Source organism: Delftia sp. WSY_22, from assembly GCF_043104185.1.
Taxonomy (GTDB): domain Bacteria; phylum Pseudomonadota; class Gammaproteobacteria; order Burkholderiales; family Burkholderiaceae_C; genus Comamonas; species Comamonas tsuruhatensis.
Genome location: NZ_JBICKN010000059.1, coordinates 448,276 through 502,916 on the forward strand (window position 1 = coordinate 448,276; position 54,641 = coordinate 502,916).

58 protein-coding genes (1 of these 58 running past the window's edge) are annotated in these 54,641 nt (G+C 68.2%); 20 read left to right on the forward strand and 38 right to left on the reverse strand.

Going from position 1 to position 54,641, the window contains the following annotated elements:
* Positions 1-56: 56 nt before the first annotated feature.
* A complete protein-coding gene (locus ACF8NF_RS27760; protein WP_016445247.1) occupies positions 57-965 on the forward strand; it encodes a LysR family transcriptional regulator in 909 nt (302 codons plus the stop codon).
* 62 nt (positions 966-1,027) lie between these two features.
* Here ACF8NF_RS27760 and ACF8NF_RS27765 read toward each other — a convergent pair whose 3' ends face one another.
* Complete coding sequence (locus ACF8NF_RS27765) at positions 1,028-2,098, reverse strand: YhcG family protein (protein WP_016445246.1); 1,071 nt, start codon at positions 2,096-2,098, stop codon at positions 1,028-1,030.
* A 210-nt stretch (positions 2,099-2,308) separates the two neighbouring features.
* Here ACF8NF_RS27765 and nth point away from each other — a divergent pair, with 210 nt between their 5' ends.
* A complete protein-coding gene (gene nth / locus ACF8NF_RS27770; RefSeq protein ID WP_017406542.1) occupies positions 2,309-2,962 on the forward strand; it encodes an endonuclease III in 654 nt (217 codons plus the stop codon).
* A 3-nt stretch (positions 2,963-2,965) separates the two neighbouring features.
* Here the strand turns inward: nth and ACF8NF_RS27775 are convergent, their stop codons facing one another.
* Both ACF8NF_RS27775 and ACF8NF_RS27780 read right to left on the reverse strand, forming a co-directional pair.
* Positions 2,966-3,973: a tripartite tricarboxylate transporter substrate binding protein gene (locus ACF8NF_RS27775; RefSeq protein WP_203399667.1), complete on the reverse strand. Its 1,008-nt coding sequence runs from the start codon at positions 3,971-3,973 to the stop codon at positions 2,966-2,968.
* 46 nt (positions 3,974-4,019) lie between these two features.
* Positions 4,020-4,508, reverse strand: coding sequence for a DUF3237 domain-containing protein (locus ACF8NF_RS27780; protein WP_250438735.1), 489 nt, complete (start codon positions 4,506-4,508; stop codon positions 4,020-4,022).
* A 189-nt stretch (positions 4,509-4,697) separates the two neighbouring features.
* Here ACF8NF_RS27780 and ACF8NF_RS27785 point away from each other — a divergent pair, with 189 nt between their 5' ends.
* On the forward strand, positions 4,698-5,468 hold the full coding sequence (locus tag ACF8NF_RS27785) for a helix-turn-helix transcriptional regulator (RefSeq protein WP_046988006.1): 771 nt from the start codon (positions 4,698-4,700) through the stop codon (positions 5,466-5,468).
* A gap of 12 nt (positions 5,469-5,480) precedes the next feature.
* Here the strand turns inward: ACF8NF_RS27785 and ACF8NF_RS27790 are convergent, their stop codons facing one another.
* A complete protein-coding gene (locus tag ACF8NF_RS27790) occupies positions 5,481-6,488 on the reverse strand; it encodes a tripartite tricarboxylate transporter substrate binding protein (RefSeq protein WP_338496993.1) in 1,008 nt (335 codons plus the stop codon).
* 116 nt (positions 6,489-6,604) lie between these two features.
* Here ACF8NF_RS27790 and ACF8NF_RS27795 point away from each other — a divergent pair, with 116 nt between their 5' ends.
* Positions 6,605-7,537: a LysR family transcriptional regulator gene (locus tag ACF8NF_RS27795; RefSeq protein WP_392451662.1), complete on the forward strand. Its 933-nt coding sequence runs from the start codon at positions 6,605-6,607 to the stop codon at positions 7,535-7,537.
* On the opposite strand, the gene ACF8NF_RS27800 is transcribed toward ACF8NF_RS27795, so the two are convergent.
* On the reverse strand, positions 7,513-8,259 hold the full coding sequence (locus ACF8NF_RS27800) for a GNAT family N-acetyltransferase (protein WP_392451663.1): 747 nt from the start codon (positions 8,257-8,259) through the stop codon (positions 7,513-7,515). The genes ACF8NF_RS27795 and ACF8NF_RS27800 overlap by 25 nt on opposite strands.
* Before the next feature lie 105 nt (positions 8,260-8,364).
* Between ACF8NF_RS27800 and ACF8NF_RS27805 the strand changes: the two genes are divergently transcribed.
* Entirely contained in the window at positions 8,365-9,828 is a 1,464-nt protein-coding gene (locus tag ACF8NF_RS27805) for a PLP-dependent aminotransferase family protein (RefSeq protein WP_277849716.1), read from the forward strand.
* A gap of 26 nt (positions 9,829-9,854) precedes the next feature.
* Here the strand turns inward: ACF8NF_RS27805 and cobT are convergent, their stop codons facing one another.
* On the reverse strand, positions 9,855-10,955 hold the full coding sequence (cobT, locus tag ACF8NF_RS27810) for a nicotinate-nucleotide--dimethylbenzimidazole phosphoribosyltransferase (RefSeq protein WP_279492840.1): 1,101 nt from the start codon (positions 10,953-10,955) through the stop codon (positions 9,855-9,857).
* Between cobT and ACF8NF_RS27815 the strand changes: the two genes are divergently transcribed.
* The 10 genes from ACF8NF_RS27815 to otnI all read left to right on the forward strand — a co-directional run bounded on the left by ACF8NF_RS27815 (position 10,954) and on the right by otnI (position 20,266).
* Positions 10,954-11,160, forward strand: a complete 207-nt coding sequence (locus ACF8NF_RS27815) for a hypothetical protein (protein ID WP_252653320.1) — start codon at positions 10,954-10,956, stop codon at positions 11,158-11,160. The two genes, cobT and ACF8NF_RS27815, sit on opposite strands and share 2 nt — an antisense overlap.
* A 792-nt stretch (positions 11,161-11,952) precedes the next feature.
* Positions 11,953-12,453, forward strand: a complete 501-nt coding sequence (locus ACF8NF_RS27820; RefSeq protein ID WP_047217678.1) for a hypothetical protein — start codon at positions 11,953-11,955, stop codon at positions 12,451-12,453.
* Between the two features lie 37 nt (positions 12,454-12,490).
* Positions 12,491-13,132, forward strand: a complete 642-nt coding sequence (locus tag ACF8NF_RS27825) for a phage tail protein (protein ID WP_047217653.1) — start codon at positions 12,491-12,493, stop codon at positions 13,130-13,132.
* 78 nt (positions 13,133-13,210) lie between these two features.
* Positions 13,211-13,978, forward strand: a complete 768-nt coding sequence (locus ACF8NF_RS27830) for a FadR/GntR family transcriptional regulator (protein ID WP_126311813.1) — start codon at positions 13,211-13,213, stop codon at positions 13,976-13,978.
* A gap of 146 nt (positions 13,979-14,124) precedes the next feature.
* Positions 14,125-14,763 (forward strand): aldolase, encoded by a 639-nt coding sequence (locus ACF8NF_RS27835; protein WP_046988822.1) that lies wholly within the window; start codon positions 14,125-14,127, stop codon positions 14,761-14,763.
* A 114-nt stretch (positions 14,764-14,877) separates the two neighbouring features.
* On the forward strand, positions 14,878-16,209 hold the full coding sequence (locus ACF8NF_RS27840) for an MFS transporter (protein WP_272206313.1): 1,332 nt from the start codon (positions 14,878-14,880) through the stop codon (positions 16,207-16,209).
* 43 nt (positions 16,210-16,252) lie between these two features.
* Positions 16,253-17,236 carry a D-erythronate dehydrogenase gene (denD, locus tag ACF8NF_RS27845; RefSeq protein ID WP_392451664.1) on the forward strand — a complete coding sequence of 328 codons (984 nt, stop codon included), beginning with the start codon at positions 16,253-16,255 and terminating at the stop codon, positions 17,234-17,236.
* The gene (ltnD, locus tag ACF8NF_RS27850) at positions 17,233-18,153 is read left to right on the forward strand and encodes an L-threonate dehydrogenase (RefSeq protein ID WP_279492845.1); all 921 of its coding nucleotides are present in this window, start codon (positions 17,233-17,235) and stop codon (positions 18,151-18,153) included. Before denD ends, ltnD begins: the two co-directional genes overlap by 4 nt.
* Positions 18,150-19,433, forward strand: a complete 1,284-nt coding sequence (otnK, locus tag ACF8NF_RS27855; protein ID WP_392451665.1) for a 3-oxo-tetronate kinase — start codon at positions 18,150-18,152, stop codon at positions 19,431-19,433. The genes ltnD and otnK overlap by 4 nt, the downstream gene beginning before the upstream one ends.
* A 35-nt stretch (positions 19,434-19,468) precedes the next feature.
* Entirely contained in the window at positions 19,469-20,266 is a 798-nt protein-coding gene (gene otnI / locus ACF8NF_RS27860; protein WP_212646016.1) for a 2-oxo-tetronate isomerase, read from the forward strand.
* 85 nt (positions 20,267-20,351) lie between these two features.
* Here otnI and ACF8NF_RS27865 read toward each other — a convergent pair whose 3' ends face one another.
* From ACF8NF_RS27865 to ACF8NF_RS27945, 17 genes are all read right to left on the reverse strand, one after another.
* A complete protein-coding gene (locus tag ACF8NF_RS27865) occupies positions 20,352-20,723 on the reverse strand; it encodes an oxidoreductase (protein ID WP_046988816.1) in 372 nt (123 codons plus the stop codon).
* A gap of 284 nt (positions 20,724-21,007) precedes the next feature.
* On the reverse strand, positions 21,008-21,439 hold the full coding sequence (locus ACF8NF_RS27870; RefSeq protein WP_392451666.1) for a hypothetical protein: 432 nt from the start codon (positions 21,437-21,439) through the stop codon (positions 21,008-21,010).
* A 142-nt stretch (positions 21,440-21,581) separates the two neighbouring features.
* A complete protein-coding gene (locus ACF8NF_RS27875; RefSeq protein ID WP_209802228.1) occupies positions 21,582-23,087 on the reverse strand; it encodes a cobyric acid synthase in 1,506 nt (501 codons plus the stop codon).
* Positions 23,074-24,117 (reverse strand): aminotransferase class I/II-fold pyridoxal phosphate-dependent enzyme, encoded by a 1,044-nt coding sequence (locus ACF8NF_RS27880; protein ID WP_392451667.1) that lies wholly within the window; start codon positions 24,115-24,117, stop codon positions 23,074-23,076. Before ACF8NF_RS27880 ends, ACF8NF_RS27875 begins: the two co-directional genes overlap by 14 nt.
* Positions 24,114-25,196 carry an adenosylcobinamide-phosphate synthase CbiB gene (gene cbiB / locus ACF8NF_RS27885; protein WP_392451668.1) on the reverse strand — a complete coding sequence of 361 codons (1,083 nt, stop codon included), beginning with the start codon at positions 25,194-25,196 and terminating at the stop codon, positions 24,114-24,116. The genes ACF8NF_RS27880 and cbiB overlap by 4 nt, the downstream gene beginning before the upstream one ends.
* A complete protein-coding gene (gene bluB / locus ACF8NF_RS27890; RefSeq protein ID WP_392451669.1) occupies positions 25,193-25,900 on the reverse strand; it encodes a 5,6-dimethylbenzimidazole synthase in 708 nt (235 codons plus the stop codon). Before bluB ends, cbiB begins: the two co-directional genes overlap by 4 nt.
* 39 nt (positions 25,901-25,939) lie before the next feature.
* Positions 25,940-26,509 carry a cob(I)yrinic acid a,c-diamide adenosyltransferase gene (gene cobO, locus ACF8NF_RS27895; protein ID WP_013803210.1) on the reverse strand — a complete coding sequence of 190 codons (570 nt, stop codon included), beginning with the start codon at positions 26,507-26,509 and terminating at the stop codon, positions 25,940-25,942.
* Between the two features lie 63 nt (positions 26,510-26,572).
* On the reverse strand, positions 26,573-27,238 hold the full coding sequence (locus ACF8NF_RS27900) for an aspartate/glutamate racemase family protein (protein WP_392451670.1): 666 nt from the start codon (positions 27,236-27,238) through the stop codon (positions 26,573-26,575).
* Between the two features lie 34 nt (positions 27,239-27,272).
* Complete coding sequence (locus ACF8NF_RS27905) at positions 27,273-27,602, reverse strand: PIN domain-containing protein (RefSeq protein ID WP_392451671.1); 330 nt, start codon at positions 27,600-27,602, stop codon at positions 27,273-27,275.
* A 104-nt stretch (positions 27,603-27,706) separates the two neighbouring features.
* Positions 27,707-27,952: a DUF6364 family protein gene (locus ACF8NF_RS27910; protein WP_016453068.1), complete on the reverse strand. Its 246-nt coding sequence runs from the start codon at positions 27,950-27,952 to the stop codon at positions 27,707-27,709.
* 225 nt (positions 27,953-28,177) lie between these two features.
* Positions 28,178-28,969 (reverse strand): phytanoyl-CoA dioxygenase family protein, encoded by a 792-nt coding sequence (locus tag ACF8NF_RS27915; protein WP_279492851.1) that lies wholly within the window; start codon positions 28,967-28,969, stop codon positions 28,178-28,180.
* An 84-nt stretch (positions 28,970-29,053) separates the two neighbouring features.
* On the reverse strand, positions 29,054-29,854 hold the full coding sequence (locus ACF8NF_RS27920; RefSeq protein ID WP_392451672.1) for an aminoglycoside phosphotransferase family protein: 801 nt from the start codon (positions 29,852-29,854) through the stop codon (positions 29,054-29,056).
* A gap of 16 nt (positions 29,855-29,870) precedes the next feature.
* The gene (locus ACF8NF_RS27925) at positions 29,871-30,674 is read right to left on the reverse strand and encodes an ABC transporter ATP-binding protein (RefSeq protein WP_047217634.1); all 804 of its coding nucleotides are present in this window, start codon (positions 30,672-30,674) and stop codon (positions 29,871-29,873) included.
* A complete protein-coding gene (locus ACF8NF_RS27930; protein WP_343740038.1) occupies positions 30,671-31,654 on the reverse strand; it encodes an iron ABC transporter permease in 984 nt (327 codons plus the stop codon). Before ACF8NF_RS27930 ends, ACF8NF_RS27925 begins: the two co-directional genes overlap by 4 nt.
* Before the next feature lie 41 nt (positions 31,655-31,695).
* Positions 31,696-32,574 (reverse strand): ABC transporter substrate-binding protein, encoded by an 879-nt coding sequence (locus tag ACF8NF_RS27935; protein ID WP_392451673.1) that lies wholly within the window; start codon positions 32,572-32,574, stop codon positions 31,696-31,698.
* Positions 32,571-33,164, reverse strand: a complete 594-nt coding sequence (locus ACF8NF_RS27940) for a bifunctional adenosylcobinamide kinase/adenosylcobinamide-phosphate guanylyltransferase (protein WP_212646024.1) — start codon at positions 33,162-33,164, stop codon at positions 32,571-32,573. Before ACF8NF_RS27940 ends, ACF8NF_RS27935 begins: the two co-directional genes overlap by 4 nt.
* On the reverse strand, positions 33,164-34,561 hold the full coding sequence (locus ACF8NF_RS27945) for a cobyrinate a,c-diamide synthase (protein ID WP_047327128.1): 1,398 nt from the start codon (positions 34,559-34,561) through the stop codon (positions 33,164-33,166). The genes ACF8NF_RS27940 and ACF8NF_RS27945 overlap by 1 nt, the downstream gene beginning before the upstream one ends.
* 255 nt (positions 34,562-34,816) lie before the next feature.
* Between ACF8NF_RS27945 and ACF8NF_RS27950 the strand changes: the two genes are divergently transcribed.
* From ACF8NF_RS27950 to ACF8NF_RS27960, 3 genes are all read left to right on the forward strand, one after another.
* Positions 34,817-35,026, forward strand: a complete 210-nt coding sequence (locus ACF8NF_RS27950; RefSeq protein ID WP_392451674.1) for a DUF904 domain-containing protein — start codon at positions 34,817-34,819, stop codon at positions 35,024-35,026.
* A gap of 32 nt (positions 35,027-35,058) precedes the next feature.
* Positions 35,059-35,460, forward strand: coding sequence for a cell division protein ZapA (locus ACF8NF_RS27955; protein ID WP_016445211.1), 402 nt, complete (start codon positions 35,059-35,061; stop codon positions 35,458-35,460).
* 391 nt (positions 35,461-35,851) lie between these two features.
* Positions 35,852-36,670 carry a sulfite exporter TauE/SafE family protein gene (locus ACF8NF_RS27960; protein WP_016445210.1) on the forward strand — a complete coding sequence of 273 codons (819 nt, stop codon included), beginning with the start codon at positions 35,852-35,854 and terminating at the stop codon, positions 36,668-36,670.
* Here ACF8NF_RS27960 and ACF8NF_RS27965 read toward each other — a convergent pair.
* The 4 genes from ACF8NF_RS27965 to hemN form a co-directional block, all read right to left on the reverse strand.
* Positions 36,634-39,120 carry a bifunctional diguanylate cyclase/phosphodiesterase gene (locus tag ACF8NF_RS27965; RefSeq protein ID WP_016445209.1) on the reverse strand — a complete coding sequence of 829 codons (2,487 nt, stop codon included), beginning with the start codon at positions 39,118-39,120 and terminating at the stop codon, positions 36,634-36,636. The two genes, ACF8NF_RS27960 and ACF8NF_RS27965, sit on opposite strands and share 37 nt — an antisense overlap.
* Entirely contained in the window at positions 39,117-40,361 is a 1,245-nt protein-coding gene (locus tag ACF8NF_RS27970) for an HD-GYP domain-containing protein (protein WP_016445208.1), read from the reverse strand. The genes ACF8NF_RS27965 and ACF8NF_RS27970 overlap by 4 nt, the downstream gene beginning before the upstream one ends.
* A 173-nt stretch (positions 40,362-40,534) precedes the next feature.
* A complete protein-coding gene (locus tag ACF8NF_RS27975) occupies positions 40,535-41,260 on the reverse strand; it encodes a sulfite exporter TauE/SafE family protein (RefSeq protein ID WP_126311831.1) in 726 nt (241 codons plus the stop codon).
* Positions 41,261-41,265: 5 nt separating this feature from the next.
* Entirely contained in the window at positions 41,266-42,648 is a 1,383-nt protein-coding gene (gene hemN, locus ACF8NF_RS27980) for an oxygen-independent coproporphyrinogen III oxidase (RefSeq protein WP_026062632.1), read from the reverse strand.
* Positions 42,649-42,809: 161 nt separating this feature from the next.
* On the opposite strand from hemN, the gene fnr reads away from it, so the two are divergent.
* The gene (fnr, locus tag ACF8NF_RS27985; RefSeq protein ID WP_016445205.1) at positions 42,810-43,529 is read left to right on the forward strand and encodes a fumarate/nitrate reduction transcriptional regulator Fnr; all 720 of its coding nucleotides are present in this window, start codon (positions 42,810-42,812) and stop codon (positions 43,527-43,529) included.
* 81 nt (positions 43,530-43,610) lie between these two features.
* Here fnr and ACF8NF_RS27990 read toward each other — a convergent pair whose 3' ends face one another.
* The 9 genes from ACF8NF_RS27990 to ACF8NF_RS28030 all read right to left on the reverse strand — a co-directional run bounded on the left by ACF8NF_RS27990 (position 43,611) and on the right by ACF8NF_RS28030 (position 51,806).
* A complete protein-coding gene (locus tag ACF8NF_RS27990; protein ID WP_016445204.1) occupies positions 43,611-43,898 on the reverse strand; it encodes a hypothetical protein in 288 nt (95 codons plus the stop codon).
* Between the two features lie 182 nt (positions 43,899-44,080).
* Positions 44,081-44,395 (reverse strand): FixH family protein, encoded by a 315-nt coding sequence (locus tag ACF8NF_RS27995; protein WP_016445203.1) that lies wholly within the window; start codon positions 44,393-44,395, stop codon positions 44,081-44,083.
* Positions 44,396-44,452: 57 nt separating this feature from the next.
* A complete protein-coding gene (gene ccoG / locus ACF8NF_RS28000; RefSeq protein WP_016445202.1) occupies positions 44,453-45,907 on the reverse strand; it encodes a cytochrome c oxidase accessory protein CcoG in 1,455 nt (484 codons plus the stop codon).
* Positions 45,908-45,984: 77 nt separating this feature from the next.
* Positions 45,985-46,902 (reverse strand): cytochrome-c oxidase, cbb3-type subunit III, encoded by a 918-nt coding sequence (gene ccoP, locus ACF8NF_RS28005; RefSeq protein ID WP_016445201.1) that lies wholly within the window; start codon positions 46,900-46,902, stop codon positions 45,985-45,987.
* Positions 46,903-46,929: 27 nt separating this feature from the next.
* Positions 46,930-47,067, reverse strand: a complete 138-nt coding sequence (locus ACF8NF_RS28010) for a cbb3-type cytochrome c oxidase subunit 3 (protein ID WP_016445200.1) — start codon at positions 47,065-47,067, stop codon at positions 46,930-46,932.
* Between the two features lie 11 nt (positions 47,068-47,078).
* Entirely contained in the window at positions 47,079-47,711 is a 633-nt protein-coding gene (ccoO, locus tag ACF8NF_RS28015; RefSeq protein WP_016445199.1) for a cytochrome-c oxidase, cbb3-type subunit II, read from the reverse strand.
* Between the two features lie 19 nt (positions 47,712-47,730).
* Positions 47,731-49,167, reverse strand: coding sequence for a cytochrome-c oxidase, cbb3-type subunit I (gene ccoN / locus ACF8NF_RS28020; protein ID WP_016445198.1), 1,437 nt, complete (start codon positions 49,165-49,167; stop codon positions 47,731-47,733).
* A 63-nt stretch (positions 49,168-49,230) separates the two neighbouring features.
* The gene (gene ccoS / locus ACF8NF_RS28025; protein ID WP_013803228.1) at positions 49,231-49,368 is read right to left on the reverse strand and encodes a cbb3-type cytochrome oxidase assembly protein CcoS; all 138 of its coding nucleotides are present in this window, start codon (positions 49,366-49,368) and stop codon (positions 49,231-49,233) included.
* A gap of 2 nt (positions 49,369-49,370) precedes the next feature.
* Entirely contained in the window at positions 49,371-51,806 is a 2,436-nt protein-coding gene (locus tag ACF8NF_RS28030) for a heavy metal translocating P-type ATPase (RefSeq protein WP_392412315.1), read from the reverse strand.
* Between the two features lie 116 nt (positions 51,807-51,922).
* Between ACF8NF_RS28030 and ACF8NF_RS28035 the strand changes: the two genes are divergently transcribed.
* The gene (locus tag ACF8NF_RS28035; protein ID WP_016445196.1) at positions 51,923-52,366 is read left to right on the forward strand and encodes a universal stress protein; all 444 of its coding nucleotides are present in this window, start codon (positions 51,923-51,925) and stop codon (positions 52,364-52,366) included.
* A gap of 108 nt (positions 52,367-52,474) precedes the next feature.
* Here ACF8NF_RS28035 and ACF8NF_RS28040 read toward each other — a convergent pair whose 3' ends face one another.
* Together ACF8NF_RS28040 and ACF8NF_RS28045 are read right to left on the reverse strand one after the other, a co-directional pair.
* Positions 52,475-54,028, reverse strand: a complete 1,554-nt coding sequence (locus ACF8NF_RS28040; protein ID WP_061287663.1) for a malonyl-CoA synthase — start codon at positions 54,026-54,028, stop codon at positions 52,475-52,477.
* 43 nt (positions 54,029-54,071) lie between these two features.
* Positions 54,072-54,641, reverse strand: partial view of a CaiB/BaiF CoA-transferase family protein gene (locus ACF8NF_RS28045; RefSeq protein ID WP_126311833.1) — the end only. Its footprint extends 618 nt past the window's final position; only the last 570 of its 1,188 coding nucleotides appear in the window; its start codon lies beyond the right edge, outside the window; its stop codon occupies positions 54,072-54,074.

A 54,641-nucleotide genomic window follows, 5' to 3' on the forward strand; every position in this document is an offset into this window, starting at 1 on the left:
ATCGCCATTTTCTCGGCTTATCGTTGCGTTTTCCGCAAACCATAAATGGGAGCCACATGCTTTCCAACCGCCTTCAGGACACGGCCCTGCGCTACTTTCTCGAAGTGGTGCGCAGCGGCTCGGTCAGCGATGCCGCCGCGCGGCTCAACGTCTCGCCCTCGGCCGTGAGCCGCCAGGTCGCCGGTCTGGAAGAGATGCTGGGCGTGCCGCTGTTCGAGCGCCGCCCGCGCGGCATGGCGCCCAGCCCGGCAGGCGAGCTGCTGGCCGCCCACGCGCGCCGCGGTGCGCTGGAGGCCGACCGCGTGGTCTCGGATATCGAGGCCCTGCAGGGCCTGCGCCGGGGCGTGGTGCGCGTGTGCAGCTCGGGCGGCTTTGCCATCGAATTCCTGCCGCGCGCCATGGCGCTGTTTCGTGAACAGTACCCGGGCATGCAGTTCCACCTGCGCGTGGAAGCACCTGCCGCCGTGACCCAGGCCGTGCTGGGCGGCGAGGCCGATGTCGGCCTGACCTACAGCCGTGCGGCGGCACGCGATATCGAGGTCTGGCACCGCCAGGTCTCGCCCGTGGTCGCCATCATGCGGCCCGACCACGCACTGGCCCGGCATGCCAGCATCACCCTGGCCCAGATGCATCCCCATGCCATTGCCCTGCCCGAGGACGCCAACACCGCGCGCCAGCTGTTCGACATTGCCTGCAGCCACCGGCGCCTGGTGTTCGAGCCTGCCCTGGTCAGCGGCCAGTTCGAGACCCTGGTGCACTTCGTGCTGCATGGCGGCGGCCTGTCATTGGGTGGTGAGGTCACCATGCGCGAGCGTGTGCGCCGTGGCGAACTGCATGCGGTGCCCATACGCGAACGCGGCATGAATGCACGCGCCATCGAACTGCAGACCCTGGCAGGCCGCACGCTGTCCAAGGGAGTGCGGGCCTTCGTGGAGCATCTGCGGGAGCTGCTGCCTCCCGGGTAAGAAGACGAAGTAGAAGAAGCAGAGAAAGACGGAAGGGATGGACTGCAGGCCGGCGCCCGTGCTCAGCCCTGCCCGACTTCCAGGTGGCACTGTGCCCAGTGCCACTGCGCCCGGCGCGTGGCCTCCCGCAGCCGCTGGGCCAGCACATGGCGAGCAGGCAGGCCGGGCAGATACTCGGCCATCTGGACGCCGCCGCGGCCCAGCTCCAGCAGTTCGATCTGCTCCGAGCTGTTGCCCGAGCACAGCATGATGCCCAGCGGCGCATCCTCGCCCGGCTCATGCTCATGCCGATCCAGCCAGCGCAGGTAGTGCTCCATCCGATCCTTGTCCTCGGCCGCGAATTCGCCCACCTTCAGCTCCACCGCCACCAGCCGCCGCAGCCTGCGGTGGTAGAACAGCAGGTCAAGCTGGAAATCCTGGTCATCCATCTGCATGTGCCTTTGCCGCGCCACCAGGCTGAAGCCCATGCCCGACTTCAGGAAAAAGGCTTCCATCTCGCGGATGACGGCCGCCTGCAGGTCGCCCTCCTGCCAGGCATCGTGCAGCCCCAGGAAGTCGAGGATGTAGGGGTCTCGCATGAACAGCGCTGGCGACATGCGCTCGGTGGCTCGCTGCGTGGGCTCCTGCGCGACCAGCGTGTCCGCATCGAAGGACAGCACGGTGCGCTCGTACAGCCGGGAATCGATGCGGCTGCGCAGCGTGCGGGCGCTCCAGCGCTCAATGCTCGCCATGCTGGCGTAGTACTCGCGCTGCAGGGCGTCCTTGAGCGGAATCAGCGCGATGAAATGCGCCCAGCTCAACTGCCGCGTGGGCGAGATGACCAGGGGCTCATCAGGAAAGGTGGTGGAGAACTGCACCATGCGCCACAGGTTCTTTTCCGAGAAACTGCCGCCATAGCCCTGGACCAGATGCCCGGCCAGGGAGGGCAGGACCTTGTCGCTGCAGCCGGCCTGCCGCACCTCGGATTCGCAGTCATGGATGTGCTGGCCGATATGCCAGTACAGCAGGGTCATTTCGCTGTTGATGGTGGAAGCCACCCGAAGCCGCGCGGCCTCGATCAGGTCGCGGACATCACCCAGCAGGGTCTGCGCCGCCGCGATCGCGGGAGAAACGGATATCTTGCGAGTGGCCATGCGGTCGCCCCCTCCTGGTGGCGTGTTGTCTGTATGTGTGGTGTCGGCGGAATCGATCCGGCCCACTATTGCCATGCGGCCCCAGCACGTCAACGCCGCAACGGCATAACCAGACGATCTGGCCCTCGCAGACATCAAAAACCAGAACAGTCCTAGAAATCACACTTGCACGACAATGCTCGCCACATCGATGGACACGCGCTTCCCACAATGAAAACCACCAGCATCGAACCCTTCTTCGCCACACTCAAGGCCGCCAACCCCTCGCCCCAGACCGAGCTGGAATACACCAACGTGTTCGAGCTGCTGTCTGCCGTGCTGCTCTCGGCCCAGGCCACGGACGTGGGCGTGAACAAGGCCACGCGCAAGCTGTTTCCCGTGGCCAATACGCCCCAAGCCATCCTGGACCTGGGACTTGAAGGGCTGGAGGGCTACATCAAGACCATCGGCCTGTACCGCAGCAAGGCCAAACACCTGATGCAGACCTGCCAGATCCTGGTCGAGCGCCACGGCGGCCAGGTGCCGCGCACGCGCGAGGAACTGGAAGCCCTGCCCGGCGTGGGCCGCAAGACCGCCAACGTGGTGCTCAACGTGGCCTTTGGCCAGCCCACCATGGCCGTGGACACGCACATCTTCCGCGTAGGCAACCGCACGGGCCTGGCGCCGGGCAAGACGCCGCTGGCCGTGGAAATGCAGCTCATGAAGCGCGTGCCGGCGGCCTACGCCGTGGACTCGCACCACTGGCTCATCCTGCTGGGCCGCTACGTCTGCCAGGCCCGCAAGCCGCGCTGCTGGGAGTGCGTGGTGGCGCCGTACTGCGACTACTCGCCCAAGACGCCTGCGCCGGCTGCGGGCAAGCGCTGAGCTTCAATCGGCCTTGAAGCCCGTGGCCGCCACGGCCTTGCCCCAGGTGACCGTGTCGGCGCGCATGATGCGGGCGAGTTCGTCGCCCGTGGTGCCCGTCACGCGGAAACCGGCCTCTTCCAGCCGGCTGCGGCTGTCGGGCTGCTGCAGGGCGCGCACGATGTCGGCCTGCAGCTTGGCCACGATCTCGGGCGGTGTCTTGGCGGGCGCGACCACGCCGAACCAGGAATTGAACTCCAGCGACGGATAGCCCTGCTCCCGGATGGTCGGCAGATCGGGCATGGACGGGGTGCGCGTGGCGCCCGTGCTGCCCAGGGCTGCGAGCTTGCCGGCCTTGACCTGGGGCGCGGCCAGGGCTGCCGTGGCAAAGACGGCCTGCACGTCGCCGCTGAACAGGCCGCCCAGGGCATCGTTGGTGTTCTTGTAGTGCACGGGCTCGGGCTTGAGCTGCACGGCGCTGCCGAACATGAAGGCGCCGAAGTGGCCGGGTGTGCCGGCGCCGAAGGTGGCGATGAACAGCTCCTTGCGCTGGCGCGCCCAGGCCACGAAGTCGGGCACATTGCGGGCCGGCACTTTCTGCGGATTGACCAGCAGCACGAAGTCGGAGGTGACGACCTGGCTGACGGGCACAAAGTCCTTTTGCGGGTCGTAGGGCAGGCGCTGGTAGGTGTTGGGCGCAATGCTGAGCTGGCCGGTCTCGCCCAGCATCAGCGTGTAGCCGTCAGGCACGGCGCGTGCCGCCTCGCTGGCGGCGATGAGGCCGCCAGCGCCCGGCTTGTTGTCCACGACCACGCCCAGGTTGCCCCATTGCTCGGAGAGTTTCTGCGCGAGCAGGCGCGCCACGATGTCCGGCCCGGTTCCCGCAGGAAAGCCGACGAGCAGGCGCACGGGCTTGCTCGGAAAAGCAGGCTGGGCGCTGGCCGCGGCCCAGGGAGCCAGGCCGGTGGCCAGCACAGCGGCAAGAGTGCAGGCCACGGCGGCGCGGCGCGCCTTGGATGCAGGGTTGTTCATGTGTTGTGTCTCCTGTGTTGTAGGTATCGAAGCGGGGAAGGCCCCCTCAGAGCAGCTCGTGAAAGCGCATCTGCACGCGGTCGGGATGGCGCGCGCCGGTGCCGAAGAACAGGCGCTCGTTGATCCAGGCCAGCGCCCGGCTGGCCGTCTCCATGCGGGGCGCGCAGCGGAAATAGATGTGCGCGGGGTCCACGGGCTCGCCGCGCGCCAGCTTTGCCATGTGCGCCGGGTCGCCGCTGCGCAGCGCCTGGTTGCAGACATAGATCAGGTCGCCGGCATCGGTCTCCAGCACATAGCGCGCATCGAGCTCGGCCAGCCCGCCGTGCACGATGCGCTGGAAGTCCGCGCCTCCGGGCAGCACGCGCGCGCTCCAGCCGTCGCCCCGGGCCGTGCCGCCCAGGATGGGGATCAGCCGGCGTCCCCCGTGGACGGTGGCACCGACCTCCTGCGGCGGGCCCACCTGCACGCTCAGGTCGGCGAAGAAGCGAAAGCGCGGATCGGGCAGGGCCGCAGGGTGCGGCACGTTGTCTGGCATGGTTCTGGGGCTCCGGTGAATGGGATCGGGACCTAGCATAAGCACCATTGCCCGTGCAGGCCGTCATCCCGGAAGATGACAGCGCCCTGCCCGCCCCTGCCTTCCCCCTTGAGACACTGGACCTGCCCCTCCCCCGCCCTTGACGCCAGCGCCTTGCCCGGCCAGGCGTCCAGCCATGCGCTGGGCCAGATGGTGTCCAGCCTGGGTGGGCCGGGCTTCGCCCTGCAGGTGCTGCAGGCCATGAACGCGCTGCTGCCTGTCGCCTCCTGGTCGGTCTACCGCACGGGGCAGCGCAGCCGGCCGCAGCTGTTCCTGTCGGCCAGCAGCGAGGCGCGCGACACCACGCGCGAGTGCTGGCGCGCCTATCTCTCAGGCCCCCATCTGCGCGACAGCACGTGGAAGCACGGCGGCACAGCGCCGGCACGCAGCACGGCGCTGTGCCACATCACGGCCCAGGAGGTGGAAGGCGAGCACCGCGCCCTGGTCTACGACGCGCACGGCATGGCCGAGCGGGTGTCCATCGTCGAGCATCAGGACGACGGCGGTGTGTTTGCCGTCAATTTCTATCGCCACCAGCACCAGAGGGCACTGGGCGATGCGCAGATCGGCTGCTTCGAGAGCATGGCGCCCGTGCTGCTGGCCCTGGCGCACAAGCACATTGCGCTGACACAGGCGCAGCCTGCCGTGGCTGCGGCATCGGCATCCCCAGCCCCCCAGCCCAGACAGCGCCAGACATTGCCCGCCCTGCGCATGCGCCTGCTGCAGGCACAGCCCGGCCTCACGCCGCGCGAACTCGATGTCTGCGCCCGGCTGCTGCAGGGCATGACGCACGAGGGCATTGCCTGCGACCTGTGCCTGAGCCTGCCCACCGTCAAGACCTACCGCAACCGCGCCTTTGCACGGCTGGGCATCCACTTTCGCAGCGAACTGTTCGCGCTGGCCATGGAGCCGCAGGGCTGAAGGGGCCGGGGCTCAGTCCAGCGAGGCGCCGGAGTCCTTCACAATGCGCGCCCACTTGGCGATGTCCTCGCGCAGCAGGGCCGCCATCCGGTCCGGTGACACGGGCTTGTCGGCCGGGCCGGCCAGCTCCACGCCGGAGGCTTCGAGCTTGCCGCGCAGATCGCCGGCCGCCAGCGCGCGGGCCATGCCGTCCTGCAACTGCGCCAGCACCGGCGCGGGCACGCCTTCAGGAGCAAACAGGCCCACCCACAGCGTGCCGTTGTAGCCGGGCACGGTCTCGCCAATGGTGGGCACATCGGGCAGCAGCGGCGAGCGCGCCGCGCCGCTCACGGCCAGTGCGCGCAGCCGGCCGGCCTGGATATGGGGCAGGGTCGATGGCAGGCTGCCGAACAGCAGCGGCACCTGCCCGCCCAGCACATCGTTGAGCGCGGGCGCCACGCCCTTGTAGGGCACATGCTGCAGCTGGATGCCCGCCATGCTGTTGAGCATCTCGCCCAGCAGATGGTTGAGCGTGCCGTTGCCGGCCGAGGCATAGCGGAACTCGTCGGGCCGGCCCCGGGCCATGGTGATCAGCTCGGGCACGGATTTGGCCGCAAAGCCGGGATGGGCCAGCAGCACATTGGGCACGGAGCCGATCAGGCCGATGGGCCGGAAGTCCTTCACCGGATCGAAGCCCGGCTTGCGGTACAGCGCCGGGTTGATGGCCTGGCTGCTGCTGATGGTCATCAGCAGGGTATGCCCGTCGCGCGGCGCCTTGGCCACGGCCTGGGTGCCGATGTTGCCGCCCGCACCGGGCCGGTTCTCGACCACCACGCTGGCGCCCAGCACCTCGGCCAGCTTCTGGCTGACCAGCCGGCCCACGATGTCGTTGGTGCCGCCCGGCGCCTGCGGGACGATCATCACGATGGGCCGCGCAGGCCAGGCCTGGGCATGGCCCAGCAGGGGCAAGGCGAGTGCGGCGGCCAGCAGGCTTCGGCGGTGCAAAAGGCTCGACGGCAGGGGAAAGGAAGAATCCGGCATGGTCATGTCTCCATTTGTTCTTGTCGCAAGCCCGCATGGTTGCCCGTGCCGGGCCAGCGCACAATCGCGCATTTCCTGACCCGGCCTTCGGAATTGACAAAGCCTTGACCCCGCCCATGCCCTCTTCGCCCTTCATGCCCCTCATTCACTTCGACCTGACGGACCTGCGCCTGTTCGTGCATGCCGCCGAACTGGGCAGCCTCACGCGCGCCTCGCAAAGGCAGCACCTGTCCCTGGCCGCAGCCAGCCTGCGCATCAAGGCGCTGGAGGAGCAGGCGGGCATGCCCCTGCTGTACCGCGAGGCGCGCGGCGTGCGGCCCACGCCGGCCGGCGAAGCCTTCCTGCACCATGCGCGCGGCATGCTGCTGCAGTCCGAGCAGTTGCGCCACGACCTGCAGGAGTACGGCGCCGGCCTGCGCGGCCATGTGCGGGTGTTTGCCAACACCACGGCCGTGACCGATTTCCTGCCCGAGATACTGCCGGCCTTTCTTGCCGACCACCCGCGCGTGAACGTGGACCTGCAGGAGCGGCCCAACGCCGAGATCGCGCGCGGCGTGCTCGACGGCCGGGCGGACCTGGGCATCGTGGCCGGCCAGGTGGACACGCTGGGCCTGCAGACCATCCACTTCAGCACCGACCGGCTGGTGCTGGCCACGCCGCGCGGCCACCGCTTTGCGCGGCGCAAGCGCATTGCGTTTGCCGAGACGCTGGACGAGGACGCCATCGGCATGCAGCAGGGCAGCACGCTGCAGACCTTTCTGGCGGGTGTGACCGAGCGCCTGGGCAAGCCCATGAAGCTGCGCATACAGCTGTCCAGCTTCGACGCCATGTGCCGCATGATCGGCGCCGGCGTGGGAATCGGCATCGTTCCCGAGAGCGCCGCACGGCGCAACAGCGACAGCATGCGGCTGGCACTGATCGAGCTGACCGATGCCTGGAGCGTGCGCGAGCGCCGCATCCTCGTGCGCGATCAGGGCCGGCTGCCGCGCCATGCGCAGGCCCTGATCGAGGTGCTGCAGGCCTACTACGCCACGCCGGCAGGCTCCTGAGCCGGCTGCGCTCCCGGCTCCATCAGGCTGGACAGCGAACGCAGCTGCCCGCCCTGCGCATCGAAGTTGCCGGGCTCCAGCCAGCGCTGGTAGGCCGCGCGCAGCGCCGGCCATTCGCTGTCGATGATGGAGAACCAGGCCGTGTCGCGGCTGCGGCCCTTGTAGACCACGGCCTGGCGGAACACCCCCTCGAACCGGAAGCCCAGGCGCGCCGCTGCGGCACGCGACGGCGTATTCAGGCTGTCGCACTTCCACTCGTAGCGGCGGTAGCCCAGCTCGTCGAAGGCGCGCTGCATCAGCAGGAACTGCGCCTCGGTGGCCGCACGCGTGCGCTTGAGCTGGCGCGAGTAGCAGACAAAGCCCACTTCCATCACGCCGCTGGCCGTGTCCACGCGCATCAGCGCCAGCGAGCCGATGGCACGGCCCGTGGCCAGGTCGATGACGGCGTGGTGCAGCGGGTCATCGCTGGCCTGGGCGGCCTCGGCAAAGCGCAGATAGGCCTGGGCATCCGCGAAGGGGCCTACCGACATGTAGGTCCAGTCGCTGGCATCCGGCGCCTGGCTGAAGGCATCGAACAGATCGGCTGCATGGCGCGCGGCGGACAGCGGCTCCAGCCGGCAGTAGCGGCCTTGCATGGGCGTGCGCGGCGGGCGCTGGCGTGGGGTCCAGTTGGGAAGGTCGTGGCCTACGGGTTGGGAGTGGGCGTTGAGTGCGGGGGGCATGGGAGATTCCTGGTCAGGTCATTTGGCAGGGCCACGATAGCGCTGGCGTGGCATCATTGAAAGCGCCATATCCCCCTTATTTCATGGTGCCACGCTGTCCATTGCATGCACGCCCCCGACCTGCTGACCAGTCCCTTGCAATCCGGCCCTGGAGCGGCTCCCCGCCAGCACCAGCTGATCCAGCGCCTGAAGCAGGCCATCCTGGCGGGCCGGCTGCCGGCCGGTGACCGCCTGCCGGCCTCGCGCTCGCTGGCGGAGGATCTGGGAGTCTCGCGCAACACCGTGCTCATCGCCTACGAGCAACTGGCGGCCGAAGGCTATGTGGTCGCCGACCGGCAGGGCACGCGCGTGGCGGCTGTGTCCACCCATTCCATGGCAGCCGCCGAGGCCGCCGCCCCGCCCCCCTGCGCACCCCGCACGGCACGGCGCCTGGACCGCATCGCGCCCACACGCCACGCCTTGGACCGCAGCCTGCCCCTGACGCCGGGCACGCCCGCCCTGGACAGGTTCCCCCTGCCCGCCTGGCGCCGATCGCAGGACCGCGCATTGCGCCTTCCCGCCAGCGCCACGCTGGACTATGGCGATCCTGCAGGCGAGCCCGCACTGCGCCAGGCCATTGCGCAGCACCTGCGCATCTCGCGCGGCGTGCGCTGCGATGCCTCGCGCATCATCGTCACCGAAGGCGCCCAGGGTGCGCTGGACCTGTGCGTGCAACTGCTCACCAACCCGGGCGACCATGCCTGGCTGGAGGAGCCCGGCTACCGGGGCGCCAAGTCGGCCTTTGCGGGGGGAGACCTGTGCGTCAGCACACTGCGCGTGGATGCGGATGGCGCAGCCATCGCGCCCGGCCTGTGGGACAGCCATCCTCCACGGCTGATCCAGATCACGCCGTCGCACCAATATCCCACGGGCGCCGTGCTGTCGGTGGCGCGCCGGCTGGACCTGCTGGAGCGCGCGCGCCGCGCGGGGGCCTGGATCATCGAGGACGACTACGACAGCGAATTCCGCCACCAGGGCACGCCCATCGCCGCCATGCAGGGCCAGGTGCCGGACGCGCCCGTGCTCTATGTGGGCACCTTCAGCAAGACCATGTTCCCGGCACTGCGCCTGGGCTTTGTGGTGCTGCCGCAGGCCCTGGCCACCAGCGCGGCATCCGCCGTGCAGGAGATGCTGCGCGGCGGCCATCGACTGGAGCAGCTGGCCATGGCGGACTTCATGGAAAGCGGCCAGTTCTCGCGCCACCTGGGCCGCATGCGGCGCCTGTACCGCGAGCGCCAGGCGGCCCTGCGCGAGGCGCTTGCCACGCAACTGGGCGTGGAGCATGAGGTGCTGGGCGGCCACGGCGGCCTGCATCTGACCGTGCGGCTGCCGCCGGACCTGTCCGACCGCGCCATCGTGGAGCAGGCACGGCGCGCCGGCATGAACCCGGGCGCCCTGTCGTCCTTCGCCCTGGCACCGCTGCCCCAGGACAACGGCTTGGTGATCGGCTATGGCAACACCGATGCCGCGCGCTTTGGCGCGCTGGTCAGGCGGCTGGGCAAGCTGGCAGCGGCTGCATTGCAGCGCTAGCCGCAGCGCAGCCCCGGCGGCTATGCCTATTCCGAGCGCGTGCTCACCCCGGCCTGCGCAAAGCTGGCCATCTCGCCCAGCATGGCGCAGGCCGACACCAGCAGCGGCCAGGCCAGGGCCGCGCCCGAGCCTTCGCCCAGGCGCAGTTGCCAGTCCAGAAGCGGCTCGGCACCCAGGTGGGCCAGCATGCGCACATGGCCGGGCTCGCCCGAGCGGTGCGAGAAAACGCAGCGCTCCAGCACGGCCGGCTGCAGGCGGCTGGCCACCAGCACGGCGGCCGTGGTGATGAAGCCATCGACCACGATGACGCGCCGCTCGGCGGCGGCCTGCAGCACGGCGCCCACCATGGCGGCGACCTCGAAGCCGCCCATGGCCGCCAGCGCGTCCAGCGGTTGCGTGGCCTGGGCGTGCAGCTGCAGCACCTCCTGCAGCACCCCGATCTTGCGGGCCAGCCCGGCTGCATCCAGGCCGGTGCCCGCACCCGTGACCTCGGCCAGCGGTTCGCCGCACAGCCGCGCCAGCAGCAAGGATGCGCTGGAGGTATTGCCAATGCCCATCTCGCCCAGCAGCAGCGCATTGCCCGGCAGCTGGCGCACCAGGGCCGCGCCGTTGCGCAGGGCCATGGCACATTCGGTGGCCGTCATGGCCGGGCCCTGGCTGCAGTCGCGCGTGCCGTAGCCCAGCTTGCGGCGCCACAGGCGCGGCTGGCCGGGCTGGGGAAGCTTGTCGTCGGGGTCCTGCTCGCGCGCGGGAAAGTCGCGCGCCACGCCGCAGTCCACCACGTTCAGCGCCAGCCCATGCTGGCGTGCCAGCACGCTGACGGCGGCGCCGCCGGCCATGAAGTTCTCGACCATCTGCCAGGTCACATCCACCGGATAGGCCGACACGCCGCGCGCAGCCAGCCCATGGTCGGCCGCAAACACCAGCATCTGCGGCTGCTGAAGCACCGGCCTGTCCTGACCCAGGATGCAGGCAATGCGCAGCGCCAGCTGCTCCAGCCGCCCCAGCGCGCCCAAAGGCTTGGTCTTGTGGTCTATGGCGTGCTGCACGCGCTGGGTGAAGGCGGCATCGGCCAGCGAGGCGATGGCGGGCACGGCGGCCGCAGAGTCGGTAGTGGGGGTTCGCATGGAAAAAGGGCTCGGCCCGGTAAGGCAGATGGCAAAAGCGCAAGTATCGCGCGCCGCGCAGGCCCGCAAGAATCCTGCAGACGCGGCTTGCAACAGCAGCAAACCTGCATTGCGCCCATGCAAGCAGCAACGGACCATTGCCAAGCTGAACTGGAAAACCACAGTCCTGGCAAATAGTCAATTTCAATTTACCAAGTTTCAGTGATTTTGCAAAAATCCACAATTTCGCAGAATCGGTACCAATCCAGCCACCTTACCCATTACCTTGCCCTGGACCTGCGCAACATCAGGCCAAGTCACCTCGCACACCCGGACAGCCCTGGCAGCGCCGCCAAGTACCGCGCCCCTGCCGGAGGCCTAGCCGACAGGAGCCATCCGTCAAATGCCTTCCCCTCTTTTTGTCCGTCGGCCACTGCCCCCCACTTCGGCCGGTCCGGTGGCCCTTGCCACCACCGCCGTCCTCGCCCTGCTTGCCGGTCCTGCCGGGGCAGCAGACATCAGCCTCACGCCCCCCGCGGGTGGCGGCGTGATCATCTACTCCACACCCAACACCCCGGCGCTGCGCGTACAGCCCACGGGAGAGGTGCAACTGCCCGGGCTGCCAGGCACACCCGCCACATCCACCAGCCACGTATGCCATGACGCCAGCGGCAGTCTGGGCCGTTGCGATCCCGCCTCCACGCAGGGCGCGCAAGGACCCAGAGGCGACGCAGGCCCTACCGGCGCTACAGGACCGGCAGGTGCTACCGGTGCCACAGGCCCCGCCGGTGCCACAGGCTCTGCGGGGCCCACCGGTGCCACAGGGCTTGCCGGAGTAACGGGGCCGGCAGGCGCTGCCGGAGCCACGGGCTCCGTCGGTGCCACCGGACCGGCCGGCGCTACGGGAGCCACGGGCGCTACCGGCCCTGCCGGTGCCACCGGACCTGCCGGCACTACAGGCGCGCCAGGTAGCCCGGGAGCAGTCGGCGCGGCGGGCACCGATGGCCGGGAATCCCTGATGGTGACCCAGGTAGAAGCTGCTGGCGCCACCTGCGCCACGGGCGGTCAGCGCATCAGCCAGGGCCTGGATACCAACCGCAACGGCGTACTGGATGCAGCAGAGATCACCAGCACCAGCTATGTATGCAACGGCCTCCAAGGCTCGGTGGGCCCGCAGGGTCCCATGGGACCGACGGGCATGGGTGGTGTCACAGGTCTGGCCGAAGTGCGCCACGGCTGCGTTGCACCCGATCCGGGCGACGCCACCAAGGCCGTTATCCGCAGTGGTGCAGGCTATGCAGCAGCACGCAATGGCGCGAGCGGCCCCTTCACGATCGCCTTCAACCCCGCCGTAGCCCCGGGCAGCTACACCCTGCTGCTGGACAGTCGCACCAACAAGGGCCGGGCCGTGGCCATCGCGGCAACGGGGGACCCCGTTGCCGGCATCGCTCTGGCGCCTGGCTGGGTGGACCCGGAGAAAGAGACGCTGGATCGCATCTGCTTCATGCTCGCCCGTTGATACAAGCTACGCCCCTATAGCCTCCCAGGATTCCGCCATGTCCCAGAACTCAACCTCTTTGCCGCGCAAAACCGCTCTCGCGCTGGCCGTCACGCTGTCAGCGTCCTTCATGCCTTCAGCCCACGCAGGATCAGAATCTTACGTCGGTGAACTTTTTCTCTTCGCGGGCAACTTCTGCCCTCGAAGCACGTTGCCGGCCGCAGGGCAGACGCTCGTAATCAGCCAAAATACCCCTTTGTTCTCGCTACTTGGCACGACGTATGGAGGCGACGGCCAGATCACCTTCAGACTCCCCGATCTGCAAGGACGTGTTCCCGTGGGCACAGGCAGCGGCCCGGGGCTGTACCCCACCAGCCTGGGCCAGATCGGCGGCACTGAGACCCAGACGCTGACGCAGACCCAGATGCCCGCGCATACGCACGCGGCCGTTGTCACCTCAAGCGTTACCGCCAGTACCCAGGAAGCGACCCATGCCACACCCGCTCCCGGCAGAATGCTGGCCCAGGCGCAGAATGCAGGCATCTATCGGGAAACTGCGACAGCCGACGTGACTCTTGGCAATTCAGCGAACGTCAGCGTAGGAGTTGCAGGGGGCAGTCAGCCTTTTTCCATACGCGACCCCTACCTGAGTATGCAGTGGTGCATTGTGGTGGACGGGATCTATCCACCCCGGCCTTGACTGCCGGGCGCGAGGGCCTGAGTGCCGCACCGTTCTGAGACAATCACTGCCACACGTGTCTCCCCAGCCCCCACCTCCATGACGGTTTCCTTCTCTGCCATCCAGCCCGGTCTCAAGCTCGCGGACCAGGTTGCCCGGCAGCTGGAGGCGCGCATCCGCGCCGGCAACCTGCAGCCGGGGCAGAAGCTGCCGACCGAGGCCGAGCTCGTGCAGCAGCTCGAGGTCAGCCGCACCGTCGTGCGCGAGGCGGTGTCCCAGCTCAAGTCGCGCAACCTGGTGGAATCGCGCCAGGGCAGCGGCGTGTTCGTGAAGGCGGCAGGCATAGAGCCACTGGACTTCGAAGGCCTGCCGGCGGCTGGCAGGAATGCGCTGATCCAGATCACCGAGGTGCGCCGCGCACTGGAGACCGAGGTGGCCGAACTCGCGGCGCGGCGGCGCAGCGAAGAGGATATGCAGCGCATCCACGATGCGGAGAGCGCCCTGGCCGAGGCCGTGCGGCTGGGCCGTGACGGCGTGGAGGAAGACATGGCGTTTCACCGCGCCATCGCCCAGGCTTCGGGCAATCCCTTCCTGATCAGCACGCTGGACTACCTGTCGCAGTTCCTGCGCGGCGCCATGCGCATCACGCGCGCCAACGAGGCGCGGCGCGAGGACTTCGGCAAGGCCGTGGAACGCGAGCACCACAGCATCGTGCTGGCCATCGAGGCCGGCGACCCCAAGGCCGCGCGCAAGGCCGCCGCCACGCACATGGGCAACGCCATAGACCGCATCCACCGCGCCGACGCCAGCTTCTGGCAGCAGGACGGCGAACGCCTGGCCCGCGACATCCTGGCCGCCAAGCCCTGAACCTCCGAAACCACCCCTTGGCGCATGGCCAAGGGTTTTCACCTTGTTTGGGTTATTGCGCAAAATTTGTATGATGACCTGATGACAATATCAGTCACATCTCTTTTTGCACCAGGCACACCCGGCCTTTGCCTGGGCGTTCACCCATGAGCGACGAATCCCGCATCCGCGAGCAGATCTGCGCCACCGGCGCCAGCCTCTACCAGCGCGGCTACACCGTTGGCGCTGCCGGCAACATCAGCGCCCGCCTGCATGACGGCTGGCTGATCACCCCCACCGACGCCTGCCTGGGCCGGCTCGACCCGGCCGAGCTGTCCAAGGTCGATGCCGGCGGGCAGTGGGTCAGCGGCGCCAAGCCTTCCAAGACCCTGGTCCTGCATCGGGGCATCTACGGCAATGACGGCGAGGCGCGTGCCGTCATCCACACGCATTCCACGCATCTGGTGGCGCTGACGCTGTCCGGCGTCTGGCGCGAGGACGAGGTGCTGCCGCCCATCACCCCCTACCAGGTCATGAAGGTGGGCCGCATCCCGCTGATCCGCTACCGCCGGCCCGGCGATCCGCAGGCCGCCGCCGAGGTGGCCGCGCTGGCCGGCCAGGTGCGCGGCGCCTTGTTCGAGCGCCTGGGCCCCGTGGTCTGGGAACGCTCGGTGGAGCAGGCCAGCCATGTGCTGGAAGAGCTGGAGGAAACCGCAAGGCTCTGGCTCATGACCCATCCCCGGCCGCAGCCCCTGGACGCGGCCGCCATCGACGAGCTGCGCACCACCTTCGGGGCGCGCTACTGATTTGCACAGCGGCGCCCACGGCCGCATTCCACCACCCAGCCCATCCACAGCCGCGCAGCCGCAAGGCGGCGCATCAAGCGGCGAATCAAGCGGCGAACCCAAGGGAGACTTGAAATGACGACAACGGATATCGCATCCGGCCAGGCCGGGGCCCACCCTGCCCAGGCCGACTCTCCGGAGACGGCGCGCGCCTACGCCAAGGTGTTCTGGCGCCTCGTGCCGTTCCTGATGCTGTGCTATGTGATCGCCTACCTGGACCGCGTGAACGTGGGCTTTGCCAAGCTGCAGATGTCCCAGGACCTGGGCTTCAGCGAGACCGTGTTCGGCCTGGGCGCAGGCGTGTTCTTCATCGGCTACTTCCTCTTCGAGGTGCCCAGCAACCTGCTCATGCACCGCCTGGGCGCGCGCGTCTGGATCGCCCGCATCATGATCACGTGGGGCATTCTGTCGGCCATGTTCATGTATGTGGAAACGCCCACGGGCTTCTACATCCTGCGCTTTCTGCTGGGCCTGGCCGAGGCGGGCTTCTACCCCGGCGTGATCCTGTACCTGACCTACTGGTACCCGGCCCACCGGCGCGCCAAGATCGTGGCGCTGTTCATGTCGGCCATCCCCGTGGCCGGCATCTTCGGCAACCCGCTGTCGGGCTGGATCATGCAGGCCTTCCACGGCGACCATGGCCTGCACGGCTGGCAGTGGATGTTCCTGATCGAGGCCATCCCCGCCCTGGTGATCGGCGTGGTGACCATCTTCTATCTGGACAACGGCATCTCCAGCGCCAAGTGGCTGACGGCCTCCGAAAAGCAGCTGCTGGCGCGCGAGATCGAGCTGGACCAGCAGCACTCAGGTGCCCAGAAGCATTCGCTCAAGGCCGTTTTCGCCGACCGCCGCGTCTGGTGGATGTGCCTGATCTACTTCGCCTTCGTCGCCGGCCAGTACGGGCTGACCTTCTGGATGCCCACGCTGATCAAGTCCACGGGCGTCACGGGCGCGCTGAACATCGGCCTGCTCAGTGCCATCCCCTTCCTGTGCGCCATCGTGGTGATGAACCTCATGGGCCACAGCGCCGACAGGCGCCGCGAGCGCCGCTGGCACCTGATCGTGCCCGCGCTGATGGGCGCCGTGGGCTTTGCGATGACGGCCTTCTTTGCCGACAACACCGTTCTTTCCCTGATCTTCCTGTCGCTGGCCGCAGCCGGCGTGCTGACCTGCGCGCCGCTGTTCTGGTCGCTGCCCACGGCCTTCCTGTCGGGTACGGCGGCGGCGGCGGGCATTGCCATCGTCAACTCGGTCGGCAACCTCGCGGGCTTCGCCAGCCCTTACATGATCGGCTACCTCAAGGACCTGACCCAGTCCACGCAGGCCGGCATGTTCGTGCTGGCGGGAGTGCTCGTGGTGGGCGCCATCGCAGTCTGGCTCACCCCCGCAAAGATGGTCAACCGCTGACCGGCCCTTCTTCCCATCCTTCAAGCTCCAAGCCCCAAGACACATGAAAGTACTGATCACCGGCGGCGCCGGATTCCTGGGCCAGCGCCTGGCCCGCAAGCTGCTCGAACAGGGTGCGCTGACGCTGGCCGGCATTCGCTGGCCCATCCACCAGATCGACCTGCTCGACGTGGTGGCCCCCCACGCCATTGACGACACGCGCGTGCGCTCCCTGGTGGGCGACATTGCCGACCCGCAGGTGCTGCGCGGCGCCATAGACCAGGACACAGCCGTGATCTTCCATCTGGCCGCCGTGGTCAGCGGCCAGGCCGAGGCCGACTTCGACCTGGGCATGCGCATCAACCTCGATGCCTCGCGCGCCCTGCTGGAGACTTGCCGCACCGTGGGCCACATGCCGCGCGTGGTCTTCACCAGCTCGGTGGCCGTCTACGGGGGCGACCTGCCCGACACCGTGCTGGACGGCACGGCCCTGAACCCGCAGTCCTCCTACGGCACGCAAAAAGCCATTGCCGAGCTGCTGCTGGCCGACTACACGCGGCGCGGCTTTGTCGACGGCCGCGTGCTGCGCCTGCCCACGATCAGCGTGCGCCCGGGCCGGCCCAATGCGGCCGCCTCGTCGTTTGCCAGCGGCATCATCCGCGAGCCCCTCAACGGCGAGGCGGCCAACTGCCCCGTGGGTGCCACCACGCGCCTGTGGCTGCTGTCGCCACGCCGCGCCGTCGAGGCCCTGGTCGCAGGCTGCGAACTCGATGCCAGCGCCGTCGCCGACCGCCGCCCCATCAACCTGCCTGGCGTGTCCGTCAGCGCAGGCGACATGGTGCGCGCGCTGCGCGAAGTGGCTGGCGACGAAGTGGCCAACCGCGTGAGCTGGCAGCCCGACGACAAGGTCGAGCGCATCGTCGGCAGCTGGCCCGGCCGCTGGGATACCACGCGCGCCGACCGGCTGGGCCTGCGCGGCGACGAGAACTTTGCGGCCATCGTGCGCGCCTACATCGCCGATGACCTGACACCCCGACGCCAGCCATGAACCACACCACCGCCACACCCCGCGCCGTCGGCGTGATCGGCCTGGGCGCCATGGGCGCCGGCATGGCGCAAAGCCTGCGCCGCGCCGGCCACCACGTGCATGTCCACGACATCCGCCCCGAGACCGCAGCCGCCTTCGCCGCCGAAGGTGGCACGGCCTGCGCCACGCTGGCCGACATGGCCGCCGCTTGCCGCATCATCGTCAGCGTGGTCGTCAACGCCCGGCAGACCGAGGCCGTGCTGTTCGGCGAAGGCGGCATCGCCCCCGCGCTGCAGCCCGGCTCCGTTTTCGTCATGTGCTCCACCGTGGACCCCAACTGGTCCGTGGCGCTGGAGGCCAGGCTGCAGGCGCAGGGCGTGCACTACATTGACGCGCCCATCTCCGGCGGCGCGGCCAAGGCCGCGTCGGGCCAGATGACCATGATGACGGCAGGCCGCCCTGAGGCCTATGCCGCCTGCGAAGGCGTGCTCGACGCCATGGCCGCCAAGGTCTACCGCCTGGGCCACAGCGCGGGCGCGGGCAGCAAGGTCAAGATCATCAACCAGCTGCTGGCCGGCGTGCACATTGCCGCAGCGGCCGAGGCCATGGCCCTGGGCCTGCGCGAAGGCGTCGATGCCGCCGCGCTCTACGAGGTCATCACCCACAGCGCCGGCAACAGCTGGATGTTCGAGAACCGCATGGCCCACGTGCTGGCCGGCGACTACACCCCGCTGTCGGCCGTGGACATCTTCGTCAAGGACCTGGGCCTGGTGCTGGACACCGCGCGCCACAGCAAATTCCCGCTGCCCCTGGCCTCCACGGCCCACCAGATGTTCATGCAGGCATCCACCGCCGGCCATGGCCGCGAGGACGACAGCGCCGTCATCAAGATATTCCCGGGCATCACCCTGCCCCAGGCTCCATCGGAATCCCCATGACCCTTCTTCTGGGCTGCATAGCCGACGACTTCACGGGCGCCACCGATCTGGCGAACAACCTGGTGCGCGCAGGCATGCGCGTGGTGCAAAGCATTGGCGTACCCGCCGGCCCGGTGGACGAGGGCGTGGACGCCGTCGTGGTCGCGCTCAAGTCGCGCACCATCGCGCCGGCCGACGCCGTCGCCCAGTCGCTGCAGGCACTGCAGTGGCTGCGAGGCCAGGGCCCCGATGGCCGGGCTCCGCAGATCTACTTCAAATACTGCTCCACCTTCGACAGCACGCCGCAGGGCAATATCGGCCCCGTGGCCGATGCGCTGATGGACGCGCTGGGTTGCGAATTCACCATTGCCACGCCGGCCTTCCCCGACAACCAGCGCACCGTCTTCAAGGGCCACCTGTTCGTGGGCGATGTGCTGCTCAGCGACAGCGGCATGCGCAACCATCCTCTCACGCCCATGACCGATGCCAACCTGGTGCGCGTGCTGCAGGCGCAGACGCGGCGCAAGGTGGGCCTGATCGACCATGTGGCCGTCGCGCAGGGCGAGGCCGCCATCCGCGCGCGCATCGCCGCACTCCAGGCCGAGGGCGTGGGCATGGCCGTGGTCGATGCCGTCTCCAACGACGACCTGCTGCGCCTGGGCCCGGCGCTGGCCGGCATGCCGCTTGTCACGGCCGGCTCGGGCGTGGCCATCGGCCTGCCCGCGAACTTCGGCATACAGCCCTCGGCCCAGGCCGCTGCCCTGCCAACCGCCACCGGCCTGCAGGCGGTCGTCTCGGGCAGTTGCTCGGTGGCCACCAATGCACAGGTGGCGCACTTCATCGCCTCGGGGCGCCCTGCCCTGGCGCTGGAGCCCCTGCGCATCGCCGCCGGCGAGGACGAAGCCGGCAAGGCCCTGGCCTGGGCCCGCCAGCACATCGCCAGCGGCCCGGTGCTGATCTACTCCACGGCCGAATCCGCGGCCGTCAAGGCCGTGCAGGGCCGCCTGGGCGTGGAGCAGGCCGGCGCACTGGTCGAACAGACCATCGCCGCCATCGCCCGGGGGCTGGTCGAGATGGGCGTGCGCCAGCTCGTCGTGGCCGGTGGCGAAACCTCGGGCGCCTGCGTGCAGGCGCTGGGCATCGAGCAAATGCGCATAGGGCCGCAGATCGACCCTGGCGTACCCTGGTGCCATGCCGCCTCGCCCCTGGCGCCGCAGGGGCTGCACCTCACGCTCAAGTCCGGCAACTTCGGCACCACGGACTTCTTCACCAAGGCCTTCGGCGCGTTGCAGCGCGCCTGATGCCACACTCAGCATCCGTTTTCAGGAAAGCCTTCATGCCCCGCTTCGCCGCCAACCTGTCCATGCTCTACAACGACCTGGATTTTCTTGACCGCTTCGAGGCCGCCGCGCGCGACGGCTTCCAGGCTGTCGAATACCTGTTTCCCTACGACTTCGCGCCCGAGCAACTGGCCCGCCGCCTGCAGGACAACGGCCTGCAGCAGGTGCTGTTCAACGCCCCGCCCGGCGACTGGAACGCGGGCGAGCGCGGCCTGGCCTGCATCCCCGGGCGCGAGGCGGAATTCGCCCAGGGCATGGAACGCGCCATTGCCTATGCCCGCGCGCTGGGCTGCCCGCGCATCCACGTCATGGCCGGCCTCAAGCCGGAAGGCGCCAGCGACGATGCCCTGCGCGCCACCTACATCGCCAACGTGCGCCACGCCGCACGGCTGGCCGCGCCCCACGGCATCGCCATCCTGCTGGAGCCCATCAACGGCCGCGACATGCCCGGCTTCTTCCTGAGCCGCCAGGACCAGGCCCATGCGCTGCTGGCCGACATTGCCGAGCCCAATGTCCAGGTCCAGATGGATCTCTACCACTGCCAGATCGTCGAGGGAGACCTCGCCATGAAGATCCGCCAGTACCTGCCCACGGGCCGCGTGGGCCACCTGCAGATCGCAGGCGTGCCCGAACGCCACGAACCCGACGTGGGAGAGGTCAACTACCCCTACCTGTTCCGCCTGCTGGACCAGCTGGGCTACGACGGCTGGATAGGCTGCGAATACCGCCCCGCGCGCGGCGCGGCCGCGCACGCTACCAGCGAGGGGCTGGGGTGGATGAAGGAGTGGCTGTAGCTGTAGCGCCTGCTGCGGCAGCCCGTCATCCGCCAGGCACGGGAGGACGGGGCGGATAGCTGTCCTGCCTATCCGCCGCCTGCGTTCAGGAATACTCCAGATCGCTGTGCTTGCTGGTCACCAGCCGGCCGGCCGACAGCGACATCATCAGCAGCGCAATCGCCTCATGCATGATCAGCGTGTGCGTGTTGCCGGTCTCCACCATCTTGCTGCGCAACGACTCGCGCACCTGGGGGGAGCCGGTCACGTCGATGATGATGTCCACCGCTGCGTCCACCAGTTCCATGAACCGGGTAGTGACCGGCACGCCGCGCGCGCGTGCCAGTGCGATGCCGGGCTGGTTCAAATCCAGGTCGGCCACCCCGAGCAACTGCACGAAGGGCGCGTCCAGCAATTGCTGCAGCAAGGGAGTGCCGGTCTGCCCCGCACCAATGACCACGATCCGGAAGGCTTGCATGGGTTGAATCCTTTTCCATATGGGAAGTACGGCGCCATCATAGAAATGCCTTGCCGGTGCGCGCCGGTCCGGGGCGGGTGGAATGGGTTTGTATGACCCAGGTCAAATCCGGTGGACAGGGGCGTGGTGGCGGGCCAGGTCTCTGCGGTCGAGGTTCGATACCGGCTGCCTGCAGCACGGACCACACCACAGGCTGCTGACGCGGGAGCCTGCATTCGCCCACAAAAAAACCCGCCGGCTTCGTGGCCCGGCGGGTTTTCTCAGGTGAATAACAGCAGACGCTGTTATTGCCTTACAGGAACCTGCTCCGTGTACTCGCGCAGCACGCCGCCGCCTTCGACGGAGCCGCTGACCTGGCCGTCCTTGACGCGCTCCACGCAGGAGCGGCGGTCGCCTTCGTTCTTGAAGACATCGCAGCGGGCCACGGCATTGCGCTGGAAGTTGTCGCCCGACTGGACGCCGCCTCGGCGCGATTGCTCCTGGACGGCGGCGGCCTCGTGCTGGGCAGGGTCGCGGCGGTCATAGCCGCGCTTGGCGGGCCCCTTGTGCTCGGCGTGCTTCTTGTGGTGGTGATGGGGCTTGGCCTTTTCCGCGGCGGGGGGCGGAGGCGGCGTGCCATCAGGCCCGGGGCCGGGCTGGGCGGTGGCCAGGCCGGCCATGCCCAGGACGGCAGCGCCAATACACAGCTGCATGGGACGGATCCATGGATTCTTCATAGCTTCACTCCATTCCTCGTGAAAAAGTCAAGGCCCAAGCATGCGTGTTTTCCAGCTCCCCATTTATCGGTACAGCACGGCTGCGCATGCAGTCCATGGCCTACATGTTGCCGCGCAACGCGCAAGCGGTCGCCGACCTGGGTCAAGCCTGGGTGGCAAACCAGCGCTGAACGCCGTCGGCCATGCGCGCGAAGACGCTGTCCAGCGTGGGAACCTCGGCACCCCACAGGGCGCGCAGCACGTCCGCGTTCTCGAACAGGCCGTGCCAATAGCAGCCGGCGATGCGGCCGTCAGGGCTGTGCCACAGCAGGCCCGGCACAGGCTCGGCCACGGCGCTGCCGGCGGCCACCATGTCGGGGCGCACGCTGGTCTGGCCATGGTGGATTTCATAGACCCGGGCCTGCACGCCGGACAGCGCCGCCAAAGCCCCTGGCAGCGGCGGCAGCTGCACGCTGGCGGGCAGCACAGTCTTGTCGGGCGCGAACAGGGTCGTCAGCGGCAGCAGGCCCAGGCCGGCTGCGTTGCCGTCCACGCCGTGCAGGTCGATCAGCGCCTCGCCCAGCATTTGCAGGCCGCCGCAGATGCCCAGCACCTGCCGGCCTGCCGCCGCATGGGCGGCGACGGCAGCATCCAGGCCCTGGGACCGCATCCAGGCCAGATCGGCAGCCGTGGCCTTGGAGCCCGGCAGGATGATCCAGTCCGCGCCGGCCAGCTGGGCCGGCGTGCGCGCCCAGACCACGCGCAGGCCCGGCACCTGCAGCAGGGGCTGGAATTCGTCGAGGTTGCTGATGCGCGGGTAGGCGACGATGGCGATGGTGGTGTGCACGGCGCGCCCCACGCCTCCTCCAGAGCCACGGTCGTCAAAGACGCCATCCTCCTCCGGCAGGCCATGCTGGAACTGCATGGGGATGGTGGCCACGGTGGGCACGCCGGTGCGCTCCTGCAGCATCTGCGGGGCGGGCGCCAGCAGGCTGGCGTCGCCCCGGAATTTGTTGAGCACGAAGCCGCGGATCAGCGCCTGTTCTTCCGGAGGCAGCAGGGCCCAGGTGCCGTAGAGGTGGGCGAAGGCGCCGCCGCGGTCGATGTCGGATACCAGCAGGCAATGCGCGCCGCAGTGGCGCGCCACGCGCATGTTGACGACGTCGCTGGCATGCAGGTTGATCTCGGCCGGCGAGCCTGCGCCCTCGATGACGACCACGTCGTTGTCGGCACGCAGGCTGTCCAGCGCCTCGGCGATCTGCGGCCACACGCGGGCGCTGCGGCCGCGCCAGGGCAAGGCCGAGAGTTCCTCGCTGACCCGGCCCAGCAGCACGACCTGGCTGCGCATGTCGGCCTCGGGCTTGAGCAGCAGCGGGTTCATGCGCACATCGGGCGCGCAGCCTGCGGCCAGGGCCTGCAGGTACTGTGCCGTGCCGATCTCGCCCCAGGCACCGCCCGGCGCGCAGACCACGCGCGCGTTGTTGCTCATGTTCTGCGCCTTGAAGGGCGCCACCTTGTAGCCCTGGGCGCGGTACCAGGCGCACAGCGCGGTGGCCACCCAGCTCTTGCCGGCACCGCTGCTGGTGCCCAGCACCATCACGCACAGCGCGGGGCGCTGGCCGGGCTCGGGCAAGGGCAGGTTCACGGCGGCGGGTTCACTCGATTGCATGGTGTTTCTCCATTGGCTGCCAGGCAGCCAGCAAGGCGTTCTGGGATGCAGGCGCCAGCACGCCCATGCGCACGCAGCCGGGCAAGCCGAAGCTGTCGCAGTCGCGCAGCTTGATGCCCTGCGCGCGCAGTTGGGCCAGACGCGTCTGCATGGCGTCGCCCTGCCGTGCCTGCGGCCAGCGCGCCACAAAGTAATTGGCCTGCGAGCCGGGCAGCACCTGCCAGCCCAGGCGCTGCACCAGATCGATCTGTTGCGCCTTCCAATCGCGCAGCCGTTGCAGGCTTTGCGCCAGCCATTGCCGGGTGGCCGGAGCGGTCCAGGCCGTGAGCATGGCCTCGCCATGGGCGCCCACGGGCCAGGAGGGTGACAGGGCACGCAAGGCATCGATCTCGTCGTGCGGCACGGCTTCGGGCGCAATGGCGTAGGCCGCGCGCACGCCGGTCATGCCAAGGGCCTTGTTGGGAGTCCACATCTGCCAGGCATCGCGCACCGGGAAGGGCACGGCGGGTTCCATGCCCGGCTCCATTCTGAGGGGCGCATAGGCGCAGTCGATCACGCGCCAGGTGCCGGGCGGTGCGGGCTCGCTCCACAGGGGCCAGACATCTTCGGGCTGGCCCAGCGGGCTCGATGGCGCGCAGGCCCAGTGCAGGCCGGGGCCGGCCTCGGTGATACCGTCGCGCACGGCCTGGCGCAGGCGCCAGACCTGGGCCGCGTGGGCGTAGTCGCCGTAATGGTGTGCCGGCAGGCTGGCGACGGCCGCGCCCTCGCGCGCTGCATGCATGGTGATGCGGTGGATGAAGTCGCTGGCACTGGCCGCGATGACGATGCGCTCGGCCTGCACGCCATGAAGGTCCGCCAGCCGTGCGCGCAACGCAGTGTAATGCGGGTCAGGGTACTGGGCCGCGTGGGCCTGGGACAGCGCATCCAGCGCCTGCGGGCAAGGTCCGCAGGCATTGCGGTTGGTGGAGAAATCGTGCGCGGGCACGCCCAGCGCATCCGTGCCCCCGTGGGTGACTGGGATCGGTTTCATGGTGTCTTTCCTGCCATCGCCCATGCAATGACCAGGGCGGCGGCCAGCCCTGCAGCCACCAGCATGGCGACCACGCGGCCCGCATGCGCCACGGCCTGCTGCAGCTCGGCCGCCTGCGGCACGCGGCCTGCGGGGTTGAGCACGTAGACGCCGGGCTTGCCCAGGCGCACACCCAGCAGCCTTGCCATGGCGCCCATGGGCCAGCCGCCGTTGGGCGACGGGGTGATGCGCGCGTCCTGGCGCAGCGCACCCCAGCCCGGACGTCGGCCAGCGGCCAGGCCGGACAAGGCCAGCAGCAAGGCGGTCAGGCGCGCCGGTATCCAGTTGAGCAGGTCATCCGCACGCGCCGTCCATTTGCCGGCCCATTGCCAGTGGCGCCGGTCATCGCCCTGCCCGCGCCAGCCCGGGTAGCCCCACATGGCATCGGCCGTGTTGGCAAAGCGGTAGAGGGCCGCGCCCGGTAGGCCGGCCACGGCAAACCAGAACAGCGGCGCCAGCACGGAGTCGCTGAGGTTCTCGGCCAGGGTTTCGATGGCGCTTTCGCGCACCTGGCCTGCGTCGAGCTGCGCCGTGTCCCGGCTGACCAGCCAGGTCAGGCGCTCGCGGCCTGCAGGCAGGGATTGCTGCAGTGCGGCTTCCACGGCCAGCACCTCGTCGCGCAGCATGCGCCAGGACAGCAAGGGCTTGAGCAGCACCCCCAGCACCAGCGCCCCCAGCCACCAGGGCATGGGCGGCAGCAGCCACTGGATGAACGCGTAGATGGCGAAGAACAGCAGCGCCAGCAGGCACCAGGCGACTGCGCCCAGCGCAAAGCGTGGCCAGTCGCGCACATGTTCTTCGCGTGGGGCAATTCTTCGCCCAACCGCAGCCAGCAGCCGGCCCATGGCGACCACGGGGTGCATCCACACGGGCGGCTCGCCCCAGAGCCGGTCGATCAGCAGGGCCACGGGCACGGCCAGCGCGGCGGCCAGGGCGTGGCGGGCCCAGGGGTCGGGCACAGGCTGCGACAGCGCCTGCCAGCTCCACCACAGCGGACTGAACGCGGCGCCCGACAGTTGCCAGAAATGGCTGTCGTTCATGCCTGCGGCGGCGCCCCGGCGGCGCGCTGGCCCCACAGGTCGTCGTAGAGCATGTCCTGCAGCGGCGCACGGCTGGCCCATTTCTGCTGCTGTAGCATGGGCTCTGCGTAATAGGCGGACACGGGGCCCAGGCACAGCACGGCCAGCGGCCGGCTGCCCACGGGCATTTGCAGCAGCGCGGCCAGCACCTCGGGATCGAACAGCGAGACCCAGCCCAGCCCCAGCCCCTCGGCGCGCGCGGCCAGCCACATGTTCTGGATGGCACAGGCGGCCGAGGCCACATCCATCTCGGGCAGGGTGCGGCGGCCGAAGACATGGGCCTCGCGCCCTGGCGGCATGGCCACGACCAGCACCTCGGCCGCATCCAGCACGCCCTGGACCTTGAGCTGCATGAAGTCTTCCTCGCGCTCGCCCAGGGCACGCGCGGTCTGCAGGCGTTCCTGCTCAATCACGGCATGGATCTCCTGGCGCAATTGCGCATCGCGCACGCGGATGAAGCGCCAGGGCTGCATGAAGCCGACGCTGGGCGCATGGTGGGCGGCGCGCAGCAGGCGCAGCAGCACCTCGGGCGCGACTTCGCCGCCGCAGAAGTGGCGCATGTCGCGCCGCTCATGGATGGCTCGGTAGACGGCTGCCCGCTCGGCCTCGGCAAAGGGTTGGGCGGGAATGGTCTCTGGCGCCCGGGATTGCGTTTCGCTGCTCATGCCGCCATTGTCCGCCGCAGGCCGGGCCTGCGGGCGGCATCAGTCCTCAATACCACGCTGGGCGGGAATGCCGGCCTGGAAGGCGTGCTTGACCAGTTCCATGCGCGTGACGGTATCGGCCACGGCAATGATTTCCTCGGGGCAGCGGCGGCCCGTGAGCATGACGTGCACATGGCGCGGGCGGTCGGCCAGGGCCTGCAGCACAGGCTCCAGCGGCAGCCAGCCATAGATCAGCGGATAGGTGATTTCGTCGAGCACGACCAGGAAGTGATCACCCGAGAGGATGGCGGTGCGCGCACGCTCCCAGCCCTCGCGCGCGATCTGGGCCGACCGCTCATGGTCCTGGCTCTTCCAGCTGAAGCCGTCGCCCAGTCCCTCGATGGGCATGCCCAGCTGCTCGAACATGCGGTGCTCGCCAAAGCGCGCGGTGGGCACCTTCATGAACTGGAAGATCTTGACGGACTTGCCCCGGCCATGCGCGCGCAGGGCCAGGCCGAAGGCCGCCGTGCTCTTGCCCTTGCCGTCGCCGGTGTTCACCAGCACCAGGCCACGGCGTTCGCCTTCGGGCTTTTCATAGGGCTTTTCCGTCGGGGCCTGTTCGATCTGCATGGGTCTGTCATCCTCAAAAGTTGCACGCGCTGCGGCGGGCATGCGCCGCAGCGGAGCGCCACTTTAACCGAGGCGCACGCCCAGCCGGCGCTGCAGGGCACGCACGGCGCTGTCCACCGTGGTGAGCACGGGCAGGCCCGTGGCGGCCTCGCAGGCGGCGCGGGCACGCGCCATGCTGAACTGGGCCAGTGCAATGCGCGTGCAGCCACGCGCAGCCAGGGCCTTGGCCTGCTCGACCACCAGGCGGTCATGCGTGGCGGTGTCGCCGCGGTTGAGCGCGTCCATGGCGCCATCGGCCAGGGCAGGCACCAATTCGATGCTGGCCGGGAACTCCGGCGGCATGGACTGCAGCGTGGGCGCGAAGCTGGAGATCAAACCCAAGGCCCCCTGCTGGCCCTGCACGGCCTGCACCGCCTCTTCGATCATGGCCTCGTTGGGCTTGAGCACGGGCAGCGGCGCATGGCGCGCGGCCACGGCCTCGATGCAAGGGCCAAAGGCCGAGCAGGTGAACAAGATCCCCTGCGCGCCCGTGTCCACGGCGTACTGCGCCAGGCGCTGGAAGCGCTCGTGCATGGCGGCGTCCAGCCCGCGCCCGTTGCGCGCCAGGTCGGCCGAGAGGCTGTCGTCCAGCAGGTTCATGCGTACCGCCTCGGGCCAGTCGCGCGCAAAGGCTTCGTTGATGGGAGCGACGGAATGGCTGAGGGCGTGGATGAGGGCGATGCGGGTCATGGATTGGGGGAATCTGAAAAGGAAAGGAAAGGAATTATTGGGGCGCCAGCCGGGTGAACTGGGAGCGCGGCAGCAGGCGCTTGAAATCGGCATCGAAGCTGACCACATGCTCGCCCTGGTGGATGGCGGCAGCGGCCAGCCAAGCGTCCGGTACGTCATTGGCGGAAAGCGCCTTGTCGGCGCACAGTTGCCTTAACGCCGGCCATTCGGCACCCAGCACGGCCTGCTCGACGCCGGGCGATGCCAGCAATGCGTCAACGAAGCGCAAAGCCTCGACCATGGGAGTCGGGTTGACGAAGATCTTCGGATGCGTGACCAGGCGCAGAAAGTTCGCCACCACCATGGGCTGCAATTTCAGCAGCACGCCCTAGCTGGCATCGGCCATGGCCTGCTCCAGCCAGTCGCGGGCCACCGAATGATGGGGGTGGTCGCTGCGCGATGCCGCAACCAGCAGGTTGACATCGGGCGTCATGGTTGATCCTGCTGACCGGCGGCATCCAGCAGCGCGCGGTTGCTCAGTGCGTCCAGCCCCGGTGCCAGTCCGCCCTTGCCGTGGTAGACGGGAAGGCGCACGCGCCGGGCAGGCGCCTGGGCCTTGCGCAAGCGCAATTGCAGGCCCTCCTCGATCAGGCGCGTCAGGCTGGTGTGCTGCTGTGCCGCATAGGTCTTTGCTTCGGTCAGCAATGCATCGTTGAGGTCAAGCGTGGTCTTCATGACGGCCCCCAGAGCAGGAATTTCGTACAGATTTCTCGCACAGATCCTTTGCAAAGATTTTTCGTACAGATTTCTGTATGTTAGAAAAATTCCGCTGGCAGGACAACCAGGCCGGCCTGCGCCCTTCAGATGCCCTTGGACGAGGGATGAGCGAAGGATGGGCGAAGGCATCATGCCCCTCACCACGCGGTCCACGATGGCCTTGGCCTCGTCCCCGATACGCCTTCAGCGATTCAGGTGTTCCCTGCAGCCTTTCGCGCCGATGACGATGCCGGTCAGAGATTCTTCGGCGTGTGTCATGGGCTCTGCACCCAGAGTGCCAATCTGCAGGATGACGTTGCGCCGCATTCCAGAGCCGGTATTCATGCCTCCGCCATGAAGCACCTTCGGGTGGATCGCCACGATCTGGCCTGGGTCACACTGCACGGTGACGATGTCGGCCGGATCGGGAGCGGGCCAGTTGCCACTCACCTTCTGCTGCTGCGCCTCCTGGTCGGAGATGCGATGAGTGCCCGCATCGAAGCAGGTGGCACCGCTCTCCACCGACATGCCATCCAAGCAGATCATCAGACGGATAAAGCTGGAATCCCTGGTGCAGAAATACCCATTGGGGTAATCGCGGTGCCAGGAGATTGACCGTCCGAATCCGGGATTTTTGATGGTCACGTTCATGAAATGGACCACCGCCTCGTCCACGCCAAGAAGCGTCGTTGCCGCCGAGACAAGCGCGGCATCGTGAAGTGTCTCTGCGAAGACTTCATCAAAGCGGGCGGGATCTCCAACAATGAAGATCGAGTTTCCGGTAAGGGCACCATCCAAGCCGGCGCGCTTGCTGGCCGACAGATCTTTCTCATACACCAACAGCTCGTCCAGCGCCGGATCCAGTGTCCTGGCCTGCGCATGGCGCTGGATGGCTTCAACAGATGCCACCAAGCTGTCGAGAAGGCCCTTCTCCATGGGTCTTGGCCAGATGACAAATCCCTGCTGTTCAAACATCCCCAGTGCATCGGCAAGCATCGAAAAATTCCTCCACCCTCTTTTTCTGTGAAGCGCCATTTCACCCTGTTGGGGAAGAAAAAGAGATGTATCGCAGTCTGAAAATCAGCATGCCAAGGCCGAAGCCGCCATTTGCGCCACAGCCATCGCAGCGCCAGGATCGTCACCGTCTTCCATGCTCCAGACGGCAGACAGTCCCGACCAGGCCAGCACCCATTGCAACAGGCGCCTGTGCTCTATGCCCGAGACTTCGGCAATGGTGGCCATGCGGCGCGCAAAGCGCCCCGGCGCCAGTGCGCTGGCGGGGTCGGGATTGCTCAGGATGTTGGCGTAGTCGAAGCCGCGCTCGCCGTGCAGGCCCTTGGGGTCGATGGCCAACCAGCCCAGAGGGCCGAAGTCCAGCACATTGCCGTGGTGAAGGTCGCCATGCAGCACGGCCACGTCGCGCGGTGCGGCCAGCAGCTCGCGTGCCGTGGTGGCGCACAGGCCGAGCAGGCTGGCGGTTCCATGGCCTTGTGCAAGCAATGCATGGAACCACTGCGTCAGAGGCACCAGGGGTGGCAACGCCTTGGCGCGCGGCAGGTGCAGGCGCTTGGCAGCGGTGCACAGGATGCGCGTGGCCTCCTCATCGCGCGCGCCACGGGCCATCTCCACCAGCGATTCGGGTCCTGTGGCGCGCAGCATCAGCAGGGCCGGCCCTTCCTGGGCCAGCACAGGTGCAGCGCCGTCGCCATTCCACCAGGCCATCAAGCGAGCGCCGGCCATCTCTTCGGGCTCCAGCGCAATCTTGAGCATGGCGGGCGTGCCGCCCTGGCGCACGGGCAGCAGCACGCCGCGCGGCGTGGACAGGGGCTGGCCATCGATGGTCAGAGCCCAGCGACTCAGATACGGCGCATGGAGAGACATTTTTTCCGACAGGCAATCAGGGAGCTGCGGCTTGCCCCCGCAGCCGTGGCAGGGCCAGCCACTGCCCGTCGATGGCGCGGATGCGCAGCCGGTGCTCGAACACGGCCTCCAGCGCCGCATGCGTGGCCGCGTCGGCGCAGGCCCCCTGGTGCACCACTTGCCCCTTGTCGAGAATGACCAGGTCCTGGGCCTGCAAGGCCATCGATATCTCATGCAGCACGCTGACCACGGTGCAGCCCTGGGCGACCAGGGCCTGCACGCATTCCAGCCAGTCGGCCTGGTGCGGCGGGTCGAGGTTGGCCAGGGGTTCGTCCATCAGCAGCACACGGGCCTGCACGGCCAGGGCGCGCGCCAGCAGCACGCGCTGGCGCTCCCCGCCCGAGAGACTGCCCACGCTGCGCATGCGCCAGTCCCAGCCCTGGGTCTGGCGCAGCGCCTGCTCCACGGCGGCATGGTCTGCCTGGCTGGGCGCCGCCAGCCAGCCCTGGTGCGGCAGGCGGCCCAGCATGACCACGTCCTGGACCCGCATGTCGCCGGCCACGGGCTGGTTTTGGCCCAGCCAGGCGAGCGAGCAGGCCCGTTCGCGCGCACTCCATTGCCGCAGCGGGCGGCCCAGGAGCTCCACCTCGCCTTGCACGCCAGCGCCGGATTCCATGCCTGCCAGGGCGCGCAGCAGCGTGGATTTGCCTGCGCCATTGGGGCCGACGATGGCGGTCCAGCGGCCGGCGGGCAGGGCCAGGCTCAGGCCGCCCAGGACCTGTCGATCGCCCAGGCGAACCTTCAGGGCGCGCGCTTGCAGGGCGGGGGCCAGTGCCGTCATGCGCCCTCCCCGCAACGCAGGGCGTGGCGGCGGTGCATGAGCCACAGCAGGTAGCTGCCGCCCAGCAAGGCCGTGAGCGCGCCCACGGGCAGCTCCTGGGGGGCGATGAGCCAGCGCGCCAGCAGGTCGGCGGCCAGCAGCAGCACGGCGCCCATGCCCGCGCTGAGCACCAGCAGCCAGCGGTGCATGGACCGCACCATGGAGCGCACCAGATGCGGCGCGGCCAGGCCGACGAAGGCGATGAGCCCGGTCTGCGCCACGGCCGTGCCCGTGGCCAGCGCCAGCAGCAAGATAAGCACCATGCGCAGCGGCGCCAGCGGCAGGCCCAGGCTGTGGGCCGTGGCCTCGCCCAGGGACAGGCCGTCGAGCACGCGGCCCAGGCACCAGGCGCCCAGGGCGGTGGCCAGCAGCACGGCCAGCATCAGCGCGCAGGCGCCCCAGCCGATGAAGGAGGTGCTGCCCAGCATGAAGGCCTGCATGGCCTGCATGATGTCCGGGTTCATCAGCAGCACCAGGGACGCGGCTGCGCCCAGCACCACCCCCACCACCACCCCGGCCAGCAGCAGGCGCATGGTGTTGTGCACGCCCTGGGCCAGCACCAGGGTCAGCAGCACGGCCAGGGCCGCGCCCGCAAAGGCCGCACCCGTGACACCCAGGCGTGCCAGGCCCGCCAGTGCGAAGGGCGAGGCGCCCAGCGCCGCCATGCTCAGCGCCACGCCAAGCGAGGCGCCGGAGGCACTGCCCAGCAGATAGGGATCGGCCAGCGGATTGCGGAACACGCCCTGGGCAATGGCCCCGGCCAGCCCCAGCAGGCCGCCGGCCAGCCAGGCGCCCGCCGTGCGCGGCAGCCGGATCTCGGTGACGATCTGCCAGGACAGCGGATCGCTGCGCGCCGCCCACACGCTTTCCCAGCCCGTGCTGCCCACGCCCGCGCCCAGCAGCATGAGCAGGGCACTCACGGCCAGCAGGGCCAGTGCCATCCACGGCGCAGCCAGGCCGCTGTGGTGCCTGCGGGCCTGCCTCACCGTGCGGCCCCGTTCAGGCAGCGCGCCATCAGCGCGGCGCCCTCGGCCATGCGTGGTCCGGCGCGCACCAGCACGTCCAGCTCGGCCGGTTCAAAGCGGCAGACGCGCCCGGCCTGCATGGCGCGCATGCGGCCCCAGCCCGGATAGGGCTCGCCCGAAGTACCCAGGCTGCGGTCGCCGCCCAGGATGAAGTCCGGGTCGGCGCGCACCACGAATTCAGGGTTGATGCGCGGGAACGGCCCCAGCTGCGCGCGCACGATGTTGCGCATGCCCAGGCGCGCCAGGGTCTCGCCGATGAACGAGGACTCGCCTGCGGCAAAGGGGCCGCGGTTGACCTCGAAGTACACGGTCTGCCCGCGCAGCGCGGGGGCCATGCTGCGCTCCACCTCCTGCATGCGCGCCTCGATGGCGGCCCAGACCCGGTCGGCTCCCTGCGCGGGCGGCGGGTCCAGCAACTGGCCCACGGTGCGCAGCACGGCCTGCGCATCGGCATGGGTGCGCGGCTCCAGCGCCACGACCTTGAGGCCCAAGGCCTGCAGCCGCGCCACCGAGCGCGAGGCCATGGACACCAGAACCAGATCGGGCTTGAGCGCGACGATGGCCTCGATGTTGGGATCGATTCCGCCGCCCACCACAGGCAGGGTCTTCACATGGGCCGGCCAGTTCGAATAGCGGTCCACGCCGACCAGACGCTGGCAGCCGCCCAGTTCGCACACGGTCTCGGTCAGCGAGGGCAGCAGGCTGACGATGCGCTGCGGCGGCTGTGGCAGCTCCACCGGAACGCCCCGCCCGTCCGTGACCCGGATGGCAGCCTGCGCCGCAGACAGCGCCAGTGCCAACGCCAGGCCCCACAGGGCGGGACGCCATGGCCTCACGGCTGCGGGCCCTTGAGCGCCAGCGGCAGGCCGGCGCACATCAGCGTGACGGTTTCGCAGCTTTGCGCCGCACGCTGGTTGAGCACACCCAGCGCATCGACGAAGGCACGCACCTGCGATCCCAGCGGAATCACGCCCAGGCCGATCTCGTTGCCGACCAGGATCACCGGGCCGGGCGCAGCTTGCAAGGCGGCCAGAAAGGCCGTGCATTGGCCCTCCCATCCACGCGCCAGTTCCTCGGAAGGCTGGGCCGGCATCATCCAGTTGGTCAGCCACAGCGTCAGGCAGTCCACCACCAGCAGGCGCTGCGGCGTGCTGTGCCGCGCAAGCATGGCGGCCAGGTCCAGCGGCTCCTCAAGCGTGGCCATGCCGGGCACGCGCTCGGCGCGGTCGCGCCGGTGGCGGGCGATGCGCTCGCGCATTTCGTCGTCCCAGGGCTGGCCGGTGGCGATCAGCGCGGCCTCGCGGTCCGGTGCGCCATCGAGCCAGGCGCGCGCCAGCAATTCGGCGCGGCGCGACTTGCCGCTTTTTTGGCCGCCCACAATGAGCTGGCTGCGGGGAAGCGAAACGGTGGAGATGGGCTCGGTCATCACGCGGTCCCCGGGGGAATGTCGGCGCCCAGCAGCGCGGCCACGGCACGCGGCTGCGAGGCAAACCAGGCATGGAAATAGCTGGCATGCACGCTGCCGTGGCGGTACAGCGCCTCGCCCCGGTCGGGATGGGCGTCCTGTCCCGGACGGCTGCTGCGCCCGGCCTCGGTCATGGAAGTCTCCAGCCGGCTGTAGTGAAAGGTGTGGCCGCGCAGCAGGCCCCAGGGCGTGGGCAGCTGCAGCATGCCCAGTCCCGCCAGGCGCGGCTGCATGCAGGCATGGCCAGGCAACAGGCCCCAGAGGTCCGTGCTCCGGCCCGCAGTGTCGGTCAGTCGCTCGCACAGCGCCAGCATACCGCCGCACTCGGCCCAGACCGGGCGGCCGGCAGCCACATGGCCGGCGATGTCGCCGCGCAGCGCGGCATTGGCAGCCAGAGCATCCAGGTGCAGCTCGGGATAGCCCCCGGGCAGCCACAGCGCATCGCAATCCGGCAGGCGCTCGCCGGCCAGCGGCGAGAAAAACGCCAGCCGCGCGCCCATGGCACGCAGGCAGTCGAGGTTGGCCGCATAGATGAAGCTGAAGGCCGCGTCGCGCGCCACGGCCACGGTGCGGCCCGCCAGCCAGGGCTGCACCTGCTCGGTGCGTTCGGCAGGCAGCTCAAAATCCACGGACCAGTCCTGCCAGCTGGCGCCCTGCCCCGGCCCGGCCTGCCAGGGCAACTGGCCCAGCGGCGTGGCCTGCAGCGCGTCGGCGGCCACGTCCAGGCGCACCAGCGCATCGTCCAGTTCATGTGCGGCGACCAGGCCCAGGTGTCTTTCGGGCAGCAGCGAGGCGGCGCCTTTGCCCTGCACGCGCGCCAGCGCGCCCAGCCACAGCGAGGGATCGCGCAGGCCGGCACGCAGCAGATCGGCATGGTGGGCGCTGCCCACGCGGTTGGCCAGCAGGCCGGCCCAGCGCAGGCCCGGCCGATAGTGCTGCAGGCCATGGGCCAGCGCGCCAAAGGTGCCGGCCATGCCCGAGGCGTCGATGACGGCCAGTACCGGCAGGCCCAGCCGCTCGGCCACATCGGCCGCGCAGGGCGTGCCGTCGAACAGCCCCATGACGCCTTCCACCAGGATGAGATCGGCCTCGCAGGCGGCTGCGTGCAGGCGTGCAAGCATGTCGGACTCGCCCGTCATCCACAGGTCTACGCTGTGCACGGGCGCGCCGCTGGCCAGTTCATGCCAGTGCGGATCCAGGAAGTCGGGGCCGCACTTGAACACGCGCACGCGCCGGCCCTGGCGCGCATGCAGCCGCGCCAGCGCAGCCGTCAGCGTGGTCTTGCCCTGGCCCGAAGCCGTGGAAGTGATCAGCAGCGCCGGGCAGCGTGCCCCGCCCTGGCCAAGGTCAATGTTCATGTGTTCGCTCCGCGCGGCGCATTGTAGTGCGCGCCCGCACCGCGGCCGCAACCAATGCTTACGCAATACATCCCGCCGAAGCAGACGAGTCCTACAGATGGCGCTACGATTTTGTGAGACAGTCTGGCGCTCGCTCTCCAATACCCGAGCAAGGCGCTGACGTCAAGCCGTGTACGCCTGCCTGTTACCAGGTTTCCTCGGATACTTCCACGGAATGTGCTCACTTCGTTCGCACGTCCTACAATCTCAGTGTCTATGACCCCCCAGACTTCCCTCGACCACATTGCAGAGCGCGTGGAGCGCCTGCTGGTTCGCCACGAGGAACTGCAACGCACCAATGCGCTGCTCGCCGAGCAGGTGGCGGCCCTGACCCAGGAGCGTGATTCGCTGCGCTCGCGGCTCAACGCCGCCCGGGCCCGCGTCGATGCCCTGATCGAGCGCCTGCCCTCCAACCAGGGGGCCTGACCCCTTCGCAACCGCCGACGCCCCGAACGCCCATGAAGCAGATCGAAGTGCAAATCCTGCAGCAAAGCTATGTGCTGACCTGCCCCGATGGCCAGGAAGAGCGTCTGCTCGAAGCCGTGCGCCGTGTGGACACGGCCATGACCCGCATCCGCGACAGCGGCAAGGTCCGCTCCCGCGAGCGCGTGGCCGTGCTGTCCGCGCTGAACATGGCCTTCGACGTGCTGGACCGCGAAGCCCAGGAAAGCGCCATGGCCACGGCCCAGGCCGAGATGCAGTCCCTGCATGACGAGGCCGCTTCCCAGCACAACGCCCCATCCCAGCCGCCCGAGCCCAGCCCCGAGGAACTGGCCGAGCGTGCGCGCCAGCAGGCCCTTGCCGAGCAACTGGTGCTGCGCCTGGACCAGGCCCTGGAGGGCGATGCGCGGCTGATCTGAGCCTGGGCCGCCGTTGCCTTTCCTTGCCCCGCACGACAGCCTCTTCGGAGGCTGTTTTCATTGCATCGCCCATGTCAATGAAAAGCCCATGCCGTTCAAAGAACTTGATCGCGGGCCTGATCAACGGCCTTAGAATGGAGGCGTCTGCAAACCCGCCGGGCTTTATAGTTCCTTGGACCAATGCTCTATGAGCCCGGGCTTGGTACATTGCCATTCGAGCGTGATCGTCTCGCGTCAGATGAACCCAACGTCTGGCTGCCCTTGCCCCCCTGAACCCCGGTTCAGGATGACGGCCCGGTGGTCTTTGCAGACACCTGATTCCAACCCGGCGCACCTCCACGGTGCGCCGGGTTTTTTGTTGCCCGCCCCTCCACTACCGATCTGCCGCCGCATGCCTGATCTGCTGTTTCTCGAACTGGCCCTGCTGGGCCTGTGCTCCGGTTTCCTGGCCGGCCTGCTGGGAGTGGGCGGCGGCATGGTGCTTGTGCCGTTTCTGACCTACTTTCTCGACAAGCGCGGGGTCGGCCCGGACCTGTCCGTGAAGATGGCGATCGCCACGGCCATGGCCACCATCGTGTTCACCTCGATCTCCAGCCTGCGCGCCCACCACGGTCGCGGCGCCGTACGCTGGGACATCGTGCGCAGCCTGGCGCCGGGCATCATCACGGGCGGGCTGCTGGCCAGCCTGGGAGTCTTCGCACTGCTGCGTGGCAAGTACCTGGCGCTGTTCTTTGGCGTGTTCATCGGCTACATGGCGCTGCGCATGCTGCGCAGCAACAGCCAGCCCACGGCCACGCGCGCCCTGCCGGGGCCGCTGGGGCTGTACGGTGCGGGTACGGGCCTGGGTTTCATCTCGGGGCTGGTGGGAGCAGGCGGGGCCTTCATCAGCGTACCCTTCATGATGCGCTGCTCGGTGCCCATGCACATGGCCGTGGGCACCAGCGCGGCGCTGGGGTTTCCGATTGCCGTGGTGAATGCGGCGGGCCTGATCTTCACCGGCGCGGGTGACGCGGGGCGCCCCGAATACTCGCTGGGCTACCTGTGGCTGCCGGCCCTGCTGGCACTGGCCTGCTGCAGCGTGCTGACCGCACCGCTGGGCGCGCGGGCCGCGCACCGGCTGCCCGTGGCCCAGCTCAAGCGGATCTTCGCCACGCTGCTGTTCGGCCTGGCGGCCTACATGCTCTGGAAAGGCTTGAGCGCGGGCAGCTGAGCGCTTGCCACCTGGGCCATTCTCTGCCGGTAGGCGATGGCGCCAATGCCGGCGCGCTGGGCTTGCAGGCATTCGCCGAATTGCTCGCGCGGCAGGCCCGGCGCGCACAGAAAGCCCTGGAAGTAGTGGCCCTGCATGCGGTGGATGGCCGTCAGCTGCTCGTGCGTTTCCACGCCCTCGGCCACGATCTCCACGCCCAGCGCCAGCCCCAGGCTGATGATGGCGCCGACGATGGCCTGGTCGCCCTCGTCGCTGGGCAGGCCGCGCACGAAGCTCTGGTCGATCTTGATCTTGGAGATGGGCAGCTTCTTCAGATAGGCCAGGTTGGAGTAGCCGGTGCCGAAGTCGTCGATGACCATGCCCACGCCCAGATCGGCGATCTGGCATACGCGCAGCGCCATGTCCTGTGCATCTTGCAGCAGGATGCTTTCGGTCAGCTCCAGCTCCAGCAGATGGGGCTCCAGGCCATAGCGGCGCAGCAGCTCGGTCACGCGCTCGACAAAGCCCGACTGGCGAAATTCCAGCGCCGAGACATTGACCGACACCTTGATCGGCATGCCCTGCTTCTGCCAGCGCGCAGCCTCCTGCACCGCCTGCTCCATGACCCAGGCGCCCAGCGTGACGATGTAGCCCGACTCCTCGGCAAGCGGAATGAAGACACCGGGCGAGACCACGCCGAATTCGGGGTCGGTCCAGCGCAGCAGCGCCTCGGCCGCGACGATGCGGTCGCTGTCGATGTGCACCTGGGGCTGGAAGTACACGGCCATGCGGCCATGCTCCAGCGCCTGGCGCATGGCATGCTCCAGCTTCATGCGCGACAGCAGGCCCGCGCTCATTTGCGGCTGGTAGAAGCTGAAATGGCCCCGGCCCCGCTCCTTGACGCGGTACATGGCCGTGTCGGCCTGGCGGATCAGCTCGTCCAGCGTGAGGCCGTCGGCCGGGTACTGGGCCACGCCGATGCTGCACTGCACGGAAAAACCCAGGCCGTCGAGCAGGAAGGGTCGCTCCATCTCCTGCAGGATGCGCCTGGCCACCGCGGCAGCCAGCTCGGCGTTGCAGCCGTGCAGGTAGAGCACGAACTCGTCGCCGCCCAGGCGGCACAGGATGTCTACCGGCCGCATGCAGTCGCTCAGGCGCTGTGCGACCAGCTTGAGCACTCGGTCGCCGAACTGGTGGCCCAGCGAGTCGTTGATGATCTTGAAGCGGTCCAGGTCGATGAACAGGATGCTGAACACCGTGCCGCCTGCGCGTGCGGCCTCGATGGCCGCATCCACGCGCTCCGTGAGATTGAGCCGGTTGGGCAGGCCGGTGAGCGCGTCGCTGTAGGCCAGCTGTTCGATGCGCTGCTGTGCCACGCGCTGCTGGGTGAGGTCGCGCATGAAGCCGATGCTCTGCACCACGTCGCCCTGCGCATTGCGCAGCGGCACCCAGGACAGGCGCACGGCGCAGCGCGCACCGCCGGCCTGGCGCAGCCACAGGTCGCCCTCCCAGAAGCCGCCTTGATGCCACTGTATGCGGGCCAGGTCGCCCAGCGTGTCGGATGGGTCTTCGGTGGCTTCGAACAGCGATTCCACCGTGCGGCCCTGCACGGGCATGCCGCCCAGCAAGCGTTCGCAGGCCGGGTTGGTGCGTGCCACGTCCATGTGGTCATCGGCGATGAAGATGCCGTCCAGGCTGGACTCGAAGACCCGCGCAGCCAGCTCCAGGCCCGCCTGGGTCTGGGCCTCGGCCGTGATGTCGCGGAAGGAGAAAATGCGCCCCATGGGCAGGCCCCGGCGCAGCTGGGGCACGGCGCGGCGCTCCAGAATGCGGCCGTCGCGCAGGTCCAGTACGTCGGACGCTTCCATCAGGGGCTGGGCCGACAGCAGCTTCAACTGCTGCGCGTAGGACTCGGCATCGCGCACCTGGCCGGCCAGGTGATCGAGGATGGCCGCGTCGTTGCGGCGCACCAGCAACGCCTCGGGAATGCCCCAGAGCGTGGCGAATCGGTGGTTGAAGGCGCGGATGCGGCCATCGGGATCGCACACCAGGATGGCGTCGGCGGCCGACTCCAGCGTGGCGCGCAACTCGCCCAGCAGGCTTTCGAATTCGGCCTCGTGCAGCGCCTGCTCGCGCCGGTCCAGCATGCTGACCAGGAGCACCTCGCCGTCGAGCGCGCGCACGCGCATCTCCACGGGCGCCAGCTGGCCGTCGGCACGGCGCACCTCGGAAATGAACTGGGCGCCGGCCTGCCAGTTGAAAGGGTCGCTCCAGAACGCCTGCTGCTGCGGCGTGGCGGCCAGCACCTGCACGGGCAGTCCCACGGCGGCATCGGTCTCATAGCCGGTGACGGATTCGCTGGCGGCGTTGGCGCGCAGCACCTTCAGGCTGCGGGCATCGATCAGCCACAGCGCCTCCTGCAGTGCATCGAGCAGGCGGGGCCAGGCGCGGTTGAGCGCTTGCTTGTTCAAGACGCCACCTTCGGCGGATCCAATTCCACCGCCCGTTCAAAGTAATAGCAGACACGCCGGCGCGGCGACAGATAGTCCAGCGCGTCGCGCGGCAACTGCGCAGGAGCCACGCCCCGGCGTATGCCCAGCGCGGGAAACAGCTCCAGCGCCAGCACGGGCGCCTGGGCGGCCGGCACGCTGGCGTCATGGACCATCACCGAAGGCTTGAGCGGCCGCGATGCATTGACGGACATGACCATGGCATGGCGCCCATCGGTCAGCTCCACCACCGAGCCCGGCGGGAACACGCCCATCATGCGGATGAAGCCATTGAGCACGGGCGCGGCGAACTTGTCGCGCAGCCGGCTGAACAGCATGGACAGCGCCTCGTGCGGCGTGTGCGGCGTCTGCGCATCGCCGGGATTGCACAGGCGGTCATAGGTGTTGACCAGGGCCAGGATCTGGCCCGTGAGCTCCATGTCCTCGGCCACCAGGCTCAGCGGGAATCCCGTGCCGTCGGCCCATTCATGGTGCTGTGCGATGGCGGTGGTGACCTGGGCCGACAGGCCCATGCGCATGGCGATGGCCACCGATTCACCCACATGGCGCTCGTAGCGGTCGCGCAGCGCGTCGGGCACGGAAGACTCCAGGGCCAGGCCGTGCATGCCCTCGGCGCCGGCCACCGGCTTGCCGGCATCGTGCAGCAGCGCCGCCAGGCCCAGGTCGCGCAGCAGCGCAGCCTCCAGGCCCAGGGCCCGGCCCAGCAGCAGGCCGAGCACGGTCACGTTGACGGCATGCACGCTCTGGTTGCTGCCCACGCCATCGGACAGGAGGTGAATCGCCACGTCCTGCGGGCCGGCCAGTTCGGCCAGGCAGCCGTCGACCAGGGCTTCGGTGGGCATGCGCGCCTGCTCGGGCGCGCTGGCAAGGGTGGTTTCGATGGCCACATAGCCACGCTCCACCTTCTGAAAGCGCGCATTGCAGTCCTCCAGCCGGCCACGCCAGTTGGGCACGGACAGCAGCAGCGGCGCTGCGGGTGCAGGTTCCTCGGCGGGCTCGGCTGCAGCGGCCGCCACAGCGGGCAGCGGCTGCGGCGGAGGAGTGCGCACCTCGGCCGGCCAGGCGTCGCTTTTGTGCGGAACGCAGCGCACCGCCTCCAGGCCCAGGGATTTCAGGGTCTGGATCTGTGCGCTGGAGGTGATCTTGAAGCTGCTGACCGGAAAGGGATGGTTCAGCCATCCAACATCGAGCTGGACAAACATGCCCGGACGGAGGTCTCGGATATCGATGAGGACGGAATGGTTCACGCGCGGCAACGGCCCCGAGGCTGAAGGAATCGGCAAATGTAAGCCGATGATTCGGGCATTATCTCCAGTTCTGAGGGCCTTGCAGGCAATCCGCGACCCTCAGGACCAAGTCTGTCCCCCGCTGTTGTTCATCGGCACCAGAGACTGGGCTTGTAGATCAGGTCCATCCACAGCGCCCACACGGCTACGCCCACCAGCATCAGGCCGGCCAGCCGCGTGCCCCATTCGGCACGCAGGCCGTTCAGGCGCTGGCGGCCCAGCCGCCACAGCCAGGGGCCGGCCACCAGCCACAGCCCGCTGCCCACGCCAAAGGCCGCCATGGCCGATGCGCCCTGCAAGGGGCCACCGCTGAGCGCGGCGACCAGCACGGCCGAATACAGCAGTCCGCAGGGCATGAGCGCCCAGGCATAGCCCGCCGCCAGCGTGCCGCCAGGGGCGGACACCCAGGGCTGCACGCGCCGCCAGGCGGCGCGGCCCGCAGACTCCAGCCAGGCGGGCTGGCGGGCCTGCACCATCATGGCCAGGCCCCAGGCCATCACGGCGACATGGGTCAGCGTCCAGAACGGCTGCAGCGCCGTGGTCTGGCTGGTGAGCCAGGACAGGCTTTCCATGGCCAGCGCCGAGGCGGCGCCCAGGCTGGCATAGCCGGCCAGCCGCCCGCCATGGAACAGCGCCGTGCGCAGCCACAGCCGGCTTTGCAGTCCATGGACGGCGACCACCTGCTCCCCACCCTGTACCGTGCCCTGCCCCGCCCCGCCCGTGACCACGCCGCAGGGCGCGGCGCACATGGCAAGGCAATGGGGCCCGCCGACGAGCCCCATGATCAAAGCGGTCCAGAGCAGCGACAACAGCATGGGGCCTAGATGATCCTCGAAAACCGCGCCCGGTTCTTGTCGGCCTGCAGATATCGGTCAAACAGCATGGCCACGCCACGCACGAAGTACCAGCCCATGGGCGTGACCTGGAATCCCTCGTCGCTGATCTGCACCAGCCCCTTGGCCTGCAGGTCCTGAAGCGCCGCCAGCTCGGGGGCGAAGTACTCGCGAAAGCCCAGCAGCCAGGCCTGCTCCATGGGCTCGAACAGCACGGCGCCCTGGCACATGATGGCCATGATGACGGCGCGCCGCACCAGATCATCGCGCGACAGTGCCAGGCCGCGCACCACGGGCAGGTGGCCGGCGTCGATGGCGTCGTAGTACTCCTCCAGCGTCTTGGCGTTCTGGCTGTAGCTGGCCCCCACCTTGCCGATGGCCGACACGCCCAGCGCAATCAGGTCGCAGTCGGGCTGGGTGCTGTAGCCCTGGAAGTTGCGATGCAGCCGGCCCTGGCGCTTGGCCACGGCCAGCGCGTCCTCGGGCAAGGCGAAGTGGTCCATGCCCACGTAGACATAGCCGCCCTCCATGAAGGCCGCGATGGAGCGCGAGAGCATGGCCAGCTTGTCGGCGCCCTGGGGCAGGTCCTCGGCCGCGATGCGCCGCTGCGGCTTGAAGCGCTCGGGCAGGTGGGCATAGGCATAGAGCGCGATGCGGTCGGGCCGCAGCGCATTGACCTGGGCCAGCGTGCGCTCGAAGGACTCGGGCGTCTGCTTGGGCAGGCCGTAGATCAGGTCCACGTTGATGGAGGCAAAGCCCAGCTGCCGTGCGGCCGCTACCAGCGCGAACACCTGCTCGGCCGGCTGCACGCGGTGCACGGCGATCTGCACCTGTTCGTCGAAGTCCTGCACGCCGAAGCTCAGGCGGTTGAAGCCCAGCTCCTTGAGCACGGCCAGGCGTTCGACGCTGACGGTGCGCGGATCGACCTCGATGGAGTATTCGCCGCCCGGCTCCAGCTTGAAATGCTCGCGCAGCAGGGCCATCAGCGTGCGCAGCTCATCGTCCGAGAAGAAGGTGGGCGTGCCGCCGCCCAGGTGCAACTGGCTGACGGCCTGGCCCTTGCCGCAATGGGCCGTGTGCAAGGCCATCTCGCGCGCCAGGTAGTCCAGGTAGACGGCAGCGCGATCGTGGTGGCGCGTCACGATCTTGTTGCAGGCGCAGTAGTAGCACAGCGACTCGCAGAACGGCACATGCACATACAGCGACAAAGGCATGGCCCGCGCTGCGGTACTCGATTTGCGGTGCTCAAGTGCCAGGATATAGTCTTCAGCACCGAAAGCCTCCACGAAACGATCGGCCGTGGGGAACGAGGTGTATCGGGGCCCCGGTACGTCGAAGCGACGCAGCAGCTCTGGGGTGACAGCGGTCATGGGTTTTTTCCTCTAATGTCGTCCACTGTGCCGCAGCCCATTGGCCGCGTCCTTGACTCATATCAAGAGTTGTTCGCGGCAGTGCTGCGACAATTTGATCCAACTCATCGCCATCCACGAGGTCACCGCCGGCGCACTGCTGCGCCGCTGATGTTTACTCCATGAACCTTCAGACCATCAAAGCATCCTGTTCCAATTGCAACCTGCGCGAGCTGTGCATGCCCATGGGCCTGGATGCCGAGCAGATGCAGCGCATCGACGACATCGTGGCCACGCGCCGCAAGGTCAAGCGCGGCGGCCTGCTGTTTCGCAACGGTGAGTCCTTCACCTCGCTGTACGCCATCCGCACGGGCTTCTTCAAGACCTGCGTGGCCACCGAGGACGGGCGCGACCAGGTCACGGGCTTTCAGATGGCCGGCGAGATCATCGGCCTGGATGGCATCGTCAACGACCACCACACCTGCGATGCGGTCGCGCTGGAAGACGCCGAGGTCTGCGTCATGCCCTTCGACAAGCTGGAGGACCTGTCGCGCGAGGTCACGGCCCTGCAAAACCATGTGCACAAGGTCATGAGCCGCGAGATCGTGCGCGAGCATGGCGTGATGCTGCTGCTGGGCAGCATGCGTGCCGAGGAGCGCCTGGCCGCCTTCGTGCTCAACCTGGTGCAGCGCCTGCACGCCCGGGGCTTTTCCAAGTCGGAACTGGTGCTGCGCATGACGCGCGAGGAAATCGGCAGCTACCTGGGCCTGAAGCTGGAGACGGTGAGCCGCACCTTCTCGAAGTTTGCCGAGGAAAACATCATCGAGGTGCGCCAGCGCCATCTGCGCATCCTGGACACGGACGCGCTCAAGCGCATCGTCAACAGCCAGCAGTGCCAGTGAGGCCGCAAGGCCCCGCCCCCCGGCAATGAACAAGGCCCGCGATCGCGGGCCTTGTTCATTGCCATTGCAGTGCACGCAGGTTCAATCGCGCCCCAGGCCCTGCATGGCCAGATTTGGGTCCGGCTCGGAGACCACGCCGTCGTTGAGATCGTGCGTGGAGCGTCCCAGCATGGTGGTCATGAGGCTGGACAGCATGGTCACGCCCCAGAAGGCGAAGAAGGCCAGGGTGTAGATTCCCTGCCGCGACCAGCCCAGGTCGCCGAGCCAGTGCAGCTCCAGCGGGTCCACGAAGGCGAATACCAGCATCTCCATCACGGCGGCGGCCAGAAAGGCCGGCCAGGCAATCCACATCCAGCGTTGGGCCAACATCAGCGATCTCCTTGAGCTGTCGAGGGGTGGCTTTCATTGTGCGCGCCGCCCGCGCACCGTGCCAAGCCCTGCGCACCCTGCACTGCCTGTAGGAAACCCTTGGCCCTCGCGCATGCTGGAGATGCCATCCACCATGCAAAAAAGGCCGCGACTGCGGCCTTGTGCACGGCATTTTCCTGCGTTCAGCGGTCCGTGGGATGGTCCTGCGCGGGCGTGGCCGCGTGGTTGCGGCCGGTGACCGCGGGCGCCAGGCTCTTGGGCACTTCGCGCACGCCATCGGCACGCTCGTTGATGGTGATGCCATTTCGGTAATAGTCAGGATCGATCACGGGATCGGCGCCATTGATCGCAATGACGGCCGTGACCACGCCGGCCACCACGACGGCGGCCGGGCCGGCCACCACGAGCCAGACATGGGCGAACTTCCACCAGGGCTTGCCGGCGTCCGGATGCGAAGGGGCCGTGGCGGGCGCGGAGACTGCGGGACTGGAAGACATGGATAACCTCTTTCTTTCAAACAGCCGGCGCAGCCTGGGCGGCGCCGGCCAGACATATCACCGGGGCACCAGGAAGACGGCCTTTTCGGACGCGCGTCCCGCGCCTGAATGCACGGCATCGATATCGAAGAATACGGTGTGCGAGCCCGGCTCGGCGGAACCGTAGGGAATCTGCAGCCGCGCCGCAATGCCGCGCGTCTCGGCCGGGCCGACCTCGACCTCCTGCTCGGACGCCAGCTCCAGCCCGTCGAGGCCATGGGCGCTGATGCGGTAGCGCTGGGCCTGCTCGGTGGCATTCATGATCTGCAGGCGGTAGACATTTTCCAGCTTGCCGCCCGCGACGATGCGCGACAGCGATGCCCGGTCGCGTATCACGTCGACCTTGACCGACTGGCGCAGCGCCAGGCTCACGATCATGGCCATGCTCAGGCCGATCAGCACGGCCGAGTAGACCAGTACGCGCGGACGGAAGATGCGGCGCAGCACCTGGGCCCGCCGCCACAGGCCGGCCATGGCGTTCTGCGTGGTCAGCCGGATGAGGCCGCGCGGATACTCCATCTTGTCCATGATGGAATTGCAGGCGTCTATGCACAGACCGCAGCCTATGCATTCGTACTGCAGGCCGTTGCGGATGTCGATGCCCACGGGGCAGACCTGCACGCACATCTTGCAGTCGATGCAGTCGCCCAGGCCCTGGGCCTTGTAGTCCACCTTCTTGGTGCGCGGCGCGCGCGGCTCGCCCCGGCCCGTGTCGTAGCTGACGATCATGGTGTCGCGGTCGAACATGGCGCTCTGAAAGCGCGCATAGGGGCACATGTACTTGCAGACCTGCTCGCGCATGTAGCCGGCGTTGCCATAGGTGGCGAAGCCGTAGAACAGCACCCAGAAGACCTGCCAGCTGCCCTGCAGCGCCAGCAGCTCGCCGCCCAGCTCGCGGATGGGCACGAAGTAGCCCACGAAGGTGAAGCCGGTCCACAGGGCAATGGCAATCCACAGCAACTGCTTGAGCGACTTCTTCCAGAGCTTTTCAAAAGTCCAGCCGTTCTTGTCCAGGCGCATGCGCGCGCTGCGGTCGCCCTCGACCTTGCGCTCCACCCACATGAAGATTTCGGTGTAGACCGTCTGCGGGCAGGAAAAGCCGCACCACAGGCGACCGGCCACGGCCGTGAACAGGAACAGCGCCAGCGCCGAGATGATCAGCAGGCCCGCCAGGTAGATGAAATCCTGCGGGTACAGCACCAGCCCGAACAGGTAAAAGCGCCGCGCACCCAGGTCGAACAGCACCATCTGGCGCTGCCCCCATTCCAGCCAGGGCAGGCCATAGAAAACCAGTTGGGTGAGAAACACCAGAGCCCATCGCCAGCGTGCGAAGACACCGCTGATGGAGCGCGGGTAGACCTTCTTCTCGGACTCGAACATCGACACCAGCTGGCCCGGGTCCGGGTCGGCAGGCGTGATCGGAATGACTTTGCGGGGAGGCTTCCCGGCATCATCCCCGTTCTCGGGCTTCATGGTGGGTTCCTTGGTTTTTTGGAATATCTGAAAACTCAAAAGGCAAAAAGGCGGCGCCGCAGCGCCGCCCCCTGTCCTTATTGACGGACTGCGCCGTCTTTGTGCGACATGCCCCAGACATAGGAGGCAAGCACCGCGATCTGCGCCTCGGTCAGCTTGTCCTTCTGGGCAGGCATCTCGTTGTGCTTGCCGTTGTTGATCATGGCCGTGATGGCGGCCTCGCCCCAGCCGTGCAGCCAGATGTCATCGGTCAGGTTGGGCGCGCCCAGGGCCTGGTTGCCCTTGCCGTCCATGCCATGGCAGGCGGCGCAGGCCGTGAACTTGGACTTGCCCAGCGAAGCCTTGAGCGAGTCGTGCGGGCTGCCCGACAGGCTCAGCACATAGTGCGAGAGGTTGCGCACATCGTCGGGCGTGCCGACGGCAGCGGCCATGGGCGGCATGATGCCGATGCGGCCCGCCGTGATGGTTTCCCTGATCTTGTCGGGCGTGCCGCCATGCAGCCAGTCGCCATCGGTCAGGTTGGGGAAGCTCTTGCCGCCGCGTGCATCCGAGCCGTGGCACTGCGCGCAGTTGTTCATGAACAGGCGCTCGCCGATGGCCATGGCCTGGGGGTCCTTGGCCATGTCTTCGGTGCTCATGCTCGTGAACTTGGCGTACAGCGGCTCCAGGTCCGCGCGGGCCTTGGCCATCTCGTTTTCATAGGCGCCCAGCTGCGTCCAGCCCAGCTTGCCCGCGAACGAGCCCAGGCCCGGATAGGCCGCCAGGTAGGCGAAGCCGAACACCGAGGTGATGATGAACAGCCACATCCACCACTTGGGCATGGGGTTGTTCAGCTCGCGCAGGTCCTCGTCCCAGACGTGGCCCGTGGTGTTGTCGGCCGAGGGGACCACCTTCTTGCGTGCGGTGAGATACAGCAGCAGCAGGCAGCCGATGATGCCGCCCAGCGTGATCGCCGTGACATAGATCGACCAGAAGTTGTTTACGAAATCGCTCATGGGAAGTTCTCGTTCTGGTGGAGGGACTCAGTCTTGCTCGAACGGCAGCTGGGCGGCCTCTTCGAAACGGGCCTGGTTGCGGCGGGCGAACGCCCACCACCAGATACCGATGAAGCAGGCCAGAGAGGCCAGCGTGGCCACGATGCGCATGGTGGTGATGTCCATGTCGCTCTCCTTTACTTGACCGAACGGCCCAGCACCTGCAGGTAGGCGATGACGGCGTCCATTTCCGTCTTGCCCTTGACCTGCTCGGCGGCGCCGCTGATTTCCTCGTCGCTGTAGGGCACGCCCACCTTGCGCAGCGCGCTCATGTGCTGGGCGACCACGGTGTCATCCACCTTGTTCTTCTCCAGCCAGGAGTAGGCAGGCATGTTGGACTCGGGCACCACGTCGCGCGGGTTGTTCAGGTGGATGCGGTGCCATTCGTCGCTGTACTTGCCGCCCACGCGGTGCAGGTCGGGACCCGTGCGCTTGGAACCCCACTGGAAGGGGTGGTCGTAGACGAACTCGCCCGCCACCGAGTAGTGGCCGTAGCGCATGGTCTCGGCGCGGAAGGGGCGGATCATCTGCGAGTGGCAGTTGTAGCAGCCCTCGCGCAGATAGACGTCGCGGCCCATCAGCTGCAGCGGCGTGTAGGGCTTGAGGCCCGCCACCGCTTCCGTGGTCGACTTCTGGAAGAACAGCGGAACGATTTCCACCAGGCCGCCGACGGCGACCACCAGCAGGGTCAGCACGATCAGCAGGAAATTGTTGGTTTCCACCTTCTCGTGGGAAAAGCTCTTGGGAGCGCTATGGTTGTGATCGGACATGAGTAATGCTCCTAGACGCTCAGGCGTGGGCCACGACGGCAGGCACGGCCACCTTCACGGAACGGCCGGAGATCGCGGTCTTCCAGGTGTTCCACAGCATGACCAGCATGCCGCCCAGGTACAGCAGGCCACCGGCCACGCGGATCACGTAGAACGGATAGCTGGCCTTGACGCTTTCGACGAAGGTGTAGGTCAGCGTGCCATCGGGATTGACGGCGCGCCACATCAGGCCCTGCATCACACCGGCGATCCACATCGCGGCGATGTACAGCACGATGCCGATGGTGGCCATCCAGAAGTGCAGTTCGATGGCGCCCACCGAGTGCATCTTGGTCTTGCCGAACAGGCGCGGGATCAGGTAGTACAGCGAGCCCATGGTGATCAGGCCCACCCATCCGAGGGCGCCCGAGTGAACGTGGCCCACGGTCCAGTCCGTGTAGTGCGACAGCGCGTTGACGGTCTTGATGGACATCATCGGACCCTCGAACGTGGACATGCCGTAGAACGACAGCGACACGATCAGGAAGCGCAGGATGGGATCGTCGCGCAGCTTGTGCCATGCGCCCGACAGCGTCATCACGCCGTTGATCATGCCGCCCCAGCTGGGAGCCAGCAGGATCAGCGAGAACACCATGCCCACGGACTGCGTCCAGTCGGGCAGCGCGGTGTAGTGCAGGTGGTGAGGACCCGCCCACATGTAGGTGAAGATCAGCGCCCAGAAGTGGACGATGGACAGGCGGTAGCTGTAGACCGGACGGCCAGCCTGCTTGGGAATGAAGTAATACATCATGCCCAGGAAGCCTGCGGTCAGGAAGAAGCCCACGGCGTTATGGCCGTACCACCACTGCACCATGGCGTCCTGCACGCCGGCGTAGGCGGAGTAGCTCTTCATCCAGCCGGCCGGAATGGCCGCGCTGTTGACGATGTGCAGCAGCGCCACGGCGATGATGAAGGCGCCGAAGAACCAGTTGGCCACATAGATGTGACGGACCTTGCGGATGCCGATGGTTCCGAAGAACACGATGGCATACGAGACCCAGGTCACGGCGATCAGCAGGTCGATCGGCCACTCCAGCTCGGCGTACTCCTTGCCCTGGGTGTAGCCCAGCGGCAGGCTGATCGCGGCGGCGAGAATGACGATCTGCCAGCCCCAGAAGGTCAGGCTGGCCAGCTTGGGCATGAACAGCCGCGTCTGGCAGGTGCGCTGCACCACGTAGTAGCTGGTTGCGAACAGCGCCGATCCGCCAAAGGCAAAGATCACGGCGTTCGTGTGCAGCGGACGCAGGCGTCCGTAGCTCAGCCATGGAATGCCGAAGTTGAGTTCCGGCCAGGCCAGCTGCGAGGCGATCAACACCCCGACAGCCATGCCCACCACTCCCCAGACGACGGCCATGATAGAGAACTGCCTTACGACGGTATCGTCGTAATAGACAGCGTTGTTATTTGAACTATCCATCGTGCACCCCTTAGATTGCTATCAAAGTGTTACTTTCTTCGCTGTCGGGCGTGTTGACCCACGTCAATCGTCCCGAAGAATGCGTTCGCCCTCTTGTTCCACGCTCTCGAATTGCCCGCGATAGACGGCCCACCACAGGGCCGCGAGGATGGCGAGCACAAGCACCACCGACAGCGGGATCAGTAAATAGAGAATGTCCATAGTCAGAACCTCCCCACCGTTGCGGTGGAGCCCGTCGGCATGGTGACGGACGCTGCGGGCGCAGCAGGCGTGCCCGTGTGATTCGTCAAGGCCAGTGGAAGGCTGCGCGCAAGGCGCGCGGCGTTGAGCACCACCAGCAGCGAACTCAGTGCCATTCCCAGGCCGGCCACCCAGGCAGGCATGAAGCCCGCCAGGGCCAGTGGAATCGACACCGCGTTGTAAGCGGCAGCCCAGGCCATGTTCTGGCGCACCACCTGCAGTGTGCGGCGCGACAACAGACATGCCTGGAGCACCAGTTCCAGGCTGTCGCCCAGAACAACGAAATCTGCGCGCGATTGTGCCAGCGGCACTGCTCTACCAAAAGCAAAAGAGACATGCGCTCCAGCTAAAACTGGGCCGTCGTTGAGGCCGTCGCCCACCATGGCCACATGGTGGCCGGCTGCCTGCGCCTGCTGCAGCCGCTCCAGCTTGTCCTGCGGGCTGCAGCCGCCGTGGGCCTGGGTGATGCCCACGCGCGCCGCCATGGCGCGTGCGGCGTCCTCGCGGTCGCCGGACAGCAGCATCACGGCGATGCCCTGCTTCCCGAGCGCCTGCACGACGGCGGCGGCCTCGGGCCGCACGTCCTCGCTGAGTACAAAACGCGCCAGCGTATGCCAGCCCTGTTCGGTCTGCTCGGCCAGCAACACGCCCTGCACGGGCTGCTCGCCCGCCACGCCCGCATGCAGGGCCGATCCCAGGCGCAGATGGCGGCGTTCGCCCGGGCCCTGCACCCAGGCGTCCAGGCCCAGGCCTGCCACTTCCTGCATGGTGTCCAGCTTCCAGTGCGTCGCGGCATGGGCGCCAGCCTGCGCGATGGCGCGCGAGGCCGGGTGCATGGACTGGCGCGCCAGCAGCGCCGCCAGCGCCAGCACCTCGTCGGCATCCTCGCCGCGCGCAGGCTCGAACGAGGACAGCGCCAGGCCGTCGCGTGTGAGCGTGCCGGTCTTGTCGAACACCAGGGTGTCCACGGCGGCCAGCGCTTCCAGGCCCTGCAGGTTGCGCACCAGCACGCCGCTGCGCGCCAGCGTGCCGGCGGCCGTGAGCATGGCCACGGGCGTGGCCAGCGACAGCGCGCAGGGGCAGGTGACGATGAGCACGGCCACGGCCACCATCATGGCCTTGCCGGGATCGGTGGGCCACCACCAGATGGCAGCGCCCAGCGCGGCCAGCAGCACCACGACCAGGAAGGGCCGCGCCACCTTGTCGGCCAGCTGGGCCAGGCGCGGCTTTTGCAGCGAGGCGCTTTCCATCAGGCCCACGATCTGGGCAAAGCGCGTGTCGGCCCCCACGCCGTCCACGCGCACATCGACCACGGCGTCCAGGTTGTAGCTGCCGGCCGTGACGCTGTCGCCCTCGGCACGCAGCACGGGCGTGGACTCGCCCGTGAGCAGGGCCTCGTCGGCATGGGTGCGGCCGCGCACGATGGTGCCGTCGGCCGGGAAGGCCTCGCCGCTGAGCACGCGCACCAGGTCGCCGGCACGCAGGCGGCGCGTGGCCACGCGCTCGAAGTGGCCGGCCGCGTTCTCGCGCAGCACGGCATCGGGCAGGCGGTTCATCACGGCTTCCAGCGCGCCGGCCGTGCGGTCGCGCAGCCGCAGCTCCAGCCAGCGGCCGGACAGCAGGAAGAAGACGAACATGGTCAGCGAGTCGTAGAAGACTTCCTCGCCGAAGGGCCCCGAAGGATCGAAGGTGCCCAGCGAGCTGATCACGAAGGTGATCAGCATGCCCAGCGCCACGGGCAGGTCCATGCTCACGCGGCGCTGGCGTATGTCGCGCAGCGCGCTGGAGAAGAAGGGGCCGCAGCAAAACAGCACCACGGGCAGCGAGATGACCCAGGAGGCCCAGCGCAGCAGCGTCTCCATCTCCTGCGACAGGTCGCCGGGGCGGGCCACGTAGGCGGGCCACGCATACATCATCACCTGCATCATGCAAAAGCCGGCCACCAGCCAGCGCCACAGCGCACGGCGGCTTTCGGCCTGGCGGCGCTCGCGCGCAAAGGCATCGCGCGCAGGAAGCGCCTGGTAGCCGGCGCGCCGCACGGCCTCCATCCACTGGGATGGAAGCACCTGCTCGTGGCGCCAGGTGACTCGCGCGCGGCGGGTGGCTGCGCTGACTTCGGCCTTCTCCACCCCGGGCACGGCCCGCAGCGCATCCTCGATGGTCAGCGCGCATGCGGCACAGTGCATGCCCTCCAGAACGACGTGCGAATCCCAGGCAGGGAAATCGGTGGGTTCTTTGGAAGGGTCGGCGGGAGTTGCGGGGCCTGCGGGCCGTCCGAACGAACTCCACTCCTGCGGATCATCCAGCAGCCGGGCCGTGGCCTGCTGCGAGGGCGAGAGACCTGAATCAGGCGCCGCCACCGCCGCCTCGCTGGATGGGGCTGCAATGGTGTGGGGCATGGTTCTTAGCGTAATCGGGGGGCATGATAAGCGTATTGACATTAATCAACCGTTAACTCATGGTTGGGTCTATGCTGACTTCGTCCCACCCATCAGCACACACGAAAGGAGCACGCATGTACAACCGCATCCTGATCGCCACCGACGGTTCCGAGCTTTCCGACAAGGCCGTGGACAGCGGCCTGGGCCTTGCCGCCTTGTGCGGCGCCAGCGTGATCGTCGTCAAGGTGGTCCAGCACTATCCGCGCAGCTACTTCGAAGGCGGCGAAACCGTGGATCTCAAGCAGATCGAACGCATCGAAGGCCAGTGGACGGCCAACGCGCAGACCGTGCTGGATGCCATCCACGCCAAGGGCCAGGCGCTCAAGGTCCACGTGACCACGGAGATCGTCAAGTCCGACCTGGTGGCCGAAAGCGTGATCGACGTGGCCAAGCGCCGCGACTGCGACCTCATCGTCATGGCCTCGCACGGCCGCAAGGGCCTGCAGCGCCTGCTGCTGGGCAGCGAGACGCAGCACGTGCTCACGCACACCCACATTCCCGTGCTGGTACTGCGCTGAAGGGTAGCGGCAGCTTCGGCTTTCGCTGCACAAAAAAAGGCATCGGCGGCGCCGATGCCTTTTGCTTTTTCAATCAGGCCAGGGCGCGACCCGCGCCTTGGCGACCACTCAGGCGAACAACTGCTTGTGCTGGTCGCGCAGGAGATTCTTCTGCACCTTGCCCATGGTGTTGCGCGGCAGCTCCTGCACCACGAAGCAGCGCTTGGGAATCTTGAAATTGGCCAGCTGGCCCTTGAGCGCATCGACCACCGCCTGGGGCTCGAGCGAAGCGCCGGGACGCGGCACCACCACCACCACGCCCACCTCGCCGAAGTCGGGGTGCGGCACGCCGACCAGGGCGCTTTCGGCCACGCCGGGCAGCTCGTTGATGAAGCCTTCGATCTCGGCCGGATAGACGTTGTAGCCGCCCGAGATGATCAGGTCCTTGCTGCGGCCCACGATGCTGACATAGCCCCGCTCGTCGAGCTTGCCCACGTCGCCCGTGCGGAACCAGCCATCGGCCGTGAACTCCTCGGCCGTCTTCTCGGGCATGCGCCAGTAGCCCTTGAACACATTGGGGCCGCGCACCTGGATGTTGCCGATCTCGCCCACGGCCACGGGCTGGCCTGCGTCGTCCACGATGCGCACGCCCACGCCGGGCAGCGCAAAGCCCACGGTGCCGGCGCGGCGCTCGGACTGGCCGCCGTTGCGGTCATCGGCACGGTAGGGGTTGGAGGTCAGCATGATGGTCTCGCTCATGCCGTAGCGCTCCAGGATGACGTGGCCGGTGCGCTCCTGCCAGTCGCGGTGCGTCTCCACCAGCATGGGTGCCGAGCCCGAGATGAACAGCCGCATGTGGGCCGCCGCCTCGCGCGTGAGCCGCGCATCGGCCAGCATGCGCACGTAGAGCGTGGGCACGCCCATGAAGACGGTGGCGTCACGCATGCGCGAGATCACCGTGCCGGGTTCGAACCTGGCCAGCCAGATCATGGGACTGCCGTTGAGCAGCGCACCATGGATGGCCACGAACAGGCCGTGCACATGGAAGATGGGCAGCGCGTGGATGAGCACGTCGCCGTCCTGCCAGCCCCAGTAGTCCTTGAGCGTCTCGGCGTTGGACAGCATGTTGCCGTGCGTGAGCATCGCCCCCTTGCTGCGGCCCGTGGTGCCGCTGGTGTAGAGGATGGCGGCCAGGTCGTCCTCGCCGCGCTCCACCACCTCTTGCTCGTCGCCATGGTGGGCGGCGCGCTCCAGCAGCGTGCCGCTGCGGTCGTCGCCCAGGGTGTAGACATGGGCCACGCCCGAGGTGAAGGCGATCTTGGACACCCAGCCGAAATTGGCCGGCGTGCAGACCACGACGGCGGGCTCGGCATTGCCCACGAAGTACTCGATCTCGGCGGCCTGGTAGGCGGTGTTCAGCGGCAGAAAGACATGGCCGCTGCGCAGCGTGGCCAGGTAGAGCATCAGCGCTTCCACCGATTTGTCCACTTGCACGGCGATGCGGCTGGCGGGCGGCAGCTGCAGCGACTGCAGCAGGTTGGCCATGCGCGCGCTGCCACGGTCCAGGTCGGCCCAGCTGTAGAACAGGCTGGCGCCGTCAGCGCCTATGGCCTCTACGGCCCACTTTTGCAGATCCTGGGGAAAGGCGGCGCGCAAGGCAGCGAACAGATTGCGGTTGGTCATGGCTGTGAAGAAGAAGGAAGAATCCGCTGGGGACCGGGAAATCTCAGGCACGTTCATGGATTGGCGAAGGCGGCGCCACGGACAGCTCGCGCAGGATGCGCTCGCGGTCCGCGTCCAGCGCGGGCGGCTGCCTGCGCACCAGGGGCTGGCCGAGCGAGGCCTGCAAGGGATTGCCCGCCACGCGCAGCGTCTGGCCGCTGGGGGTCTGCACCTGGGCCAGCATGCCGCGCTCGCGCACCTGGGGGTGCTCGACGATGTCGGCCACGCTGTTGTACTCCCCCGCCGGGATGCCATTATCAGTGAGCAACCCCAGCCAATGCGCCCTGGGACTGTCCCGCAGGCGCGCCTGCAGCGCGGCCTTGAGCTCGGCCTGGTGCTCGCAGCGCAGGGCATTGCCGGCAAAGCGCGCGTCCTCGGCCAGTTCGGGCAATTGCAGCAGGCCGCAGAGCTTGCGAAACAGCGCATCGCTGCCCACGGCGATGACGAACCAGCCGTCCTGCGCCGCGAACACATCGAAGGGCGCCATGGAGGGATGCCGCGTGCCGATAGGCCCCGGCACGCTGCCCAGCGCGCCCAGGCGGGCCACGGGGTTTTCCAGCAAGGCCACCTGGCA

Coding starts and splice junctions, on each gene's coding strand:
- ACF8NF_RS27835 (WP_046988822.1), top strand. CDS start 14,125: ATGAGCGACGAATCCCGCATCCGCGAGCAGATCTGCGCCACCGGCGCC.
- ACF8NF_RS28030 (WP_392412315.1), bottom strand. CDS start 51,806: ATGCCCCACACCATTGCAGCCCCATCCAGCGAGGCGGCGGTGGCGGCG.
- ACF8NF_RS27780 (WP_250438735.1), bottom strand. CDS start 4,508: ATGCCAGACAACGTGCCGCACCCTGCGGCCCTGCCCGATCCGCGCTTT.
- ACF8NF_RS27765 (WP_016445246.1), bottom strand. CDS start 2,098: ATGGCCACTCGCAAGATATCCGTTTCTCCCGCGATCGCGGCGGCGCAG.
- ACF8NF_RS27870 (WP_392451666.1), bottom strand. CDS start 21,439: ATGAAGAATCCATGGATCCGTCCCATGCAGCTGTGTATTGGCGCTGCC.
- ACF8NF_RS27920 (WP_392451672.1), bottom strand. CDS start 29,854: ATGTCTCTCCATGCGCCGTATCTGAGTCGCTGGGCTCTGACCATCGAT.
- ccoP (WP_016445201.1), bottom strand. CDS start 46,902: ATGAGCGATTTCGTAAACAACTTCTGGTCGATCTATGTCACGGCGATC.
- ACF8NF_RS27840 (WP_272206313.1), top strand. CDS start 14,878: ATGACGACAACGGATATCGCATCCGGCCAGGCCGGGGCCCACCCTGCC.
- ACF8NF_RS27960 (WP_016445210.1), top strand. CDS start 35,852: ATGCCTGATCTGCTGTTTCTCGAACTGGCCCTGCTGGGCCTGTGCTCC.
- ACF8NF_RS27975 (WP_126311831.1), bottom strand. CDS start 41,260: ATGCTGTTGTCGCTGCTCTGGACCGCTTTGATCATGGGGCTCGTCGGC.
- ACF8NF_RS28040 (WP_061287663.1), bottom strand. CDS start 54,028: ATGACCAACCGCAATCTGTTCGCTGCCTTGCGCGCCGCCTTTCCCCAG.
- denD (WP_392451664.1), top strand. CDS start 16,253: ATGAAAGTACTGATCACCGGCGGCGCCGGATTCCTGGGCCAGCGCCTG.
- ACF8NF_RS27950 (WP_392451674.1), top strand. CDS start 34,817: ATGACCCCCCAGACTTCCCTCGACCACATTGCAGAGCGCGTGGAGCGC.
- ACF8NF_RS27910 (WP_016453068.1), bottom strand. CDS start 27,952: ATGAAGACCACGCTTGACCTCAACGATGCATTGCTGACCGAAGCAAAG.
- ACF8NF_RS27760 (WP_016445247.1), top strand. CDS start 57: ATGCTTTCCAACCGCCTTCAGGACACGGCCCTGCGCTACTTTCTCGAA.
- ACF8NF_RS27875 (WP_209802228.1), bottom strand. CDS start 23,087: ATGCAATCGAGTGAACCCGCCGCCGTGAACCTGCCCTTGCCCGAGCCC.
- otnI (WP_212646016.1), top strand. CDS start 19,469: ATGCCCCGCTTCGCCGCCAACCTGTCCATGCTCTACAACGACCTGGAT.
- ACF8NF_RS28035 (WP_016445196.1), top strand. CDS start 51,923: ATGTACAACCGCATCCTGATCGCCACCGACGGTTCCGAGCTTTCCGAC.
- ACF8NF_RS27990 (WP_016445204.1), bottom strand. CDS start 43,898: ATGTTGGCCCAACGCTGGATGTGGATTGCCTGGCCGGCCTTTCTGGCC.
- ACF8NF_RS27930 (WP_343740038.1), bottom strand. CDS start 31,654: ATGGCACTGGCCCTGCTGGCCGTGAGTGCCCTGCTCATGCTGCTGGGC.
- otnK (WP_392451665.1), top strand. CDS start 18,150: ATGACCCTTCTTCTGGGCTGCATAGCCGACGACTTCACGGGCGCCACC.
- ACF8NF_RS27805 (WP_277849716.1), top strand. CDS start 8,365: ATGCACGCCCCCGACCTGCTGACCAGTCCCTTGCAATCCGGCCCTGGA.
- ACF8NF_RS27945 (WP_047327128.1), bottom strand. CDS start 34,561: ATGAACATTGACCTTGGCCAGGGCGGGGCACGCTGCCCGGCGCTGCTG.
- ccoG (WP_016445202.1), bottom strand. CDS start 45,907: ATGAAGCCCGAGAACGGGGATGATGCCGGGAAGCCTCCCCGCAAAGTC.
- ACF8NF_RS27825 (WP_047217653.1), top strand. CDS start 12,491: ATGTCCCAGAACTCAACCTCTTTGCCGCGCAAAACCGCTCTCGCGCTG.
- ACF8NF_RS27800 (WP_392451663.1), bottom strand. CDS start 8,259: ATGCCCCCCGCACTCAACGCCCACTCCCAACCCGTAGGCCACGACCTT.
- ACF8NF_RS27915 (WP_279492851.1), bottom strand. CDS start 28,969: ATGCTTGCCGATGCACTGGGGATGTTTGAACAGCAGGGATTTGTCATC.
- ACF8NF_RS27830 (WP_126311813.1), top strand. CDS start 13,211: ATGACGGTTTCCTTCTCTGCCATCCAGCCCGGTCTCAAGCTCGCGGAC.
- ACF8NF_RS27970 (WP_016445208.1), bottom strand. CDS start 40,361: ATGTTTGTCCAGCTCGATGTTGGATGGCTGAACCATCCCTTTCCGGTC.
- ACF8NF_RS27995 (WP_016445203.1), bottom strand. CDS start 44,395: ATGTCTTCCAGTCCCGCAGTCTCCGCGCCCGCCACGGCCCCTTCGCAT.
- hemN (WP_026062632.1), bottom strand. CDS start 42,648: ATGACCGCTGTCACCCCAGAGCTGCTGCGTCGCTTCGACGTACCGGGG.
- ACF8NF_RS27880 (WP_392451667.1), bottom strand. CDS start 24,117: ATGAAACCGATCCCAGTCACCCACGGGGGCACGGATGCGCTGGGCGTG.
- ccoN (WP_016445198.1), bottom strand. CDS start 49,167: ATGGATAGTTCAAATAACAACGCTGTCTATTACGACGATACCGTCGTA.
- ACF8NF_RS27865 (WP_046988816.1), bottom strand. CDS start 20,723: ATGCAAGCCTTCCGGATCGTGGTCATTGGTGCGGGGCAGACCGGCACT.
- nth (WP_017406542.1), top strand. CDS start 2,309: ATGAAAACCACCAGCATCGAACCCTTCTTCGCCACACTCAAGGCCGCC.
- ACF8NF_RS27955 (WP_016445211.1), top strand. CDS start 35,059: ATGAAGCAGATCGAAGTGCAAATCCTGCAGCAAAGCTATGTGCTGACC.
- ACF8NF_RS27785 (WP_046988006.1), top strand. CDS start 4,698: ATGGTGTCCAGCCTGGGTGGGCCGGGCTTCGCCCTGCAGGTGCTGCAG.
- cobT (WP_279492840.1), bottom strand. CDS start 10,955: ATGCGAACCCCCACTACCGACTCTGCGGCCGCCGTGCCCGCCATCGCC.
- ACF8NF_RS27940 (WP_212646024.1), bottom strand. CDS start 33,164: ATGACCGAGCCCATCTCCACCGTTTCGCTTCCCCGCAGCCAGCTCATT.
- bluB (WP_392451669.1), bottom strand. CDS start 25,900: ATGAGCAGCGAAACGCAATCCCGGGCGCCAGAGACCATTCCCGCCCAA.
- ltnD (WP_279492845.1), top strand. CDS start 17,233: ATGAACCACACCACCGCCACACCCCGCGCCGTCGGCGTGATCGGCCTG.
- ACF8NF_RS27815 (WP_252653320.1), top strand. CDS start 10,954: ATGGAAAAAGGGCTCGGCCCGGTAAGGCAGATGGCAAAAGCGCAAGTA.
- fnr (WP_016445205.1), top strand. CDS start 42,810: ATGAACCTTCAGACCATCAAAGCATCCTGTTCCAATTGCAACCTGCGC.
- cbiB (WP_392451668.1), bottom strand. CDS start 25,196: ATGAACGACAGCCATTTCTGGCAACTGTCGGGCGCCGCGTTCAGTCCG.
- ACF8NF_RS27775 (WP_203399667.1), bottom strand. CDS start 3,973: ATGAACAACCCTGCATCCAAGGCGCGCCGCGCCGCCGTGGCCTGCACT.
- ACF8NF_RS27820 (WP_047217678.1), top strand. CDS start 11,953: ATGGTGACCCAGGTAGAAGCTGCTGGCGCCACCTGCGCCACGGGCGGT.
- ACF8NF_RS27925 (WP_047217634.1), bottom strand. CDS start 30,674: ATGACGGCACTGGCCCCCGCCCTGCAAGCGCGCGCCCTGAAGGTTCGC.
- cobO (WP_013803210.1), bottom strand. CDS start 26,509: ATGCAGATCGAACAGGCCCCGACGGAAAAGCCCTATGAAAAGCCCGAA.
- ACF8NF_RS27790 (WP_338496993.1), bottom strand. CDS start 6,488: ATGCCGGATTCTTCCTTTCCCCTGCCGTCGAGCCTTTTGCACCGCCGA.
- ACF8NF_RS27900 (WP_392451670.1), bottom strand. CDS start 27,238: ATGACCCGCATCGCCCTCATCCACGCCCTCAGCCATTCCGTCGCTCCC.
- ccoS (WP_013803228.1), bottom strand. CDS start 49,368: ATGGACATTCTCTATTTACTGATCCCGCTGTCGGTGGTGCTTGTGCTC.
- ccoO (WP_016445199.1), bottom strand. CDS start 47,711: ATGTCCGATCACAACCATAGCGCTCCCAAGAGCTTTTCCCACGAGAAG.
- ACF8NF_RS28010 (WP_016445200.1), bottom strand. CDS start 47,067: ATGGACATCACCACCATGCGCATCGTGGCCACGCTGGCCTCTCTGGCC.
- ACF8NF_RS27795 (WP_392451662.1), top strand. CDS start 6,605: ATGCCCTCTTCGCCCTTCATGCCCCTCATTCACTTCGACCTGACGGAC.